This window comes from Mangrovibacter phragmitis, from assembly GCF_040429585.1.
GTDB classification, from domain to species: Bacteria; Pseudomonadota; Gammaproteobacteria; order Enterobacterales; family Enterobacteriaceae; genus Mangrovibacter; species Mangrovibacter phragmitis.
On record NZ_CP134782.1, the window covers coordinates 5,525,028 to 5,582,698 of the forward strand.

Genomic DNA, 57,671 nt, shown 5'->3' on the forward strand with positions numbered 1-57,671 from the left:
ACATATCGCGCACACGAGCAAAATTAACCTACCCGGCACGTTTTCAACTTATTGCCGCTATGAACCCAAGCCCGACAGGCCACTATGAAGGCAGGCATAACCGCAGCACTCCGGATCAGGTACTTAAATATCTCAGCCGGTTATCTGGCCCATTTATCGACCGCTTTGATTTAACGCTGGAGATCCCGCTGCTTCCCCCCGGTTCATTGAGTAAACCAGAAAGAGGCACAGAAACAACAGACCAGGTGCGAGAAAGGGTCCTGCATGCCAGACAACGCCAGCATTCACGCCAGCAAAAAATTAATGCGCATTTATCTAATCAGGAGATCCGCCAATATTGTCCGTTACAACCTCAGGATGCTGTCTGGCTTGAGGAGACACTGCATAAACTGGGGTTATCCATTCGTGCATGGCAACGACTGATTAAAGTTGCGAGAACAATTGCTGATCTTGAGCAGGCTACGGATATTGGCCGCACGCACCTGTTGGAGGCATTGAGTTATCGGGCAATGGACAGACTGCTGTTACGTTTGCAAAGACAGGTAGGCTAAACAATACAAGCAGCGAAGTAGAACAACTGGGCCGGGCAAAGACACCGTCTTTACAATGGTGACCAACCCACTACGGGTACAAACACTACGGGTACAAAAAAGGAGCCGAAGCTCCTTTTTATTAATCATCACTGTCTGAATAGTCTTCCACACTATCCATCTGCGGTTTGCCGCCGGACAAAGTGTGGAAGCGCTTTGGACGCTTAATCCGTGTGACATACTTAGCCCATACACGTTCAGCTTCAGTGGCTGGCGCACGTTCGCCACGGCACACAGCAACAAACTGTTTCTCTTCTTCCGTAACGGGCTCACGCTTGCCGATATCCAGCTCATTAAACGCATAACCAAAACGTTCCAGTATCTGCGCTTCCTTGATGGTGAAATCACCATGGCGTGAAAAACCACGTGGGTAGTATTTGTTGTCGAAAAACCGATTAGTCGTCGTAAAGCTTTCCGCCATCCTGCACGCTCCTAATTCTTTTGTCAGGCTATTTATGGCGCGGAGTATTAGTTACGCTTGACAGAGTGTAAAACAAAACATTTAAATCATAACGACAAAAATTTTTTTACGAGGTGAGTGTGGATACAGAATTGCTGAAAACATTTCTGGAAGTGAGCAAAACAAGACATTTTGGCAGAGCGGCTGAAGCACTCTATTTAACTCAATCAGCTGTGAGTTTTCGCATCAGGCAACTTGAAAATCAGTTAGGCGTAAACCTGTTTACCCGGCACCGCAATAATATTCGTCTGACCAGTGCAGGTGAGCGTTTATTACCCTATGCTGAGAATCTGATGAACACCTGGCTCGCGGCTAAAAAAGATGTTGCCCATACTTCTAATCATAATGAAATATCAATTGGCGCAAGCGCTGCACTCTGGGAATGTATGCTGGGCCCCTGGCTTGCCAGTATTTATGCTTTACACCCCGGAATACAACTGGAAGCAAGAATCGCTCAGCGTCAGTCACTGGTTAAGCAAGTACATGAGCGGCAGCTCGATCTGCTGGTAACGACAGAACCGCCTAAAATGGACGAGTTTGTCAGCCAGCAGTTGCTGACTTTTGATCTTAACCTGTTCTGCGCCACGCCGTCGAAACACCACAGTGAACTGAACTATTTACGGCTGGAGTGGGGGCCCGATTTCCAGCATCACAATGCAGAAAAAGCTTCTGTAGAAGGTACACCAGTGCTAACCACCACTTCGGCTAACATCACCCGCTCTTTGTTGAAAACACTGGATGGCTATACCTGGCTACCGGTCCGATGGGCTCAAACCATGCCAGATCTGAGTGTGGTTGCTCACAGTAAGCCCATCCAACGGCCTTTATATGCTATCTGGTTGCAAAATAGCGATAAACAGCAGCAAATACATGATCTGTTGAGAAATCCCTTTCCTGGCCATGAATGACCGGAGGGATGAGAGATGTGAGTCATTTGCTTACAGAAATTGCTCAGATGACGATTATCGTATGTCTGAGCAAAATGGGCGAGTAAACAGGACTGGGATGGCAAATTTTGGACAAAAAAAATCCTTAGCCTGAGCTAAGGATGTTTTCTGGCAGGGGCGGAGGGACTCGAACCCCCAACACCCGGTTTTGGAGACCGGTGCTCTACCAATTGAACTACGCCCCTAAATAGGGTGGCGGAACGGACGGGACTCGAACCCGCGACCCCCTGCGTGACAGGCAGGTATTCTAACCAACTGAACTACCGCTCCACCGAATTTTTCTGCAACAGCCATTACAATGGCTTATTACTTTTTCTTTCCACACCCGCATGATGCAGATGCTTAAATTAAAGCCTGGCAGTTCCCTACTCTCGCATGGGGAGACCCCACACTACCATCGGCGCTACGGCGTTTCACTTCTGAGTTCGGCATGGGGTCAGGTGGGACCACCGCGCTCTTGCCGCCAGGCATATTCTGTTTCATTCACCGCCTCACGGCCATGAATCTTATCCGTTAACAGGCTGAAAATCGTCGTCTCTCTCACACCAAAACATCTTTGGCGTTGTAAGGTTAAGCCTCACGGTTCATTAGTACCGGTTAGCTCAACGCATCGCTGCGCTTACACACCCGGCCTATCAACGTCGTCGTCTTCAACGTTCCTTCAGGACTCTCAAAGAGTCAGGGAGAACTCATCTCGGGGCAAGTTTCGTGCTTAGATGCTTTCAGCACTTATCTCTTCCGCATGTAGCTACCGGGCAGTGCCATTGGCATGACAACCCGAACACCAGTGATGCGTCCACTCCGGTCCTCTCGTACTAGGAGCAGCCCCCCTCAATTCTCCAGCGCCCACGGCAGATAGGGACCGAACTGTCTCACGACGTTCTAAACCCAGCTCGCGTACCACTTTAAATGGCGAACAGCCATACCCTTGGGACCTACTTCAGCCCCAGGATGTGATGAGCCGACATCGAGGTGCCAAACACCGCCGTCGATATGAACTCTTGGGCGGTATCAGCCTGTTATCCCCGGAGTACCTTTTATCCGTTGAGCGATGGCCCTTCCATTCAGAACCACCGGATCACTATGACCTGCTTTCGCACCTGCTCGCGCCGTCACGCTCGCAGTCAAGCTGGCTTATGCCATTGCACTAACCTCCTGATGTCCGACCAGGATTAGCCAACCTTCGTGCTCCTCCGTTACACTTTAGGAGGAGACCGCCCCAGTCAAACTACCCACCAGACACTGTCCCCACGCCAGATTATGGCGCCAGGTTAGAACATCAAACATTAAAGGGTGGTATTTCAAGGTTGGCTCCATGCAGACTGGCGTCCACACTTCAAAGCCTCCCACCTATCCTACACATCAAGGCTCAATGTTCAGTGTCAAGCTATAGTAAAGGTTCACGGGGTCTTTCCGTCTTGCCGCGGGTACACCGCATCTTCACGGCGAGTTCAATTTCACTGAGTCCCGGGTGGAGACAGCCTGGCCATCATTACGCCATTCGTGCAGGTCGGAACTTACCCGACAAGGAATTTCGCTACCTTAGGACCGTTATAGTTACGGCCGCCGTTTACCGGGGCTTCGATCAGGAGCTTCGCTTGCGCTGACCCCATCAATTAACCTTCCGGCACCGGGCAGGCGTCACACCGTATACGTCCACTTTCGTGTTTGCACAGTGCTGTGTTTTTAATAAACAGTTGCAGCCAGCTGGTATCTTCGACTGACTTCAGCTCCATCCGCGAGGGACTTCACCTACATGTCAGCGTGCCTTCTCCCGAAGTTACGGCACCATTTTGCCTAGTTCCTTCACCCGAGTTCTCTCAAGCGCCTTGGTATTCTCTACCTGACCACCTGTGTCGGTTTGGGGTACGATTTCGTGTTACCTGGAGCTTAGAGGCTTTTCCTGGAAGCAGGGCATCTGTCACTTCAGCACCGTAGTGCCTCGTCATCACGCCTCAGTGTTAATGAGTAACCGGATTTGCCTGGTCACTCCACCTTCACGCTTAAACCGGGACAACCGTCGCCCGGATGACACAGCCTTCTCCGTCCCCCCTTCGCAGTAACACCAAGTACAGGAATATTAACCTGTTTCCCATCGACTACGCCTTTCGGCCTCGCCTTAGGGGTCGACTCACCCTGCCCCGATTAACGTTGGACAGGAACCCTTGGTCTTCCGGCGTGCGGGTTTTTCACCCGCATTATCGTTACTTATGTCAGCATTCGCACTTCTGATACCTCCAGCATGCCTCACAGCACACCTTCACCGGCTTACAGAACGCTCCCCTACCCAACAACACTTAGTGTCGCTGCCGCAGCTTCGGTGCATGGTTTAGCCCCGTTACATCTTCCGCGCAGGCCGACTCGACCAGTGAGCTATTACGCTTTCTTTAAATGATGGCTGCTTCTAAGCCAACATCCTGGCTGTCTGGGCCTTCCCACATCGTTTCCCACTTAACCATGACTTTGGGACCTTAGCTGGCGGTCTGGGTTGTTTCCCTCTTCACGACGGACGTTAGCACCCGCCGTGTGTCTCCCGTGATAACATTCTCCGGTATTCGTAGTTTGCATCGGGTTGGTAAGCCGGGATGGCCCCCTAGCCGAAACAGTGCTCTACCCCCGGAGATGAATTCACGAGGCGCTACCTAAATAGCTTTCGGGGAGAACCAGCTATCTCCCGGTTTGATTGGCCTTTCACCCCCAGCCACAGGTCATCCGCTAATTTTTCAACATTAGTCGGTTCGGTCCTCCAGTTAGTGTTACCCAACCTTCAACCTGCCCATGGCTAGATCACCGGGTTTCGGGTCTATACCCTGCAACTGGACGCCCGGTTAAGACTCGGTTTCCCTGCGGCTCCCCTATACGGTTAACCTTGCTACAGAATATAAGTCGCTGACCCATTATACAAAAGGTACGCAGTCACCCCACCCCAAAACGCTCCACTGCCTGATTTTTTAAGTTGAACGTCGCTTACGCTCCGTTAACCGTCAGTCGCGCTGTCGTTACGCATTTTGCGCACCACGCAAAGCGAAACGCTTTGGTGGTGGGGCTCCCACTGCTTGTACGTACACGGTTTCAGGTTCTTTTTCACTCCCCTCGCCGGGGTTCTTTTCGCCTTTCCCTCACGGTACTGGTTCACTATCGGTCAGTCAGGAGTATTTAGCCTTGGAGGATGGTCCCCCCATATTCAGACAGGATACCACGTGTCCCGCCCTACTCATCGAGCTCACAACAGGTGCGCTTTCGTGTACGGGGCTTTCACCCTGTATCGCCGGCCATTCCGGACCGTTCCACTAACACACCTGCTGATTCAGACTCTGGGCTCTTCCCCGTTCGCTCGCCGCTACTTGGGGAATCTCGGTTGATTTCTTTTCCTCGGGGTACTTAGATGTTTCAGTTCTCCCGGTTCGCCTCATTAACCTATGGATTCAGTTAATGATAGTGTGACGAGTCACACTGGGTTTCCCCATTCGGACATCGCCGGTTATAACGGTTCATATCACCTCACCGGCGCTTTTCGCAGATTAGCACGTCCTTCATCGCCTCTGACTGCCAGGGCATCCACCGTGTACGCTTAGTCGCTTAACCTCACAACCCGAAGATGTCTTCGTGCTGTAAGTTTTGAGAGACTCACGAACAACTTGCGTTGTTCTGTGTTTCAATTTTCAGCTTGTTCCGGATTTTTAAAGAGCATAATACTTCACAGCATACTGATTCAGTACACTCTGAACTATTTTAACGGACAGGGATGGTGGAGCTATGCGGGATCGAACCGCAGACCTCCTGCGTGCAAAGCAGGCGCTCTCCCAGCTGAGCTATAGCCCCATCGTTTGGCAACTTTCTGATACCGATAATTCGCTTTCAGACAAGACGCGAAAAGGCGACGCATAGTAAACTATGCGAGCGTTTTTGCAACGCAGTATGAAAGGGAATTTGGTAGGCCTGAGTGGACTTGAACCACCGACCTCACCCTTATCAGGGGTGCGCTCTAACCACCTGAGCTACAAGCCTGCAGAAGTTTTACTGCCCGTTTTTCTTTTCATCAGACAATCTATGTGAGCACTGCAAAAGACCGTATCTTTAAGGTAAGGAGGTGATCCAACCGCAGGTTCCCCTACGGTTACCTTGTTACGACTTCACCCCAGTCATGAATCACAAAGTGGTAAGCGCCCTCCCGAAGGTTAAGCTACCTACTTCTTTTGCAACCCACTCCCATGGTGTGACGGGCGGTGTGTACAAGGCCCGGGAACGTATTCACCGCGGCATTCTGATCCGCGATTACTAGCGATTCCGACTTCATGGAGTCGAGTTGCAGACTCCAATCCGGACTACGACGCACTTTATGAGGTCCGCTTACTCTCGCAAGTTCGCTTCTCTTTGTATGCGCCATTGTAGCACGTGTGTAGCCCTGGTCGTAAGGGCCATGATGACTTGACGTCATCCCCACCTTCCTCCAGTTTATCACTGGCAGTCTCCTTTGAGTTCCCGGCCTAACCGCTGGCAACAAAGGATAAGGGTTGCGCTCGTTGCGGGACTTAACCCAACATTTCACAACACGAGCTGACGACAGCCATGCAGCACCTGTCTCAGAGCTCCCGAAGGCACTCCCGCATCTCTGCAGGATTCTCTGGATGTCAAGACCAGGTAAGGTTCTTCGCGTTGCATCGAATTAAACCACATGCTCCACCGCTTGTGCGGGCCCCCGTCAATTCATTTGAGTTTTAACCTTGCGGCCGTACTCCCCAGGCGGTCGACTTAACGCGTTAGCTCCGGAAGCCACGCCTCAAGGGCACAGCCTCCAAGTCGACATCGTTTACGGCGTGGACTACCAGGGTATCTAATCCTGTTTGCTCCCCACGCTTTCGCACCTGAGCGTCAGTCTTCGTCCAGGAGGCCGCCTTCGCCACCGGTATTCCTCCAGATCTCTACGCATTTCACCGCTACACCTGGAATTCTACCTCCCTCTACGAGACTCCAGCCTGCCAGTTTCGAATGCAGTTCCCAGGTTGAGCCCGGGGATTTCACATCCGACTTGACAGACCGCCTGCGTGCGCTTTACGCCCAGTAATTCCGATTAACGCTTGCACCCTCCGTATTACCGCGGCTGCTGGCACGGAGTTAGCCGGTGCTTCTTCTGTCAGTAACGTCAATTGATGAACGTATTAAGCTCACCACCTTCCTCCTGACTGAAAGTACTTTACAACCCGAAGGCCTTCTTCATACACGCGGCATGGCTGCATCAGGCTTGCGCCCATTGTGCAATATTCCCCACTGCTGCCTCCCGTAGGAGTCTGGACCGTGTCTCAGTTCCAGTGTGGCTGGTCATCCTCTCAGACCAGCTAGGGATCGTCGCCTTGGTGAGCCGTTACCTCACCAACAAGCTAATCCCATCTGGGCACATCTGATGGCAAGAGGCCCGAAGGTCCCCCTCTTTGGTCTTGCGACGTTATGCGGTATTAGCCACCGTTTCCAGTAGTTATCCCCCTCCATCAGGCAGTTTCCCAGACATTACTCACCCGTCCGCCGCTCGCCGGCAAAGAAGCAAGCTTCTTCCCGCTGCCGCTCGACTTGCATGTGTTAGGCCTGCCGCCAGCGTTCAATCTGAGCCATGATCAAACTCTTCAATTTAAAGTTTGATGCTCAAAGAATTAAACTGTTTATTCGTAATGAATTAACTGTTAGTCACTCTTTAAGACTTGATAATTTTTAGCGTCTTGCGACGTTAAGATATCAGTGCTTATGAGTGCCCACACAGATTGTCTGATAAATTGTTAAAGAGCAGTGCCACCGTATTTCCGGGTGGCGCGGGCTGCGTATATTACGCTTTCCCGCTACAGAGTCAAGCATTTATTTTTACTTAACTTTGCCTGACAGGCCGGTTTGTTTGCCGTTGTGCCGTGTCAGTGGTGGCGCATTATAGGGACTAATCTCTCGCTGGCAAGCTCTGTTTTGCAAAAACTTTATCAACCGTTGCTTTTTTACTCAATTGGAGGCAAAAGCGGCAAAACCTCAAGCTTTTGGAACCCATAACGAGATAAAACGGGCATTAAACAGGCAGTTTCAGGCGTGAGTGCCATACAGTAGGCAATATTCTCATCCGTTGATTTTGCATCTGGCGCTTCATGCTCTAATAGCCAGGCGGTTCTTCTTGCTATTGCCGCACCAGAATCAATCAAACGCGTGCCTTCCGGTAATACCTGGGCCAGTTCTTCTTGTAATAAAGGGAAATGTGTACACCCGAGCACAACAGTGTCTGGCGGCTCAGCCATTTTTAACCACGGGCGCAAGATATGGCGCAGTTCATCAAGGGATACCGGTTGTCCATGTAATTTATGTTCAGCCAGTTCAACCAGTTCGGCAGACCCCAGCATTTCAATACGGCATTCATGAGCGAAACGGTCAATCAGTTCACGCGTATACGCCCGGCGGACTGTGCCACGAGTTGCCAGTAACCCCACAACCCCGTTTGCGGTCAGGCGCGCGGCTGGCTTAATAGCAGGAACCACCCCCACTACAGGGAAAGCGAATTTTTCACGTAATGCGGGCAGAGAAACAGTACTTGCGGTATTGCACGCAATAACAGTCAGGGCAAGCGGAGTGCGTTTCTGGACGGCAGTAACAATGCTGACGACACGCTCAACGACAAACTCTTCACTTTTTTCACCATAAGGAAAAGCAACGTTATCGAAAGCGTAGATGTAATGGAGATCCGGAAGAAGATGCCGGATCTCATCATAAACCGATAACCCACCGACTCCGGAATCAAAAACCAGAACGGAGGGTCTTGCATCAGAAGGTGTAGCTGCCAGACAAGTAGTACTCTCGTCCTGCAGTTTGGTAGCCATAAGCTGTCTCGTAATTTTTATCGAACAGGTTTGCTATTTTACCACGAACTGTCAGATGAGAGGTCACTGGATACGATGCAGCAATATCAACCGTGCTATAACTCGGCAAAATTTGTTGTGACGGATTGTAGTCGGACGAATTATTGTCATAACGTTTTCCATAGTACTGCCAGGACACATCCATACCGACATCAAACATCGTCCAGTCCAACTGGTATTTAGCCTGCCGTTTAGCACGACGAGCAAGAACCTCACCATTCTGGTCATTACGAGGGTCCATATACTGTAGCGTTACACGGTGGGTAAAAATGCCGGTATCAACACTACCAGTCCATTCAATGCCTTTTATTGTTGCCGAATCAATATTGGCATAGGCACCGTCATAGGTTACCGGGTCAGTGTAATAGGTAATGAGGTTACGAATTTCTTCGCGATATGCTGACAAACGCCAGTCAACAGGCCCGCTTAACCCTTCCAGGCCAAACTCCCACTGGCGAGATTCTTCAGGCTTGAGGTCAGGGTTTGCAGCAATGCCAAAACGAGTGGAACCAAACTCTTGACCAAGCGAAGGCGCCAGGAACGCAGTACCATAAGAAACAGATGCACGATACCCATCAACGAATTCCCACCCTAATGCACTTTGCCAGGTGCTATGCCAGCCAAGCTGCTCATCATGATCGCTACGCCCGGATGCTTCAAGAGTAAAATCTCCAACTTGCTGCTGCCCGGTCAGGTAGATACCGGTGTTATCTCGCTTATAAGTGTCAGAAACTGTGGTATCTGAAGAACGCAGGCGCTGTTGTTGCCAGTCAACACCAGCACTCACTGAACCGTGCCCAACGACAATATTATTTCCCCATTGAATATTGCGTTGCTCAATTTGGTCCAAAGAGGTGCCATCGTTATAACGCCCATAAATACTGCTGTAATTGTAATCTTTTTCTTTCTGGTAGCTGGCAATAAGTTGCGAAGAGTATATCCCTGAGTTGAAGTGTATCCCTGCATCAAAAGAGCGGCTATAAAGCTGTTCTTCATCCGCACTGTATGCCGCACTATATGGCGCACTACCTAAATCGTAATCTGTGTTATTGCTATAGCCATAACCACGAATAAAACCATCAAGATTCTCGTTGAACTGGTGCTGTAAGCCGCCCCAGAAAGACTTACTACGCCAACCATCACGGTCATTATCATGAGACCAGGTTGAGCCAGGCTGCACATTAAAGCCTTTAGTACTCTGATATGAGCCGGCAAGTGTAGCAACTGTATTATCAAAACGTTGGCGCCAGGCACCATCATACTGCTGAAAGCCTTTTGACCCCGTCCCTACATTAATTTGAGATTTTGCATTGTCATCCTGGGTAATAATATTAATTACCCCGCCAATTGCACCAGAACCATAAACCGATGACCGTGGCCCACGTATATATTCAATACGTTGAACCAGAGATAGTGGAATTTGGTTGAAATCAACAGTATTGGAAATTCCTGGGCGAACTACCGGAACACCATCAATCAAGACCAGAACATGGCTGGCACTGGTTCCCCGAATAAACATAGAAGAAGTTTGCCCCATACCACCGTATTGAGCGATATCCACACCGGGTAAGCGACGCATCACATCATTTAGTGTTTTCGCCTGCCATTTATTAATTTCTTCTCTTGTAATGACTTCAGTCGGTGCCAGCACACTACTCACAGGTTGCTGAAAACGGCTGGCCGTTACAACCATAGTATTTGATTGATTGTCTTGCGACCAGGCAGAAAAAGCCGTGACAGAAGCGGCTGTCAGCAGCGAGAGTTTTTTTATCATCATTAAAATAAGCATCCGGAGATTCTTAAGGATGCCGCAGGCTCACTCTATAGCACGCGATGAGTGATCAATTGCGACGTGTATCCGGCAGGTCTTCGGGCTTAATGGTTTTTCCAGGATGAAAACTTCCCACCTGAATTCTGTTTAATGCAGAAAATAAGCAGTGTTTGCGATAAACGCTATCATCCAACCAACTATTACCGCTGCGCGTCAGCTCCAGATTTACACTGGATTCCCTTTTAACTCATGGAGGCCGGAAAATGCATGCTACATTCGCCCTATATAGATGTCCAGACTTCCGAAAATTGAATTTGATAATAACGAGGCTGGACAATACGCCACCATTCCCTACAATCCCCCGCGTAATTTCTTATTCAGGACAGCAGGTATGACCCCCGAACATCTCCCGACAGAACAGTATGACGCTCAACTGGCTGAAAAAGTGTCTCGCCTTAAAGCGATGATGGCCGCTTTTGCAGCGCCTGATGTAGAGGTGTTTCGTTCACCGGCCAGCCACTACCGCATGCGGGCCGAATTCCGGGTCTGGCATGAAGGTGATGATCTTTACCATATTATTTTCGACCAACAAACCCGCCAGCGCATTCGGGTAGACAGTTTTCCGGCAGCCAGCGAACTGATTAATGCACTGATGGTTGCCGTTCTGGATGCCGTGCGCGCTCAACCTGTGCTGCGCAAAAAGTTATTTCAACTGGACTACTTATCCACATTGAGTGGTCAGGCAGTTGTCTCTTTACTGTATCACCGTGCACTGGATGACGACTGGCGCGCGGCAGCAGCGCAACTGCGCGATACCCTGCGAGCACAAGGTTTCAATGTGCATCTGATTGGGCGCGCAACAAAAACAAAAATCACGCTCGACCAGGACTTTGTGGATGAAACGCTGCCTGTGGCCGGGCAACCAATGGTTTACCGCCAGGTGGAAAATAGTTTCACCCAGCCAAATGCCGCCATGAACATTCAAATGCTGGAATGGGCACTGAACGTGACTAAAGGCGCTACAGGGGATTTACTGGAGCTTTATTGCGGTAACGGGAATTTTTCACTGGCACTGGCACGTAACTTCGACCGGGTACTCGCAACCGAAATCGCTAAGCCGTCCGTAGCAGCGGCACAATACAACATTGCGGCAAACCATATCGATAATGTACAAATTATCCGGATGTCTGCAGAAGAATTTACCCAGGCAATGCAAGGTATCCGGAAATTTAACCGACTGGAAGGCATTGATTTACAAAGCTATCACTGTAATACCATTTTTGTCGATCCGCCGCGTAGCGGATTAGATAATGAAACACTTAATATGGTGCAGGCTTACCCGCAGATTTTATATATTTCCTGCAACCCGGAAACCTTATGTAATAACCTGCAAACTCTTTCCAGAACACACCACATTTCACGCCTGGCACTGTTTGATCAGTTCCCTTATACCCATCATATGGAATGTGGTGTATTGCTTAGCAAAAAATAAACGCTATCAGCACACCAATAAAAAAGGCGCATCTGCGCCTTTTTTATTATCTGTAACAACACATTAGTTGTCTTCGCGGCGAGCGCGGAGTTTGTAGAAAATCCAAAACAGCAGCACCACAGACAGCACTGATGGCAGGAAATTGGAACCAATTGATGGGTATTCAGCACGCACCACAGCACTGTATACCAGCACGCCCAGGATAAAACAGGCAGCGGCAATCCCCGGCAACCCTTCAGGCATTGTTCGGTTTTGGTAACGCTGATGCAGGCAATACACAGCCAGTACCAGAGATATTATGGGAAACAGGGAAAATGGTACAATTGAACTAAACAGCGCTGAACATGCGCCATTAATGGACAAACCGGCGATGAGCGCCAGTAGCAGAGTCGCTTTTTCTTGACCAGATTGTTTCATTGCTCGTCCTTCACTCTTCAGAATGTTGTGCCATCTTTTCTTGTTCGCGGCGATACCAGTAGTAGGCCCCTTTAGAAATCATACGCAACTGTAACACCAGCCGCTCTTCAAGTTGCCGCCGTTGTTCTATATCGACATCCAGAGCTTCAGCACCCGCACTGAACACAATCGTGACCATTGCTTCTGCCTGTGCCTCTGTAAATGACCGCGGCATACGATTTTCGAGTTCTAAATAATCCGCAAGTTCCGCAATAAAATGTTGGATCTCGCGTGCAACGGCTGCCCTGAACGCAGCCGAAGTTCCCGAACGTTCCCGGAGAAGAAGACGGAATGCATTGGGGTTGTTGCCGATAAACTCCATAAAGGTGGATACCGATGTCCGAATAACACTCCCACCACGGGCAATACGTTGCCTGGCCTGCCGCATCAACTGACGCAGCATAAGGCCACTCTCGTCAACCATCGTAAGGCCCAGTTCATCAACATCACGAAAATGCCGATAAAACGACGTAGGCGCAATACCAGCTTCACGCGCGACTTCACGTAAACTCAGGCTGGCAAAACTACGCTCAGCACTCAACTGGCTAAATGCAGCCTCGATTAACGAACGGCGAGTACGTTCTTTTTGTTGCGCTCTTACACCCATCATGGTCGCCTGAATCCTTCCACTCCTGTTGGCACTATACCAGAGAATCGAACCTGCTGACTTGCCCAGGATTGTGACTGATTGTTTATCTGGGCAATATTACGTCAGAATAAAATTCACCCAATCTATATTGGGTTATCTCCTCACAAATGTTACTATCATGTTGCTCTAACGTATAAAAACAGGTAAGCCTTACCATGCCACATTCCTACGATTATGACGTAATAGTAATTGGGTCCGGCCCCGGCGGCGAAGGTGCTGCAATGGGTCTGGTGAAACAAGGAGCCAGAGTCGCCGTCGTTGAGCGATATCATAATGTCGGCGGTGGATGTACCCACTGGGGAACTATTCCGTCGAAAGCGCTCCGTCACGCAGTCAGCCGTATTATCGAATTCAACCAAAACCCACTTTATAGCGACCACTCCCGACTTCTGCGCTCTTCCTTCGCCGATATTCTGAACCACACCGAGAGTGTTATTAGCCAACAAACCAGCATGCGCCAGGGCTTCTATGAACGTAACCACTGCGAGATTCACCAGGGCAATGCATCGTTTGTCGATGAGCATACACTTGAGCTCGAATATCATGACGGTACCATCGAGCAGATAACAGCAGAAAAATTTGTTATTGCCTGTGGTTCGCGGCCTTATCGCCCTCAGGATGTCGATTTTTCCCATCCACGAATCTACGACAGCGACTCCATCCTCAATCTTCACCATGAACCGAAGCATGTCATTATTTATGGTGCGGGTGTAATTGGTTGCGAGTATGCCTCAATTTTCCGGGGAATGAATGTCAAAGTTGACCTGATCAACACCCGTGACAGGTTGCTGGCGTTTCTCGATCAAGAGATGTCAGATTCGCTTTCTTATCACTTCTGGAATAGCGGCGTTGTTATTCGCCACAACGAAGAGTACGAACGAATTGAAGGTGTTGATGATGGTGTGATTGTCCACCTTAAATCCGGTAAGAAAGTCAAAGCCGATTGCCTGCTGTATGCCAACGGGCGCACGGGTAACACTGATTCACTGGCGATTGAAAATGTCGGGTTAGAAGCGGACAGCAGAGGATTGCTGAAGGTAAACAGTATGTACCAAACCGCACAGCCCCATATTTACGCAGTAGGGGATGTTATTGGCTACCCAAGCCTTGCATCCGCGGCCTATGATCAAGGACGTATTGCGGCTCAGGCCATTATTAAAGGCGAAGCATCCGCGCACCTGGTTGAAGATATTCCAACAGGCATTTATACCATTCCGGAAATCAGTTCGGTGGGTAAAACAGAACAACAGTTAACTGCAATGAAAGTGCCCTATGAAGTGGGCCGTGCACAGTTTAAACACCTGGCCCGGGCACAAATTGTCGGTATGAATGTTGGTACCCTGAAGATTCTCTTCCACCGCGAAACAAAAGAAATCCTGGGGATTCACTGTTTTGGAGAACGTGCCGCAGAGATTATTCATATCGGCCAGGCAATCATGGAACAGAAAGGTGGTGGTAACACGATTGAGTATTTCGTTAACACCACCTTTAACTACCCGACCATGGCAGAAGCCTACCGGGTAGCTGCGCTGAACGGCCTAAACCGCTTGTTTTAGCGCACTGTCGAAGTGACCAGCCATCTGTTTACGGATGGCTTCTGCCAGTTGCTCATAACGGCTGCGAAGCGGTGACCCGGGACGATATACCAGGCCAATGGTTCTGCGGGGTTCAGGTTTATAGCACGGCAGATAAACCACACCATCACGGCGTTTTTCGTGAGGTACCGCGAGGGCTGGCAGTAATGTAATACCGCTGCCAGCCGCAACCATATTACGCAGGGTTTCAAGGCTGGTAGCCCGGAAATGCGTGTCTTCATCGGCACCAGCTTCAAAACAGAACCCCATTGCCTGGTCACGCAGGCAATGCCCGTCCTCCAGCATCAGTAACTTCTCACCAGACAAATCGGACATGGGCACACGGTCACGATCCGCCCATGAATGCCCTTCATAAATGGCCAGCAACATCGGCTCATCAAACAATGGAACTTCAATAAAGGCTTCACTTTCCTTTACTAAAGCAAGGATAGCGCAATCCAGTTTTCCACTATCAAGCTGCGCAAGCAATTGATGGGTTTGGGCTTCATGCAGGTACATTTCCAGCTTTGGAAAAGCCTGGTGAAGCGCCGGAATAATGTGGGGCAGGAGATAAGGCCCTACTGTAGGAATCAGGCCGATATGCAATGGCCCTGACATTGTCTCTCCTTGCTGACTTGCCATTTCCTTGAGTACTTTCACTTCACGCAATACCGTACGTGCCTGGTCCACCAGCAATAAGCCTGCCTGAGTGAATAAGACTTTACGACTGGTACGCTCCAGCAACATCACACCCAGTTCATCTTCCAGCTTACGGATTTGTCCACTTAACGTAGACTGGCTGACATGGCAGGCATCGGCAGCACGACGAAAATGGCGGTGTTCGGCTAACGCGACTAGATATTCAAGATCACGAATATTCATTCATCTCCCTCCGGGGCCACGATAGCCCTTGGCGATAGATAGAATAGCAATCAGCGATTATCCCTATCAAGCATCTTTTGACATAATGCATCTCACAGCAGCAAAGCTCGTGAAATGACCCTCACTTATTGCTGCGACCAGAGATTCTCTCTGACATGAAAAAGCCAACGTGAACGTTTAGCGGACAGTAATGTCCGCTTTTTTTTGCCTGTTTAACACACCAGAGCTTTCCCTGGGCTGAGGTATAAAAAAGCCCGACCAAAGCCGGGCGCTAAAGGAGCAAACAAAGATTAAACTAAACGCTGCTTCGCTTCTGCTATTGCCTGCGTGACCTGTGCGGGAGAAACACCGCCTTTAGCGGCACGTTTATCCAGGCAAGATTGCAAAGATAAAATGGGGTAGACATCCTCACCAATACTGGTACTGAATTTTTGTAATTCCACCAGAGGTAAGGCTTCCAGCGCTTTGCCCTGACGAATGGCTTCAACCACCGCTTCACCTACAATGTGATGAGCTTCACGGAATGGCACACCTTTCGCAACCAGGTAATCAGCCAACTCAGTCGCATTCGCGTAACCCTGCTCTGCTGCTTCCTGGCAACGCGGGCGTTTCACCTGAATGCCGTCCAGTACCAGCGCCGCCATATGCAGGCAATCCAGCCAGGTATCCAGTGCGTCAAACAGCCCTTCTTTATCTTCCTGCATGTCTTTGTTGTAGGCCAGCGGTAACCCCTTCAGGGTCATCATCATGCCGGTCAATGCACCCTGAACACGGCCACACTTGCCACGAATCAGCTCCAGTGCATCCGGGTTCTTTTTTTGCGGCATCAACGAAGAACCGGAAGTAACACGGTCAGACAGTTCAACAAAACCGGCTTCGCCAGTATTAAAGAAGATAAGGTCTTCCGCGAAGCGCGACAAATGCACCATCCCAATAGATGCGTCAGACAGCAACTCCAGCACATGGTCACGGTCGGAGACACTGTCGAGACTATTGCGTGTCGCACTGGCAAAGCCGAGCCACCCGGCCAGTTGTTCGCGGTCAATCTCATAAGCAGTACCAGCCAGAGCACCACATCCCAGCGGGCTGACGTCAAGGCGCTTTAATGCATCCTGCAGGCGGCTTTCATCACGCGCCAGCATTTCGACATAAGCCAGGCACCAGTGAGCGAACGTAACAGGTTGTGCACGTTGCAAATGGGTATAGCCCGGCATAACGGCATCCTGATTAGCTTCAGCTGTTGCTACCAGCGCTTTTTGCAGCTCACGGCTGGCACTGAGCAGATAAGTAATCTGGGATTTACACCAGAGTTTTAAATCAGTTGCGACCTGGTCATTACGGCTACGCCCAGTGTGAAGTTTTTTACCCAGCTGGCCCACTTTCTCGATAAGTTTGCCTTCCACCCAGCTGTGAATATCTTCAGCATCACTGGTCAGAATCGCTTCCGGCGAAGCCTGAACTTCTTCCAGCAGAACGTTGAGTGCGGCTTCCAGTTGCAGTTGTTCATCTGCGGTCAATACACCAACAGTAACCAACGCTTTAGACCAGGCGACAGAACCTACAATATCCTGCTCAGCCAGCCGATAATCAAAGCGTAATGAGTCGTTAAACTGCTTAAACCGTTGATCCGCTGCCTGAGTAAAACGCCCGCCCCAAAGTGCCATAATCCGCTCCGTAATACATGAATCCTGTTTAAAAAAGGCCCCCATATTGCCCGTGTCTACGCAACATGGGGGATAAAACTAAAAACTTATTTCTTCTGTTCGTTCAGCGCACGAATACGTGAAGACAAGGAGAACAACCGAATGAAGCCACCAGCATGGCTGTGGTCGTAAACTTCATCTTCACCGAAAGTCGCAAACTCTTCGCTGTACAGGCTGTTGGGTGATTTTTTCTGAATAGCAGTTACCCGGCCTTTATACAGCTCCAGTACCACTTCACCATTCACTTCACTCGCCAGAGATTCCGCAGCTGCCTGCAAAGACTGGCGCAGCGGTGCAAACCAACGGCCGTCATAAACCACGTAGGACATTTCCAGGCCAACCTGTTCACGCCATTTGAAGCTGTCACGGTCCAGTACCAGCTGCTCAACAGCACGCAATGCAGCCATCATAATGGTGCCCCCTGGGGTTTCGTAGCAACCACGAGATTTAATACCCACCAGGCGGTTTTCCACGATATCAACACGACCAACGCCATGTTTGGAACCCAGAACATTCAGTGCTTCCAGGCATTTGAACGGGCTCATTGCTTCACCGTTCACAGCAACCACTTTACCGTGCTCAACAGTAATGGTGACTTGCTCTGCGGCATCCGGCGCTTCTTTCGGGTCAACAGTCCATACCCAGCAATCTTTATTCGGTGCATTCCACGGGCTTTCCAGCACGCCGCCTTCAGTAGAGATATGCCAGGCGTTTTCATCACGGCTGTAAATCTTTTCCAGAGAAGCGGTTGTTGGAATGTCGCGCTCTTTCAGGTATGCCAGCAATGCTTCACGGGAACGCAGATCCCACTCACGCCATGGAGCAATGACTTTGAGGCCAGGAGCCAGGGCAGCCCAGGCAGATTCGAAGCGAACCTGGTCATTACCCTTACCAGTAGCGCCGTGAGCCAGTGCATCTGCACCCACTTTTTTCGCCACATCCACCAGTGCCTTAGCAATCAGCGGACGAGCCATGGAAGTACCCAGCAGGTAGCTGCCTTCGTACAGTGCACCGGTTTGCAGTACCGGATAAACATAATCACGAATAAATTCTTCACGCAGATCCACAACGTGGCATTCAATCGCTCCGGAACGCAGCGCTTTTTGTTCAACCCCTTTCAGATCATCACGATCCTGCCCAATATCCACTACGCAGGCGACAACTTCGCAGCCCTGATAGTTTTCTTTCAGCCAGGGAATGATGGCGGAGGTATCCAGACCACCGGAATAGGCGAGAACAACTTTTTTGATGCCGTGATTTTGCATTTTCTTTTCCTTCAAGAGCGCATTAGGCCTGACCCTGCAGACCATATGGAGTCGTTAAACGTGTAGTGCGTTACGCAATGATACGGGTACCAATCGCAATACCATTGAATAGCGAGGGCAATTGCTCTGCATGGCGCCATGAGGCGATATCTACCGGGCGTCCAAGCGTACGAGCAGCATCCAGTGCAGCATTAACTTTCACAATCATCCCATCGGTAATAATGCCCTGAGCAATCAGTTGCTCCGCTTTTTCTGCTGTCATTTCGGCAATACGCTGGCCTTTACCATCCAGGATACCACTCACATCTGACAACAGGATTAAATCAGCGCCCAGGGTTGCAGCCAGAGCAGTGGCTGCCTGGTCTGCGTTCACATTCATCAACAGACCATCTTCTGTTATGCCAATAGAACTGACCACCGGGAGGAACCCACCGGCTAATAGTGAGTTCAACAAACGGTCAGAGCCCGGTTTTGCCAGGCCAACATGGCCCAGGGATGCGTCCAACTGAGTGACGGTCACACTACCACCATCCGCAAGGCACAGCCCTACAGCATCAATATGGTGTTTCTGAGCCCAGGCGAGCAATGTTTTATTTGCCGTACCGGCCAGTGCCCCAGTGATAATGTCTATCTGATCTGCCGGGGTAACCCGCAAGCCATTTTTTTTCTGCACGGGCAGAGCCAGTTTCTTCATTAATTCATCAACCAGGCAGCCACCACCATGGACGATAACCAGAGGGCGCTGGTGGGACTCGCGGTACGTAACCAGTGCAGCAAACAGGCGTTCCAGTGCTTCTTCACTATCCAGCAGAACACCGCCTAACTTAATAATTAATGGATTCATCATCTCACCTGATTGCTTTAAATAAGAGCCTGAGTCTCTGTAAAACCAAACCGAATATTTGCGCACTGCATCGCCTGAGCAGCTGCGCCTTTGAGCAGGTTATCTTCCGTGGCGACAACAATCAGATGCTGCCCCTGTACGGCAAAACCGATATCACAGAATGGTAAACCAACAACATTTTTCAGTGCAGGCACACCTTTCTCATAAAGCCGAACCAACGGCTTATCACCATAAGCCTGTTGGTACACCGCCGCAATTTGCTGCTGAGTAACCCCATCCTGCAAACGGCAGGTGATGGTTTCCAGGATGCCTCGTGGGAAGTTCCCCAGATGCGGGGTGAAAATAATATCCGCGCCAAGATGCGATGCGATTTCAGGCTGGTGCCGGTGGGTGAACACACCGTACGGCTGCAGGCTGACTTCGCAGAAACTGTTAGACAGTGACGCTTTACGCCCGGCACCACTCACTCCACTGGTGGCATTGATAACCGGCCACTGAGTGAGATCCAGCAGACCATTATCAATCAACGGTTTCAGCGCCAGTTGTGCGGCTGTTGGGTAACAGCCCGGAACAGCAATTAAATCAGCCTGCTTAATTTTGTCTGCCTGCCACTCAGCAAGGCCATAAACAGCGCTGTCGAGCAAATCTGGATGCTGATGAGTGAAACCGTAATACTGGGTATAGAACTCAGCATTATTAACCCGGTATGCCCCGGATAAATCAAACACCACACAACCCGCAGCAAGAAACTGCGGAGCCAGGTCATGGCTGACTTCGTGGGCCGTGGCGAGGAAAACGACATCAACACCTTGCGTAAATTCGCTAATATCAGACATAGGCTGAAGCGGCAAATCCACAATCCCTTTCAGTTGAGGGTGAAGACTTGAAAGTAACTTTCCTGCATCTGAACTTTGCGCAGACACTGTCAATGCGGTTATGTTCATATGAGGATGGCGATTCACATAGGAAGCAAGCTCTGCGCCGGTATAACCGCTGGCACCTACAATCAGCGTATTCAACATTGGGGTTGTATACCTTCTTTCCGTCATTTTTAACCTGGCTTCGGCCTCTGCCGGAACCGCGTATTACTGGTTTACTCTTTGCCCTGTAACAGCAGAGCAAGAAAAGATTCATTTCTGAGCAATGTTAATGTATTTTTATTCATTAATTTTGCATGATTATCTATACTATTGTGACCCAGGACATGTCAACAGTGAAGATGAAATTACCGCCTTTTATCGAGATATATCGAGCGTTGATAGCAACGCCATCTATCAGTGCAACCGAAAGTTCACTGGATCAAAGTAATGCTTCTTTAATCAATTTGCTTGCAGGCTGGTTTGGCGACCTGGGGTTCCAGGTTGAAGTCCAGCCAGTCCCTGGTACACGTAATAAGTTTAATATGCTTGCCCGTATCGGCCAGGGTGCTGGCGGGTTGTTGCTTGCCGGGCATACCGACACCGTGCCATTTGACGACGGCCGCTGGACTCGCGACCCGTTTTCATTAACTGAACACGACAATAAACTTTACGGGCTGGGCACGGCAGATATGAAAGGTTTCTTTGCCTTCATTCTTGATGCACTGCGTGATATCGACGTCACCCGCCTGACCAAACCGCTCTACATTTTGGCAACCGCCGATGAAGAGACCTCCATGGCCGGTGCTCGCTATTTTGCAGAAAATACACAAATCCGCCCGGACTGCGCCATCATTGGCGAGCCTACCTCATTGCAACCGGTGCGCGCGCACAAAGGGCATATGTCCAGCGCCATCCGGATCACCGGGCAATCAGGGCATTCCAGCGATCCCGCCAGGGGCATTAACGCCATCGAGCTGATGCACGATGCAATTAGTCATATCATGGCCTTGCGCGACGACCTGAAATCCCGTTTCCACCATGGTGCGTTCACCATTCCATATCCAACACTCAACCTGGGCCATATTCACGGCGGTGATGCATCCAACCGCATTTGTGCCTGCTGTGAATTACATATGGATATTCGCCCATTACCCGGCATGACACTGGATGATTTAAATGGCTTGCTGCAAGAGGCCTTATCGCCTGTAAGCAACCAGTGGCCTGGCCGCCTGGATATTTCCGAGTTACATCCACCAATTCCCGGTTATGAATGCCCGGTGAACCATGAGCTTGTCGCAGTGGTGGAAAAACTGCTCAATACACCAACAGAAGTCGTTAACTACTGTACAGAAGCACCGTTTATCCAAACCTTGTGCCCAACGCTGGTACTTGGCCCTGGCTCTATTAACCAGGCACACCAACCTGACGAATACCTGGAAACCCGATTTATCAAACCCACACAAGAACTGATAACCCAGGTTATCCATCATTTTTGTTGGCATTAAATCAGTGGTTAGACCAATTCACTCTTTTGTATCAGGCAAAAGAGTGAATTAGTAATATTTAACATTTTCGCGCGAAAATAATCGGTATTTCCGCGTGAAAGTGCTGGAAATCAGTGTAATTCCATAAGAATTACTTATCGGGAGCCAGCAATATTAAATTTCATAAATTCACCAAATTTACGTGTTTGCTGAAGCGATTTCGCAGCAATTGACGAATGGAAACTAACGTGGCTTTATAAAAGGCGGTGTTTAACCCGCCAGGGTGAAAATCAATTGCATTTAGATGGGGTGTCTGGGGTCATATGAACGAACAATATTCCGCTTTGCGAAGTAATGTCAGTATGCTCGGCAAATTGCTCGGGGATACCATTAAGGATGTTTTGGGGGAACACATTCTTGATCGTGTAGAAACAATCCGTAAATTGTCGAAGTCTTCCCGCGCTGGCAACGACGCAAATCGGCAGGAGTTACTGAATACTTTACAGAACCTGTCTAAAGATGAACTACTTCCTGTAGCACGCGCCTTTAGTCAGTTTCTGAATCTTGCCAACACAGCAGAGCAATTTCACAGCATTTCAGCCAATGGTGAATCAGCGAATAGCCCTGAAATTATTGCAAAAACAATTAAAAAGTTAAAAGCACAACCCAATTTAACTGAAGCTGCGATAAAAGAATCATTAGAATCTCTGTCACTGGAATTAGTGTTAACCGCGCACCCGACAGAAATTACTCGCCGGACACTTATTCATAAAATGGTGGAAGTGAATAATTGTCTTAAACAACTGGATCACAGTGATATTCCGGAATATGAACGTAATCAGATAATGCGCCGTCTGCGCCAGCTGATTGCCCAGTCATGGCATACCGATGAAATTCGTAAACACCGCCCGTCCCCGGTTGATGAAGCTAAATGGGGCTTTGCTGTTGTTGAAAACAGCCTGTGGGATGGTGTACCTGGCTATTTGCGTGAACTGAATGAACAGTTGGAAGAGCATCTTAACTACAAGTTACCTGTTGATTTCGTTCCGGTACGCTTCACTTCGTGGATGGGTGGCGACCGCGATGGCAACCCAAACGTTACCGCCGATATTACTCGCCATGTTTTATTACTCAGCCGCTGGAAAGCCACTGACCTGTTTCTGAAAGACATACAGGTGCTTATCTCTGAACTTTCAATGGCAGATGCCACACCTGAACTGCTTAAACTGGCCGGTGATGAACATAGTGAAGAACCTTATCGCCATATCCTTAAAGGGTTACGCAGCCAGTTAATGGCTACCCAGACCTGGCTGGAAGCCCGGCTGAAAGGGCAGAAATTGCCACGCCCACAAGGTTTGCTCACGCAAAACGAACAATTGTGGGATCCATTATATGCCTGCTACCAGTCACTGCACGCTTGTGGCATGGGTATTATTGCTAATGGTGAGTTGCTGGATACACTGCGCCGCATCAAATGCTTCGGTGTTCCACTGGTTCGTATCGACATTCGCCAGGAAAGTACCCGCCATTCAGATGCCATGGGTGAAATCACTCGCTATCTGGGTCTTGGCGACTATGAAAGCTGGTCTGAAGCCGACAAACAGGCATTCTTAATTCGCGAACTGAATTCCAAACGCCCGTTACTGCCTCGCCAGTGGCAACCAAGCGACGACACGCGCGAAGTGCTGGAAACCTGCAAAGTCATTGCCGAAGCGCCGCGTGGTTCTATCGCCGCTTATGTTATTTCCATGGCGAAAACGCCGTCTGATGTCCTGGCCGTACACTTACTGTTGAAAGAAGCGGGTATCGAATTTGCTCTGCCAGTCGCACCGCTGTTTGAAACACTGGATGACCTGAATAATGCCAACGATGTGATGACTCAGTTACTGAACATTGACTGGTATCGCGGGTTTATTCAGGGCAAACAAATGGTAATGATCGGCTATTCCGATTCTGCCAAAGATGCCGGTGTAATGGCCGCTTCGTGGGCACAATATCAGGCACAGGATGCCCTGATTAAAACTTGTGAAAAAGCAGGCATTGCATTGACACTGTTCCATGGACGTGGTGGTTCCATTGGCCGTGGTGGCGCACCAGCCCATGCGGCTTTGCTGTCTCAACCGCCAGGCAGCCTGAAAGGTGGTCTGCGTGTTACCGAACAGGGCGAAATGATTCGCTTCAAATATGGTGTGCCTGAAGTCACTATCAGTAGCCTGTCGCTCTATACCGGGGCAATTCTGGAAGCCAACCTGTTGCCGCCGCCAGAACCGAAAGCCAGCTGGCGCAACATTATGGACGAATTATCCGTACTTTCCTGCAATATGTACCGGGGTTATGTGCGCGAGAACAAAGACTTTGTTCCGTATTTCCGCTCCGCAACACCTGAGCTTGAACTGGGTAAATTGCCGCTGGGTTCCCGCCCGGCAAAACGTCGCCCTAATGGTGGTGTGGAATCCCTGCGCGCCATTCCGTGGATTTTTGCCTGGACACAAAACCGTTTAATGCTACCAGCATGGTTAGGAGCAGGTGCTGCACTACAGAAAATTGTGGATGATGGTAAACAGGACCAGTTAGAAAGCATGTGCCGCGACTGGCCATTCTTCTCCACACGCCTTGGCATGCTGGAGATGGTCTTTGCAAAAACCGATTTATGGCTGGCCGAATACTATGACCAGCGTCTGGTGAAACCAGAGCTCTGGCCTCTGGGCCAGGAACTGCGCAAACAACTGGAAGCTGACATCAAACTGGTGCTGGCTATTGCCAATGATTCCCATCTGATGGCTGACTTGCCATGGATTGCGGAGTCTATCACTCTGCGTAATATCTACACCGACCCACTGAATGTTCTGCAGGCTGAGTTGCTGCACCGCTCACGCCAGGCCGAGGCCGAGGGCAGTGAACCTGACCCGCGAATCGAACAGGCACTGATGGTGACAATTGCCGGGGTTGCGGCCGGGATGCGTAATACAGGTTAACCGGTTTAATACATAACTGTTCAGACTCGCGCTGGCGGGTAACACAGAAACCCGGAAGCATGCTTCCGGGTTTTTTATTCCGCAATTTACCGCCTTCAGCGCAATATTTTCCTGTTTCTGCCGCAGTAAACTGCCCATTAGCGCACTCCCATTGCACTTACCGTTGGAGGATTATCATGGACAGTATTACGGCATCACCCGGTAAATATATTCAGGGCCAGCATATTCTCAGCCGTGCCGGGCAATACCTGAAACCACTTGGGCAGCACTTTTTAGTGCTCGCAGACAGCTTTGTCGCCGATCTGGTGGAAGAGATGCTGCGCCGTACCTGTGAAGAGCATCAAATTGATGTGGAGTTCGCACTCTTTGGTGGCGAGTGTTCACAACCCGAAATTGACCAACTTTGTATACTGGCGCAACGAGCGGAATGCGATGCAATACTGGGGATTGGTGGCGGGAAAACGCTTGATACAGCAAAAGCCGTAGCTTGCCTGATGAAAAGCCCAATGGTCATTGCGCCAACAGTAGCATCCAGTGATGCCCCATGCAGTGCGCTGTCTGTTATTTACTGTGAGGATGGTTCTCTCGACCGTTACCTGCCATTACCTCATAACCCGGACCTGGTATTGGTAGATAGTGCAATTATTGCCGGAGCGCCACCACGGTTACTGGCCGCAGGTATTGGTGATGCCTTATCCACCTGGTTTGAAGCCCGTGCCTGTGCAAAAAGTGGCGCAGTGACCAGTGCAGGAGGCTTACCTGGCAGAGCTGCGCTGGCACTGGCTGAACTCTGCTACCGCACGCTCCTTGAATCAGGTGTCACTGCTGTCTCAGACGCACAACAACATAACGTCACCACAGCGCTGGAACGTGTTATTGAAGCCAATATTTACCTGAGTGGTATTGGGTTTGAGAGTGGCGGTCTGGCAGCAGCACATGCTGTCCATAACGGGCTAACAACCCTGCCGGATACGCAAAAAACACTGCATGGCGAAAAAGTCGCGTTTGGTACACGGGTGCAGTTAATACTCGAAGATGCTCCACAGGAAGAACAGGTAGCAGTACTGAATCTGTGTCACAAATCAGGTTTACCCGTCACGCTGAGTGAATTAGGTATTACACAAGGGGTTGAGGAAAAAGTCCGCCAGGTAGCACAGGCCAGTTGCCAGCCAGAAAGCCCAATGCACAACATGCCGGGCAAAATAACACCACAACAGGTGTTCGACGCCATCTTGCTGGCAGATGAACTTGGCCGCATGGCATCATCATAACCCGGCGCTTTCTCCAGCCAGGGAGTTACACACCACCTGGCTGATACAAGAGCAAATTAACCCGCCGGGCGCACACCCAGTGTATGACAAATGGCATAACTCATTTCAGCCCGGTTAAGGGTGTAGAAATGGAAATCTTTCACCCCTTCCCGGCTTAAAATTTTCACCATATCCATCGCAATGCTGGCACCCACCAGCTTACGGGTTTCTGGATCATCATCCAGCCCGTCAAACATCGTCGCCATCCATTGAGGTACGCGTACATTAGTCATTGTGGCGAATTTCTGCAGTTGCTTGTAGTTACTGACGGGTAAAATGCCCGGCACAATTTCAACATCAATGCCAGCAGCGGCACAGCGGTCGCGAAAACGCAGGTAATTTTCCACATCAAAGAAAAATTGGGTAATTGCCCGATTAGCGCCCGCGTCAATTTTCCGTTTCAGGTTAATTAAATCAGCCTGAGCACTCTTTGCTTCCGGATGCACTTCCGGATATGCGGCAACAGAAATATCAAAATCCGCGACATCTTTCAGTAACGCGACCAGGTCAGCTGCGTACATATCCGGTTTCCCGCTACCTGGCGGCAGATCACCACGCAGCGCGACAATATGGCGAATCCCGTTATCCCAGTAATCCTGAGCAATGGATTTGAGTTCGTCGCGGGTGGCATCAATACAGGTTAAATGCGGCGCAGCCACCAGCCCGGTACGTTCTTTAATATCTTTAATGATGCTGTGAGTACGGTCACGCTCACCAGAGTTAGCACCGTAAGTAACAGAAACAAATTTAGGGCGCAGGCTGCTCAGCCGATCGATAGAGTTCCAGAGCGTTTGCTCCATTTCACTGGTTCGCGGCGGGAAAAACTCAAACGAGACATTAATATGCCCCTGAACCTCAGCCAGGCTCTGATTCAAAGCATCTCGCTGGTTGGCGTGAAAGAAACTCATACCTTACCTCATCACTCTTATCGCTGTTCTGTTATTTTTTACATCTATACGTTTAGACGTCCAGATGTAAAAATGAAGGAAAAGCCTCGCCCCGTCAACTGAAAAATTCTTGAGTAACAGGAATAATTATCAGCCAACATGAAAAAATTTCATGGATAAGTGATGATTTTTATACGCAGAAGGTGATGGCATACCGCCTTCAGGCCATCAGGCCCGAATAGCGGTATGAATAGCAGGATTTAAAGCAATTTTGCCAGGCGATTGATATCCGACTGAATGGCGCCAGCGGTAACATCCCTCCCGGCACCGGGCCCGCGAATCACCAGGGGATTATCCCGATACCAGCGGCTTTCAATAGCAAATACATTGTCACAGGGCAACAGAGAAGCTAACGGATGTTCCTGTCGTACCGCTTCCACACCAACCCGGGCTTTACCATTGGCATCAAAACGGGCTACATAACGCAATACCAGCCCCATCTCCTGCGCAGCTTCCAGGCGTTGCAACATTTGCTCATTCAGTGCATCACCATTTTCGAAGAAATAGTCGACAGAACCAGACTCACAACCAACCGGAACCAGTGATTCGACCCGCACCTGTTCAGGTTCAATGTCGTACCCGGCTTCACGCGCCAAAATCACCAATTTGCGCATGACATCCTGCCCCGACAGATCTACCCGCGGATCAGGCTCAGTCAGCCCCTGCTGCCAGGCCTGATCAACCAGATCGGTGAAAGGCACTGTGCCGTCAAATTGCAAAAACAACCAGGAGAGTGTGCCGGAGAAAATTCCACTGATCGCAAGGATCGAGTCACCACTGTCTCGCAAGTCCCGAACCGTATGGTTTACGGGTAAACCCGCACCCACAGTTGCGTTGTATAACCAGTGACGCCCTGTTTTCGCAAACGCATCGCGAATCAGGCGAAATTTATCGCTGGAACTGGCTCCTGCCAGTTTATTCGCACTAATGACGTGGAAACCGTGGCTGGCAAAATCCAGATACTGATCAGCCAGTTGTTCACTGGCTGTTACATCCAGCACCACCAGGTCATCGTACGGGTGTGCCCGCATCCATAAGAAAAGCGCTTCTTCATCCAGCTCTACAGCTTCATCGTTGAAGAAAGCCAGTGCCCGGCTGGCATCAAGCCCATCATAGCTTAACAAGCTGCGGCGGCTGTCCACCACGCCAGCCAGAATAAATTCAAACCCTGTCCGGGCAGATAATGATTCCTGCTCACGGGCAAATAACTCAAGCCAGCGAGAACCAATGTTGCCTTTTCCGAACAGCACCAGACCAATGCGCTTCTCGGCGCGGAACAAAGACTGGTGCAGCCCCTGAATCAGGTGTTCAGTTGGCCCGCTGCGGAGTACAGCAACCAGGCTGATGCCTTCATCCGATTGCCAGATAAACTCGACTGGCTGGTCTTTTAACTGCTGCCAGAAGCGGTGGCTGTGCAGAGGATTACGGCACACCCCAGCCCCTACCATCGCAACCAAAGCCAGCCCTTCACGCAGCACCAGCTCGCCTTGCGGCGCAATATCCTGTAATTGCTGCCAGGCACTGTTCACCACTTCCGAGGTATAGCACAGTTGCAACAGATGGCGGTCAGGATGCACACCAATAGCAAGAGGGCGAAGTTGAGCGCGTTTCAGCACCGTATCCACCTCTTTTTGCGCCTGGCGGAAATCTTGTTCCGGCGCCAACTGGAGTTCAATCAAACACACATCGTCGTGACTGGTCACAATACGTGCCCCAGTCCCCGAGGCTAATACTCGTTCAATACGCGTTGAGCCTTGCTCCGGGTTATAGCTACAACGCAACTGCAGGTCGATATCGCTGCCGGATACAGGCTGGAGTGTACGGGTATGCAGCACTGGCGCGGCAAGGCGAGCCAGTTCACTGGCTTCATCCAGGCGCAATAACGGCAGCAGGCAGGCATCACTCACCTTACGTGGATCCGCGCTATAAACGCCAGCCACGTCACTCCAGATAGTGACACGGGAAACCCCTGCCAGCGCACCAATTTGCGTCGCAGAATAGTCAGAGCCATTACGGCCCAGCAATACCGTTTCTCCGGCGTTGTTACGGCAAATAAAGCCGGTTACTACAATACGCTTGCCTGGATGCTGAACCAGGAGTTGTTGTAACAACGGATAAGACAGGCCTTCATTTACCTGAGGCTGTGCCGCACGTTCTGCCCGCATAAAATCGCGGGCGTCCAGCCAGGCGGCTTCCATCCCTTGCAACCTGAGGACCTCAGACATCAACCGGGCCGACCACACTTCACCATGACCGACAACCTCGGCATAAATGGCATCGGTGATTGTGCTGTCCAGCAATACAGCAAGACGCTCCAGATCATGAATAAAATCGGCAATCAGTACGTCGGCAATTTCGGCGGGCAGTAGCCCGCTAATCAGCTCGGTCTGATAACGACGTAGTGCTTGCTGCACCTGGTGAGCAGAGAGCCGGTCAGTCTGACTCAGTTTCAGCCAACTAATCAGCTGGTTGGTTGTGCTGCCGGCGGCAGATACCACCACTAAATCGCCAGGACAGGAATACTCTTCCAAAATTGTGGCCACCCGCAAGTAGCACTTCACATCGGCAAGACTGCTCCCGCCAAACTTATGTAACTGGCGGCCTGCGCCCCCTGCTGGTGCAGTAACACTCATACTTACCCCTCAGATGCAGCCCGGAATCCATTTTCCAGGTCAGCAATTAGATCGTCACCATCTTCTATTCCGGTTGAGATACGTAGCAACGTCTCAGAAATACCGGCCGCCGCACGCGCTTCAGCTGACATCCCGGCGTGGGTCATCGTCGCGGCATGGGAAATTAAGCTTTCAACCCCACCCAAAGATTCCGCCAGTGTAAAGAGAGAGAGGCCTTTGAGGAAGCGGCGTAATGTTTGTTCGTCACCATCCAGTTCAAAACTGAGCATCGCTCCAAATCCTTTTTGCTGGCGTACAGCAATATCATGCCCTGGATTTTCAGGAAGTGATGGGTGATAAAGGCGCTTAACCAGGGGCTGTTTTTTCAGATAGTCCACAATGGCAAGTGCATTGCGTTGTGCAAGTTCAACACGCGGAGCCAGAGTACGAATCCCACGTAATAGCAAGTAGCTGTCAAAAGCGCTTCCCGTTACCCCAATATTGTTTGCCCACCAGGCAAGCTCTGTCGCCATCTCAGCATCTTTGGCAATCACGGCTCCTGCCACAACATCAGAATGCCCGTTAAGGTATTTGGTACAGGAATGAACCACCAGGTCCGCGCCCAAAGCCAGTGGATTTTGCAACGCCGGGCTCAGGAAAGTGTTATCAACAACAGTGATTGCACCGACAGCTTTTGCCGCCTGGCAAATTTTTGCGATATCCACAACACGCAATAAAGGGTTGCTCGGGCTTTCTATCAGCACCAGTTTAGGCTTCTGTGACAGAGCCGATTCCAGCGCCGCTTCATCATTCTGGTCAACAAACTGTACGCGGTAGCAACCACGTTTGGCCATGCTGTCGAATAACCGATAGCTGCCGCCATAACAATCATGAGGCGCAACTAACAAATCACCAGGGTTCAGGAAAATAGCTGTTAGCAAATGAATGGCCGACATGCCAGTATTTGTCATTACTGCACCCGCACCACCTTCCAGTTCAGCCAGCGTACGCTGGACGACATCGCGCGTTGGGTTACCACGGCGAGAATAGTCATGCTCGCGTGGTAAATTGAAATCAGTGAAGTTATAAGTCGTGGAGAGATGAATCGGCGGCACAACACAACCGTACTGTTCATCATTGTTTAATCCGCTACGTACAGCAATTGTGGCTTGTTTGCGTGTCATGGTGAGTATCCCTGGCTGACACCTGAACCGGCAGGCGCGTAATACAGTAATCAGAAGACAGCCAACAGAGTAAACAGAGTTAACATAGACGTCAATACATCTGGACATCTAAACTTCTTTGCGTATAGATTGAGCAGAGCGCCAATAACCGTTAAACTTATACGCTTAAGATCTGGCACACAGCAACGCTGTCTAAAAACGTGCGAATCTGTGTACGGTAAAAATTTACTTTAATGGTCAGTTCCCGCAAGGGGTTGGGCCTTTTTTAATGACTGAGAGGACTAAAGGTATCTCATGGCTGAATGGAGCGGCGAATATATCAGCCCATACGCTGAGCACGGTAAGAAGAGTGAACAAGTAAAGAAAATTACGGTTTCCATTCCTCTGAAAGTGTTAAAGATCCTCACTGACGAACGTACTCGTCGCCAGGTAAATAACCTGCGCCACGCAACGAACAGTGAATTGCTGTGTGAAGCATTTCTCCACGCATTTACCGGGCAGCCGTTACCAGACGACAACGACCTGCGTAAAGAGCGAAGTGATGAAATTCCGGAACATGCAAAAGTAATTATGCGTGAGCTGGGGATAGACCCGGATACATGGGAATATTAATCCGGTGCAGCGTTATCATCAGATAACAGATGCAAAAAAGGCGCCTTTCGGCGCCTTTTTCGTGACAAGCAAAATATTACTTGCTGCCCGGAATACTGAAACGTTTGTTGAAACGTTCAACACGACCGCCGGTATCAACAACACGTTGTTTACCAGTGAAGAACGGGTGGCATTTACCACATACGTCCAGGTTCAGGTCGTGACCCACGGTAGAATGGGTTTTGATGACATTACCGCAAGAACAAGTTGCAGTAATTTCTACATAATTCGGGTGAATATCTTTTTTCATGGAAAACCTCAGGTCTAAGGCCGCGTCGCTCTTCCAGCCCTAACGCCAGACACCACGCGAAGTTGATAGTAATGGTTTTGAGTGCGAAATTGCACATCAAAGGCGGCGAATCATACAGAAATTAACCAGAGTATGCAAACTGATCCGCACACAACCGCGGTCACAGTGTACACTAGACTGCCTTTTTTTGCTTTGGAAGCGCTGATGCCCGTTGCCCACGTTGCTTTGCCCGTTCCACTAAACCGCACTTTTGACTATGCCATACCTGAAAATATGGTACTGGTAGCTGGCTGTCGTGTCACCGTGCCTTTCGGAACGCAAAAACGTACCGGTATTGTGGTCAGTATTGATGATACCAGTGAGCTTCCTCTGGCAGACCTGAAGACTGTGCAGGAAGCACTGGACAGCACACCGCTATACTCAGCATCTTTATGGCGTTTACTCCTGTGGGCTGCAAACTACTATCATCACCCGATTGGCGAAGTGCTGTTTCATGCCCTGCCCATCCCATTACGCCAGGGTAAACCAGCTCTGTTGTCACCTCAAAGTTACTGGTTTGCTACCGAACAAGGCATGGCAACTGACCTGAATGGGTTAAAACGTGCACCAAAGCAACAGCAGGCGCTGGCGGCTCTTCACCAGGGCCCGGTGCTACGCCAGCAGACTACTGAACTTGACCTGAACGACTCGGCTCTCCAGTCACTGCGCCGTAAAGGGCTGTGCGACATTCGCCAGGAAGAGCAAGCAAGTTCTCCGTGGCAAAATATGTTCACGCTCGCTCAGGACCGCCTGAGGTTGAATACCGAGCAGGCGATGGCGGTTGGGGCAATTCACGGTGACGATGACCATTTTACAGCCTGGTTATTGGCGGGTATTACCGGCTCCGGGAAAACAGAAGTCTACCTGAGCGTGCTGGAAAACGTGCTGGCACGAGGTAAACAGGCGCTGGTACTGGTGCCAGAGATTGGGCTGACACCACAAACCATCGCCCGTTTTCGCGAGCGCTTTAAGGCTCCGGTCGATGTGCTGCATTCAGGGCTGAATGACAGTGAGCGCTTAGCCACCTGGATCAAAGCCAGCCGGGGTGATACCGCGATTGTTATTGGTACGCGGTCAGCGTTGTTTACCCCATTTCGTAACCTGGGCGTTATCGTTATCGATGAAGAGCATGACAGCTCCTATAAACAGCAGGAAGGTTGGCGTTACCACGCCCGTGATCTTGCCGTGTGGCGGGCTCACAGTGAAGACATTCCCATTGTGCTTGGATCTGCCACTCCATCGCTGGAAACGCTGTATAACGTCCAGCAACGCAAGTATCGCCAACTTAAACTGACCCGAAGGGCAGGAAATGCTCGCCCGGCAATGCAACACGTTCTGGATCTGAAAGGGCAGTCACTTCAGGCTGGTTTATCTCCGGCACTGATTAACCGCATGCGCCAACACCTTGAAGCGGATAATCAGGTGATTTTATTTCTGAACCGCCGTGGATATGCCCCCGCTTTACTGTGCCATGATTGTGGCTGGATTGCTGAATGCCAGCGGTGTGATCACTATTACACCATTCATCAACGTCAGCGGCACCTGCGCTGCCACCATTGTGACAGCCAGCGTCCTATTCCTCACCAATGCCCGGGGTGTGGTTCAACCCACCTGGTACCCGTCGGCACTGGCACAGAACAACTGGAAGAAAGCCTTGCTCCGTTTTTTCCTTCCGTGCCTGTTTCCCGTATTGACCGCGATACAACCAGCCGTAAAGGCGCCCTGGAAAAACACCTTGAGGCGGTTCACCGTGGAGGTAAGAGGATCCTGATTGGTACCCAAATGCTGGCTAAAGGGCACCACTTTCCCGATGTCACCCTGGTCGCCTTACTGGATGTCGATGGTGCATTATTCTCAGCTGATTTCCGTGCCGCAGAGCGCTTCGCTCAGCTCTACACTCAGGTATCAGGGCGAGCCGGGCGGGCTGGCAAGCAAGGCGAAGTTATTTTACAAACTCACCATCCCGAACACCCTTTACTACAAATTTTGCTCGCAAAAGGTTATGACGCATTTGCCAGCCAGGCGCTGGCTGAGCGGCAAAAAGTCATGTTGCCCCCCTGGAGCAGCCATGTGCTTATTCGCGCTGAAGACCACAACAACCAGCTTGCTCCAGTCTTTTTGCAGCAATTGCGCAACCTGCTTCAGGCAAGCCCGGCGGCAGACCAACAACTGTGGTTACTCGGCCCGGTTCCGGCTCTGCAACCCAAACGTGGTGGCCGATTCCGTTGGCAGCTCTTGCTGCAACATCCTTCACGCGCTCGTCTTCAACAAGTGTTGGCCACTGCACTGGTTCTGGTTAACACACTGCCCGGGGCGAAAAAAGTAAAATGGATGCTGGACGTCGATCCGATCGAAGGCTAATTCGCCAGAAGAATGCGAGGAAGCTCCGAAAAGCAATACAGATCACACTTCAAATGAAAGAGTTGTAACAACTTGCTGCGATTATCTGATAAAAATGTGAACAGCATCAGATAAAATGCATCATTTGCGGTTTCGGACGAGGAGAGCACGTTGAAGGCAAACAAAAAAGTCGTGGCACCCACGATGAAAGATGTGGCAGAAAAAGCAGAAGTGTCTACAGCAACAGTCTCTCGCGCATTAATGAACCCCGAGAAAGTTTCGCAGGCAACACGCAATCGGGTTGAACAGGCTGCTATTGAGCTGGGCTATCTGCCACATGCTCTGAACCGCAGTGCCAAACGCAACGACTCCCGCACACTTCTGGTCATTGTGCCGGATATTTGCGATCCCTTTTTCAGTGAAATTCTGCGCGGTATCGAAACCACTGCGGCACAGCATGGCTACCTAGTGTTAATTGGCGACTGTGCTCACCAAAACCAGCAAGAAAAGAACTTTATTGACCTCATCATCAGTAAACAAATCGACGGCATGTTACTGCTTGGCTCCCAACTACCTTTCGATGCCAGCCGCGAAGAGCAGCGCAACCTGCCGCCAATGGTGATGGCGAACGAATTCGCACCTGAGCTGGAACTACCAACAGTTCACATCGACAACCTGACTGCGGCTTTTAATGCCGTCGCCTGGTTGCTGCAGCAAGGCCATACCCATATTGCCTGTATTGCCGGCCCCGAAGAAATGCCTCTCTCACACTATCGTTTGCAAGGGTATATTCAGGCTCTTAGGCGCAATGGCATTACGGTAGACTCAAACTATATTGTACGCGGCGATTTTAGCTATGAAGCCGGGGCAAGTGCGCTTGAGCAATTGCAGCGCCTGCCTGTTCCGCCCACCGCCATATTTTGCCACAGTGATGTCATGGCGCTGGGGGCGCTTTCATGGGCAAAACGCCACGGCCTGCGCGTACCGCAAGACCTGTCTATTATGGGTTTCGACGATATTGCATTATCACGCTTTTGCGACCCGCCACTCACCACCATGGCGCAGCCCCGCTTCAAAATTGGCGAGGAAGCGATGTTGCTGCTTCTGGAACAGTTGAATGGGAACACCATCAGCCCGGGATCCCGTTTGCTTGACTGCGACCTGATCATCAGGGAATCGACTGGCCCGGCAAAAGCAGGGATTTAACGCTTTCGGAATCCTTAATCTGGTCAAACTCCCGCCTCTTAAGTAACATGGCGGACTGATAAATACTATATTCACAGCGAAACGATAGTGGCACAACGAGATTACGTACGTCGTGGGCAATCGACGCCAGCACGGCGGAAAAAAGGAAATTCCCGCAAAAAGCAGACTCAGGGGTCTGCGCTCTCTCCAGTGATGGTTGCCGTTGCGGCGGCTGTTCTGGTGGCTTTTGTTGGCGGGCTTTACTTTATTACCCATCATAAAAAAGAAGAAAGTGAGGCGCGAAGCGGGCAAAGCATTCCCGGCAATGGTCTGCCGCCGAAGCCCGAAGAGCGGTGGCGCTATATTAAAGAGTTGGAAAATCGCCAGCCAGGCATACGTACGCCTACAGAACCCTCTTCAGGAGGGGAAATCAAAAATGCTGATCAACTAACCAATGAGCAACGCCAGTTACTGGAACAAATGCAGGCAGATATGCGCCAGCAACCCACACAACTGAGTGAAGTGCCCTGGAATGAACAAACCCCAGAACAACGCCAGCAAACATTGCAACGTCAACGTCAGGCCGCCGCAGTACAACAACAGGCACAGCCTTCGGGTACATCATCCCGCTCGTCGAATACTCAGTCTCAGCCTTCAACAACGCGTAATACACAAACTTATTCGCGCTCTTCTCCTGTGCGGGCCCCCACATCAGCCTCACCTTATGAAGACCTGATGCAAACGCCTGCGCATACATCCCAAAGAGAACAGACGCGAAGTACCACTGCAACCCGAACAGAACAGCCTGCGCCTGTCACACAGGTACAGGAACCGGCCAAAACTGCAGAGAAAAAAGATGAACGGCGCTGGATGATACAATGTGGCTCATTCCGCGGAGCGGATCAGGCCGAAACTGTGCGCGCACAGTTAGCATTTGAAGGTTTTTCTTCACATATTACCGTGAATAACGGCTGGAACCGGGTGGTCATTGGCCCGTTGAAAGGGAAAGAGAATGCAGACTCTACTATCAGCAGGTTGAAGGTTTCCGGTCACGCAAACTGCATCCGTATCGCATCCGGGGGTTGAAACCCCCAATTTTCCCCCCATCTATAATTTCATTCTCTTCCGGGCGTGTTTTGGTGAGCTGTAGTACAGGCCGTGAATAGTACAGGCAAACCGGGCCCGGAGTACCCTCATTCAGCTATCCACAAGGGGTCTGCTCGTGACAACAATAGTAAGTGTACGCCGCAATGGCCATGTAGTAATCGGTGGCGATGGTCAGGCCACGCTGGGCAATACCGTAATGAAAGGTAATGTCAAAAAAGTACGTCGCCTCTACAATGACAAAGTGATTGCGGGATTTGCTGGCGGAACAGCAGATGCCTTTACCTTGTTTGAACTGTTCGAACGAAAACTGGAAATGCACCAGGGGCACCTGGTTAAAGCCGCAGTTGAACTGGCGAAAGACTGGCGTACCGACCGTATGCTGCGTCGGCTGGAAGCACTACTGGCTGTAGCCGATGAAAATGCCTCACTCATCATTAGTGGCAATGGCGACGTTATCCAGCCCGAAAATGACCTGATTGCGATTGGCTCTGGTGGCCCTTATGCTCAGGCTGCGGCTCGTGCATTACTGGAAAACACAGAGTTAGGCGCACGCGATATTGTCGAAAAAGCGTTGGGTATTGCAGGTGATATCTGTATTTATACCAACAGTTTCCAGACCATCGAAGAATTACCGTCAAAAGTTTAAGGACTGCCCATGTCTGAAATGACCCCACGCGAAATTGTCAGCGAACTCGACAAACACATTATTGGTCAGGACGCAGCAAAGCGTTCTGTCGCTATTGCGCTGCGTAACCGCTGGCGCCGTATGCAGCTTGATGAAGAGCTACGCCATGAAGTGACACCAAAAAATATCCTGATGATCGGGCCAACTGGTGTCGGTAAAACAGAAATAGCCCGTAGGCTGGCAAAACTGGCTAATGCGCCGTTCATCAAAGTGGAAGCGACCAAATTCACCGAAGTGGGCTATGTTGGTAAGGAAGTGGATTCTATTATCCGCGATCTGACCGATGCTGCCGTGAAAATGGTTCGCATGCAGTCTATTGAAAAAAACCGCTATCGTGCAGAAGAAATGGCAGAAGAGCGGATTCTGGATGCTTTGATCCCACCAGCAAAAAATAACTGGGGCCAGGCAGAAGCCTCCCAGGAGCCTTCTGCTGCGCGTCAGGCGTTTCGTAAAAAACTGCGTGAAGGCCAACTGGATGATAAAGAAATAGAAATCAACCTTGCGGCTGCACCAATGGGTGTCGAAATCATGGCTCCGCCAGGTATGGAAGAAATGACCAGCCAGCTTCAGTCTATGTTCCAAAATCTGGGTGGGCAGAAACAGAAGCCGCGTAAGCTGAAAATCAAAGATGCTATGAAGCTTCTGGTGGAAGAAGAAGCTGCAAAACTGGTTAATCCGGAAGAACTGAAACAAGATGCGATTGATGCCGTTGAACAGCATGGCATCGTGTTTATCGATGAGATCGATAAAATTTGTAAACGTGGTAATACTTCTGGTCCGGATGTCTCCCGCGAAGGCGTGCAACGCGATTTGTTGCCTCTGGTTGAAGGCTGTACGGTATCCACGAAGCATGGGATGGTGAAAACAGACCATATTCTGTTTATTGCTTCTGGTGCATTCCAGGTTGCCAGCCCATCAGACCTTATCCCTGAACTGCAAGGCCGCTTGCCTATCCGCGTAGAGTTACAGGCACTAACCACTGAGGATTTTGAGCGGATCCTGACAGAACCGAACGCGTCCGTCACTGTACAGTACAAAGCACTGATGGCAACTGAAGGGGTTAATATAGCCTTCACAGACGATGGCATTCGCCGTATTGCTCAGGCTGCATGGCAGGTCAATGAAACAACTGAAAACATTGGTGCCCGCCGTTTGCACACGGTGCTGGAACGTCTGATGGAAGACATTTCGTTTGATGCCAGTGAGATCGGTGGCGAAACCATCACTATTGATGCCGCCTATGTCAGCAAGCACCTTGACGAACTGGTAGCAGACGAAGACCTGAGCCGGTTTATTTTGTAGTTGCCACCCCACTGGTACACGACACCAATGGGTAACACGCTTTCAGGTTAGGCCATGTACCGTGTACAATTCGATTCCGAGCCTAATCCTGTTCATTTCCATGGGGGCATCGTGCCCCCATTTTTATTGCTGGCGATAAAACATGACTGATGCCCAACCTGTGAGTGTTGCCCGCGCGTGGTTTGAAAGCCTGCGCCCTCGTACACTACCCCTGGCGTTTATTTCTATTGTTGTGGGGAGCGTTCTGGCCTGGTGGCAACATACCTTTAATCCGCTTGTTGCCGCACTGGCTTTGTTAACCGCCGGGCTATTACAAATTCTTTCAAATTTAGCCAATGATTATGGTGATGCACTTAAAGGCAGTGATAAACCAGACCGTATAGGGCCATTGCGTGGTATGCAAAAAGGCCTGATCAGTGTGGCTCAAATGAAAGTCGCCCTGATTATCACCGTTACACTAACTTGTCTGGCTGGCCTGGCGCTGGTGCTGGTCGCCTGCCATACCTTGTCTGATTTGTTTGGTTTTCTCTTGCTCGGCGTCCTGGCTATTGTTGCGGCGATTACCTATACCGTTGGCAACAAACCTTATGGTTATATGGGTCTTGGTGACATATCAGTACTGATTTTCTTTGGCTGGCTAAGTGTTGTTGGCGCATGGTATTTACAAACCCATCAACTGGCATTCTCTATCTTCATTCCTGCGACTGCAACTGGGCTGTTAGCAACAGCAGTATTGAATATCAATAACCTGCGTGATTTAGACAGCGACAGAGAGAATGGTAAAAACACACTCGCGGTACGCCTTGGGCCATATAATGCCCGCCGCTACCATGTCATATTGCTTATGGGTGCTCTGTTATGTTTTGCCCTGTTTAATTTACTTTGGCTGAAGCAAATGTGGGGATGGTTGTTTGTGCTCTCAGTTCCACTACTGGTGCGCCAGTGCCGTTATATTCTGCGCGAAACCAACCCGGTAGCAATACGCCCAATGCTTGAAAAAACAGTGAAAGCAGCCTTACTGACCAATATCTTGTTTGTTGCAGGTATCATCATCAGCCAATGGGGCGGATAACTGACCCACATCAACGCATCCTGCAGTTTTTTAATGACAATACGCAACAGGCTGAAAATTACTCATTACAGCAGGACATCGCCAGACATTAAGCGATATACTGAAAACTACCAGCGGCAACTAAGTGTTAATCCTATGAAATACGATACTTCAGAGTTGTGCGATATCTACCACGAAGATGTTAATGTCGTCGAACCGTTATTTTCTAACTTCGGTGGGCGTCACTCCTTTGGTGGACAGGTCATCACAGTAAAATGTTTCGAGGACAACGGGTTGCTGTATGAGCTTCTCGAAGAAAATGGCCGTGGGAGAATCCTGGTCGTGGATGGCGGTGGCTCAGTTCGTCGCGCACTTCTCGACGCCGACCTGGCTCGCCTTGCTATGCAAAACGAATGGGAAGGCATTGTTATTTACGGTGCCGTACGCCAGGTAGATGATCTGGAAGAAATGGATATCGGTATTCAGGCTATTGCCGCCATTCCTGTGGGTGCTGCGGGAGAAGGTACAGGCGAGAGTGATATTCGGGTCAACTTTGGTGGTGTGACGTTCTTTTCAGGCGACCACCTCTACGCAGATAACACTGGCATTATTCTTTCTGAAGAACCCCTGGATATTGAATAGACGTACTATTGGGCGCAGCAGACATTACTGCGCCCAAAAGGCCTCGCCAGGAGAAATTAAACTTCTTCCATTTTTCCCAACAGTGCCTGTAAACGCTCTTGCCAGACACCCAGTTGCTCTTTCAGTTGGTTATTTTCCTGTTCCAGCGCTCCGCGATTTTCCTGTGCAAGCTGTACTTCCTGCGCCAGGTTGTTGTTCTTTTCTTTCAGCTCTTCGATTTCCATCTGCAACAGCGTGATGGTATCAATAGCCTGTTGTACTTTGGCTTCCAGTTTTTCAAACACTTCAAATGACATTGTCATACCTCTCCTGAATTACAAAGGCGCTGATGGATGACTATCCTGTCCCGCTTCGGCGACGCCTTAATGATATACGTTACATCACGCAAGACTTCGATTGTAAGAAGCCTGACAGCCCCTGTCCAGCGACATACCCGGCTGTTTGCGGATTGCAACACTTTTCAGCATTTGCTGAACTTCCCACGCAGCCCATCAGCCAAATTGTTAATACATCCGTTAAAAGATTGAGATATTTCTTATCACGCCCAATGATTATCCGGCCCAACAATCCGGCCCGCATGGCGCGAAAACGCTCATTTTCTTGACGGCGCACACAAAAATCACTTTCGATATTTCTCGTTTTTGCTCGTTAACGATAAATTAACAGTATGTCTACACGACATGGCGGGTTATTGGCTTACCCGTACAAACAATAATCATTAATTTACCTTCAGGACCCGATTATGAGTCAAACTTCAACCTTAAAAGGTCAGTGCATCGCCGAATTTCTTGGTACCGGGTTGTTGATTTTCTTCGGTGTTGGCTGTGTTGCCGCTTTAGTTGTCGCAGGCGCAACATTTGGCCAGTGGGAAATCAGTATCATCTGGGGTTTGGGGGTGGCTATGGCCATCTATCTGACCGCAGGCGTATCCGGCGCACACCTTAACCCGGCAGTCACTCTTGCATTGTGGCTGTTTGCGAACTTCGAAGGGCGAAAAGTTGTGCCCTTTATCTGCTCACAGTTTCTCGGCGCCTTCTGCGCCGCAGCTCTGGTTTACGGGCTTTATTACAACCTGTTTATTGATTACGAACTCACTCACCATATTGTCCGGGGGACACCAGAAAGCCTGAAACTGGCAGGCATTTTCTCTACTTACCCGAATCCCCATATCAACTTCTACCAGGCTTTTGCTGTTGAGATGGTCATTACCGCCATTCTCATGGGCGTAATTATGGCCCTGACTGATGATGGTAATGGGATCCCTCGTGGCCCGCTGGCACCACTGTTAATTGGCCTGCTCATTGCTGTTATTGGTGCATCGATGGGGCCATTAACCGGCTTTGCGATGAACCCGGCACGCGACCTTGGTCCGAAAACATTCGCCTGGCTGGCAGGTTGGGGAGACATCGCCTTCACTGGAGGACGTAACATTCCTTACTTCCTTGTTCCGGCTTTTGGCCCCGTAACTGGCGCCATTCTGGGCGCATTTGGCTACAAGAAGTTAATCGCTCATCATTTACCTGGCAATAAACCTGTTGTAGAAACATCAAATCCATCATCGCCTGCGGTGGCACAACAAAAAGCCTCGCTGTAATTCGACTTAAGGACACACATTTATGACCACAGAGAAAAAATACATCGTCGCACTGGACCAGGGCACCACCAGTTCCCGGGCCGTGGTACTGGATCACGATGCTAACATCGTCAGTGTCTCCCAACGCGAGTTTCAGCAAATCTACCCCAAAGCGGGTTGGGTGGAACACGATCCCATGGAGATCTGGGCATCACAAAGTTCCACACTTGTGGAAGTGCTTGCCAAAGCAGACATTCGTTCAGACCAGGTAGCAGCTATCGGAATTACCAACCAGCGCGAAACGGCCATTGTCTGGGAGCGCGAAACCGGTAAACCTATTTACAATGCCATTGTCTGGCAGTGCCGTCGTACCGCTGAAATTTGCGAACAACTTAAGCGCGATGGCATGGAAGAATACGTGCGTAACACAACAGGACTGGTCATCGACCCCTATTTTTCGGGTACCAAAGTTAAATGGATTCTCGACCACGTTGAAGGTTCGCGGGAACGCGCACGTCGTGGGGAATTGTTATTCGGTACCGTTGATACATGGCTTATCTGGAAAATGACTCAGGGTCGGGTACATGTCACCGATTATACCAACGCCTCCCGTACCATGCTGTTCAACATCCATACTCTGGAGTGGGATGACCACATGCTGGAAGCACTGGATATACCTCGGGAAATGCTGCCGCAAGTACGTAAATCGTCTGAAGTCTATGGCCAAACCAACATTGGGGGGAAAGGCGGGACACGTATTCCTATTGCCGGGATCGCAGGTGACCAGCAGGCAGCCCTGTTTGGGCAGTTATGCGTAAAAGAGGGGATGGCGAAAAACACTTATGGCACCGGCTGTTTTATGCTGATGAACACAGGCAATCAGGCCGTCACCTCCAGCCATGGGTTGCTCACCACCATCGCATGTGGCCCCACTGGCGAAGTGAATTACGCGCTGGAAGGGGCGGTATTTATGGGTGGTGCATCTATTCAGTGGTTGCGGGATGAAATGAAACTCATCAGTGATGCCACCGACTCTGAATACTTTGCCACCAAAGTCAAAGACACCAATGGCGTCTATGTCGTGCCAGCATTTACCGGGCTCGGAGCTCCTTACTGGGACCCTTATGCACGCGGTGCAATCTTCGGTTTGACTCGCGGTGTAAACGCCAACCACATCATTCGGGCTACCCTTGAGTCTATCGCCTACCAGACGCGCGACGTACTTGAAGCCATGCAGGCCGATGCCGGTGTACGGCTCCACGCTCTGCGAGTTGATGGCGGCGCTGTTGCTAACAACTTCCTGATGCAATTCCAGTCAGATATTTTGGGTACCCCGGTTGAGCGCCCTGAGGTCCGGGAAGTCACTGCTCTGGGTGCCGCATACCTGGCGGGCCTGGCTGTGGGTTACTGGCAAAATCTGGATGAGCTGAATGAAAAAGCGGTTATTGAGAAAGAGTTCCGCCCAGGTATTGAAACTACCGAACGGAATTACCGCTATGCAGGCTGGAAAAAAGCGGTTAAACGCGCCCTTGCCTGGGAAGAACACGAAGAGATGTAACTAACTGATAAACTACTTAAAAGCCACAGTCTATGTGGCTTTTTCATTTTTACCATCACCCTGCCAGCATAGGGGACTTACCCTGTGCTTTCCCCACTGTGCTACACTCCGTCGCAATTCTTACGTTGTGGATTTGCTATGAAACGAGAACTTGCTATCGAATTTTCCCGTGTAACTGAAGCCGCTGCACTTGCTGGCTATAAGTGGCTTGGCCGGGGAGATAAAAATGCCGCAGACGGTGCGGCCGTGAATGCCATGCGCATCATGCTCAATCAGGTTGATATTGACGGGCAAATTGTTATTGGCGAAGGGGAAATTGATGAAGCCCCGATGCTGTATATCGGTGAAAAAGTGGGGACCGGCAAAGGCGACGCAGTTGATATTGCTGTTGACCCCATTGAAGGCACCAGAATGACTGCAATGGGCCAGGCTAATGCGCTGGCTGTGCTGGCTGTTGGCGATAAAGACTGTTTTCTGAATGCACCCGATATGTATATGGAAAAGCTGATAGTGGGCCCGGATGCCAAAGGTGCTATCGACCTCAACCTGTCACTCAGCGAAAACTTGCGCAATATCGCTTACGCTATGGCAAAACCATTGAGTGAACTCACCGTCACTATCCTGGCAAAACCCCGCCATGAGAAAGCCATCGAGGAAATGCAAAAGCTGGGCGTGCGCGTTTTCGCCATTCCTGATGGTGATGTAGCAGCCTCAATTCTGACTTGCATGCCTGATAGCGAAGTGGATGTCCTGTATGGCATTGGCGGTGCGCCAGAAGGTGTGGTGTCTGCGGCTGTTATTCGGGCTCTGGATGGTGATATGCAGGGTCGGTTAGTTGCCCGTCATCATGTTAAAGGCGATACCCCTGAAAACCGCTCTCTCGGCGAAAAAGAATTACAACGTTGCCAGGAAATGGGTATTGAAGCCGGCAAAGTGCTGGTACTCAGTGAAATGGCCAAAAGCGATAATGTGATTTTCTCGGCAACCGGCATTACCAAAGGTGATTTACTCGATGGTATTTCCCGCAAAGGGAATATGGCCACAACAGAAACCCTGCTAATTCGCGGTAAATCACGTACGATTCGCCGTATCAAATCCATTCACTACCTCGATCGCAAGGATTCGGGTGTGCAGGTGTATATTGTGTAACCGTTTGTCTTCTTGAGCTTTCCAGCCCTTTTGGGCTGGAAATGTTGTGCAGACCTGGCGAAGATTAATTAAACATCATCACAGGAGTGCTTTATGGCTGACTGGGTTACCGGCAACGTTATCAATATCAATCACTGGACAGAGACACTGTTCAGTCTGACACTCAACGCCCCTGTCGCTCCTTTCACCGCCGGGCAATTTGCCAAACTAAGCCTGGAAATTGACGGTGAACGTGTCCAGCGAGCGTATTCTTACGTCAATGCACCAGCTAACCCAAATCTTGAGTTTTATCTGGTGACAGTTCCGGGCGGCAAACTGAGCCCACACCTGAGTGCCCTCAAACCTGGTGACCCGATACAAGTTACCGCATCGGCTGCGGGCTTTTTTGTGCTGGATGAAGTTCCGGATTGCCAAACGCTCTGGATGCTGGCGACAGGTACGGCTATCGGGCCTTATTTATCCATACTTCAGCAAGGTGATGACCTCGAACGCTTCGAACATATCGTCCTGGTTCATGCCGTACGCCATGCTGCCGACTTAAGTTACCTGCCATTAATGCTTTCGCTTCAGCAACAACTGAATGACAAGCTGCGCATTCAAACCGTAGTCAGCCGGGAGACCACCACGGGAGCACTCACCGGGCGGATACCTGCATTGATAGAAAGTGGAGCATTAGAAGCGGCGACCGGGCTGGCTCTGGATCCCACCACCAGCCATGTGATGTTGTGTGGCAACCCAGACATGGTAAGAGACACGCAGACACTACTTAAAGAAACCCGCGGTATGACAAAACACTTACGCCGCCGCCCGGGGCACATGACGGCGGAACATTATTGGTAATTAACGGTATTTAACTTCCTGCGTTGCCTGACCGTATTTATTTTCTCCCTGGGTGCCTAAAAACGCGCCCAGGTCGAGGAGCATCATCACCATAATCAGAGTAGGTATAAAGCGCCCTACCGCCCAGACCCAGATACCTCCCAGCATACTCCAGTTCCCCGCCAGCAACATCCAGGCAAGAATCATTAAAAATGCCCAGGCTCCCGATTTGCCACGGTCATGCAACCGTTTAACTACAACGGCTGAAGTCGGCCACAGCAGGCAAACCAGAATAAATGCAGCAGTTTGTGTGCTGAGCATTTGATTACCGGCAAGCGTAAACAACAGCGACATAGCTACTGCCCACGCAACAATCCAGACCCAGAAATCACGGCGGCCAATACGCCCCCGAAAAGAAAACAACCAAAGCTGTATGGTCATAAACGTACCCTGTTTATCATAATGCGGATAGTTTACCCTGGCTGGAGCTGTTTTTGACAAGCGCACAGGATATCGTTTTAATCGTTTCACCAATCTCAGGGGGAGTGAGAATGAATGAAATACTTGTTAACCGCGCTTGCAGCACTCACATTATTGACTTGTGCAGCCTATGGCAAAGCGGAGCAAGGAGAACCCAAAGCGCCTGTCGCTGCGTACCTGCTACCCGGTGCACCGGTATTCAATATCTCGATTTCCGATTTCCGTGAACGTTTCAATCACGATAATCCCACATTACAACTCAATGAATTTCGTGCCATTGAGGTCAACGACCCCAAGGTTTTATTACTGCGAGCTGCAACAAAAATTAATGAAAATCTCTATGCATCAGCAGCACTTGAGAGGGCGACACTCAAAATCAAAAGCATCCAGATAACCTGGTTACCGATTCAGGGGCCAGAACAGGCAAACGCGCGGGCAAAAGCTCTGGCCTGGATGAAAGCGTTAATCAATCATTTCAACCCTAATTATTCGGCACAACAAAGTGCAAATCTGCTCACCAAATTGTTGTCTGCCGGAAAAAACAAAAGTTATTACGCTCAAACGGAAGGGGCGTTACGCTATGTTGTGGCAGATGACGGTGAAAAAGGGCTAACTTTTGCTGTTGAACCGGTTAAGCTGGTGCTATCTGAAGCGCTTGAAAACAGCAATCAATGATAAAAAGCAAAGCCTTTCGAGCTGTGAATCTCTATACTGTGTTACAGACCCGCTGCCTGCCATGGCAGCACTATTTTTATTTCTTACCACCTGGAGAATAAGATGCGACATCCCTTAGTGATGGGTAACTGGAAACTCAACGGCAGCACACACATGGTTCACGAGCTGGTGACTAACCTGCGTAAGGAATTATCCGGTGTTGTGGGTTGTGGTGTTGCGATTGCCCCTCCGATGATGTACCTCGACCTGGCAAAACAGACTGCAGCTGGCAGCCACATTCACCTGGGCGCACAAAACGTTGATCTGAACCTGTCTGGCGCATTCACTGGCGAAACGTCCGCTGCAATGCTGAAAGATGTGGGTGCAAAATATATTATTATTGGTCACTCCGAACGCCGCACCTACCACGCTGAATCCGATGAACTTATCGCGAAAAAATTTGCTGTCCTGAAAGAACAAGGTCTGATCCCGGTTCTTTGCATTGGTGAGACTGAAGCAGAAAACGAAGCAGGTAAAACAGAAGAAGTTTGTGCCCGCCAGATTGATGCCGTTCTGAATACTCTTGGTGCTCAGGCTTTTGAAGGTGCAGTTATCGCTTATGAACCCGTGTGGGCAATTGGCACTGGTAAATCTGCCACTCCGGCACAGGCTCAGGCTGTTCACAAATTCATTCGTGATCACATTGCAAAAGCTGATGCAGCAATTGCTGAACAAGTTATCATCCAGTACGGCGGCTCCGTTAATGCGGGCAACGCAGCTGAACTGTTTGGCCAGCCGGATATCGACGGTGCGTTGGTTGGTGGTGCTTCACTGAAAGCAGATGCCTTCGCTACTATCGTTAAAGCAGCAGCAGAAGCGAAAAATGCCTGATAAGCATTAATCGCCCTGCGGTTAAAAGGCCCTGCAGGAGAGCACTTACGTTGTAGTGCCTGCTCAGGGCTTTTGTGTTTCTGGTGTGGTCAAAATTGCGCAGGTATGATCCTGTAACACTTCTGCCGATGCCGGGTTGCCGTGCAATAAGTCACGCTCCGTTGCCAACGCCAGTAATTTCCCACTTTTCAGTGCCACCAGCGCCAGGCTGAAATGCCCCATCTGTTTTGCTGCCCCACCAACCTGCTGTGCAAAGTTAATAAACAAACTTTGGTTTTTCAGTTCCTCTGGGGTTAATGTTCGTGCCAGCCACTCTTCACCAGCCAGATTATCCGGGAATGGCTGCCATTGAGCCCCAACAGCATACTGAAACTTGTCAATGGTTTGGCGAATATCGTTGCGCAGGCAGGAGATATGAATATGTAGCTGGTTCTGTGTTCTGCCAGTTGGTGAATTTATTGCCAACGAAATCGCAGTATCCGGTACAGGCGCCCCTCGTTTTTCTGCCATTACACCGCGTTCATGCCAGGCGTCCCAGAAAAAATTCGGCGTTGTGGGGGAAAGCAGTTCAGGGCTCTCAATGCCCGTTATACGCTCAACCGGCATTAACAAAAATTGCAGAGGACCATTGAGATCCTTCAATAGCACATACCCTTGTTGCAGGTTTACTTCTTTACAAGGTGCTGGATTATGATTCTTCTGCTCACCCGGTACACATTTTTCACTGACAATGCGCCACAGGGCCCCGGCCTTCCACTCTCGTTCATGCCAGTACCAACCTCCCGCCGCACCAGCTACAACTAACACTGCGAAAAATAACCCTAAATACTTTTTGCGATGACGGACCATCATTGTGCTCCTGAACGTAAAAAAACGATGACCTGACAGCCATCGTCCTGTTTTTCAACTCAAATCACAATGACAGTTTTGTTAACAATCACCGCTGACTGATTTGGTCAAATGTACCGCCGCTGGCAAAGTGTATTTTCTGTGCCTGTGCCCAGCCACCAAATTTTTCATCAATAGTGAAAAGCTTCAACTCAGGAAACTGTGCCCTGAACTGTTTAGCAACTTCCGGGTCACGCGGACGATAAAAGTTACGAGCGACAATCTCCTGCCCTTCATGAGAGTAGAGATGCTGCAAATATGCCTGAGCGATATCTCGTGTGCCTTTTTTATCCACTACCTTATCGACCACTGAAACAGTTGGTTCGGCCAGAATCGATTCACTCGGCGTCACTATTTCAAACTGCCCGTGTCCCAGAGTCTTCTCCGCCAGCAGTGCTTCGTTCTCCCAGGCAATCAACACATCGCCAATTCCCCGTTCAACAAAGGTGTTCGTTGCACCACGCGCTCCGGAATCAAGCACTTCAACATTATGATATAACGCTTTAACAAAAGCCTGAGCCTTCTCCTGAGAACCATTGTTGTTATCCAGCGCATAGCCCCAGGCAGCCAGGTAATTCCAGCGTGCACCACCAGAGCTTTTCGGATTCGGGGTAATCACCGAGATGCCAGGTTTAACCAGATCATTCCAGTCATGAATATTTTTCGGGTTGCCTTTACGTACCAGGAAAACAATGGTTGAAGTATAAGGTGCTGAATTATCTGGTAACCGTTTGATCCAGTCTTTAGCAATGCGCCCACGCGCAGCAATCGCGTCAATATCCCCTGCCAGAGCCAGCGTCGCCACATCAGCATCAATTCCATTAATAATTGACGTTGCCTGTTTACCTGAGCCGCCATGAGACTGACGAATAATCACATTGTCGCCCGTTTTTGCTTTCCACCAGGCACTGAACGCTTTGTTATATTGCTCATAGAGCTCACGCGTGGGGTCATAAGACACATTTAATAATTGGATGTCTTTAGCCATAACACTGGCAGATGCCAGCAGCAAAACCGCTCCAGGAAGCCATTTTTTCATCACGGGTTCTCTTATCAGGTCGAATGGTGTCAGCCTGCCAGAAAATTTCTCGCTAATTAAAGAATTAAAAAAAATTGGCTATAACTATAAGGAATAATTGAAGGGATAAAAAAGCCGGAAAACATCTCCGGCTTGTAGCAGGCAGGCTGTCAGTACAATTTCTTCGCGCAGTTCAGCCAGTCGCCTTTGAATGGACGTTTCATGTTCTCAATAGCATCGATAATATCGTGGTGTACCAGTTTTTCATTCTGAGTACCCACACAACGGCCACCATACCCCTGCAACAGTAGTTCAATTGCATAAGCGCCCATACGAGAAGCCAGAATACGGTCGTAAGGAACCGGAGAACCACCACGTTGAATATGCCCCAGCACAGTCGAACGCGTTTCACGACCAGTTTCAGTTTCAATGTATTTGGATAATTCATTCACATCGCAAATGTGCTCAGTAATTGCAACAATTGCGTGTTTTTTGCCTTTGGCAATACCAGCCTTAATTTCGGCAACCAGATCTTCGCGGTTAAATTCTACTTCCGGCAGTACGATAAACTCACACCCACCAGCAATGGCTGCAGCCAAAGTCAGATCACCACAATAACGGCCCATTACTTCAACAATTGAGATACGCTGGTGAGATGATGAAGTATCTCGCAGGCGGTCAATCGCTTCAACAACGGTACTCAAAGCTGTGAAGTAACCGATAGTGTAATCCGTTCCAGCTACATCGTTATCAATAGTTCCAGGCAGACCAATGCATGGGAAGCCCATTTCAGTCAGGCGTTTTGCCCCCATATAGGAACCATCCCCACCGATCACGACCAGTGCATCAATGCCACGTTTTTTCATGTTTTCGATTGCGACACTGCGAACATGCTCTTCACGGAACTCAGGGAAGCGAGCGGACCCCAGGAATGTCCCGCCACGGTTAATCATATCGGACACACTATAACGGTCCAGGTTAATCATACGGTCTTCATACAAACCCAGATAGCCATCATAAATCCCACAAACTTCCAGACCTTCTGTCAATGCGGCACGCACAACTCCACGAATCGCTGCGTTCATGCCCGGTGCGTCACCACCGCTTGTCAAAACACCGATTTTTTTAATCATGACTACCTCTGAACTTTGAATGCAAAATGAATACTGTTGCCAGAACCGCCTGCGGATAAACTGGGGGTTACAACACTTACCGCAATAGTATATCAACCGGTTCTTGCTGAATTGATTCAGGTCAGGCCAAATGATGGTTATTTATACTGAAAATGGCGACCTGGCTCACTTTTTTACACCTCTCCATTAACGCTCGAAATGTCCCTGTAATTCCTGCGGTACTACCGAACAAGGATCCTGATGAATAATGACATCTGCACCATGAAAATGGTCACGAATTGCCTGCTCCACCGCTTCAGCAATACGGTGCGATTCAACCAATGGTAAATCGTCATCCATTTCCAGATGCAATTGAATAAAACGAGTCGGCCCTGACTGCCTTGTCCGCAGATCATGGGTCCCTTTCACTTCAGGCCATTGACCAGCGATGCGAATAATTTCCTGATGGTCACTTTCCGGTAGGGCCCGGTCCAGCAACGACTGAACTGCTTCGTACCCCATACGTAAAGCGTTATATAAAATATAAATGCCAATACCTAAAGCGAAGAGTGAATCCGCGCGGTGCCATCCATACCATGACAGACCCAGCGCAACCAGGATGGCTCCATTCATCATAACATCAGACTCATAATGAAGCATGTCTGCCCTGACAGCCTGGCTACCCGTTCTACGAACCACCCAGCGCTGGAATGTCACCAAAATGATAGTACTGATTAATGCCAGAACAGTGACAATCACACCTACACCAGCATCACGCATCGGTTCTGGTTGTGCAATATGTTGAATTGCCGAGAGAAATAAAAATAATGCCGAACCCGAAATAAACATGCTCTGCGCGAGTGCCGCCAGAGACTCGGCTTTACCATGGCCAAAAGTATGTTCATCATCCGCTGGTTGAAGGGAATAGCGAACGACCAACAAGTTGGTTAAAGATGCTGCAATATCGACCAGTGAATCGACTAAAGATGCCAGAATACTCATTGATCCTGTTAACCACCAGGCAACTATTTTAATGCATAACAATATGCAAGCAGTTGTCGTTGCAGCTAAAGCTGCACCTCTGACAAGACGACCATAATTTTGATTCATAACACCTCCAGAAAACCTGGGTGCCAGTATAATCAATTTGAGTATATTTAAAGGCAAAAAAAAGCCCCGCCGGTTGGCGGGGTAAGACAGGGATGGTGAAGAAATCCGTCCAGTAACACAATGGAATAAAAGGATTTATTCTAGTCTTCGTCTACATTTTGACTACACTTCGACAAAGAAAAGCCCCGTGCATTACGGGGCTGCACACCGCATTACTTCCATCCACACGCTTTTTGAAGTGGCTTCAATGCCTCTGACAGACCAGCAACATCAAATGTCGCACTCACGGGACTTTCATTGTAAGGCGTGATCTGAGTAAACATTGAGTTAGCCTGGCTCAGCGCCTTGACGAACTCGATGACATTGCCACGATAAAATACCGATTTGGTATCGCTAGATATGTCCCATGTTTTCGTTTTTGCCTTCTGTTTATCCAGGCGAGACAACATCTGTGTTTCGTTCAACCCAAGATAGGTATCCCAATTGAGGAAAAGTTCTGTTTTTTTCTCGCGGCAAGTGATGTAAAGACTTGGTGTGATCGATTCACCAAACTGCGACCGGAAAGAATCATTAGCAGAAAGGCTAACATAAACATTCTCTGAATCATCCACGGGTGAAGTTTTCGTGGATACCTGCCATTTTCCAACTCCTACAACTGGCTTAGCCTCTTCGGCTACTTTCGGTGGAAGAACCTTATCGTAACAAGCTAAACGCGCATCACTTTTTGCCTCGGATTGGCATTTCATTAATGCGTCATTGTTAATATCGGCTTTAACTGGTTCTACCGCATACGCTGTTGATACAGCAGAAGAGCAAAGCGCCATAGCAATGATTATCTTTTTCATACCATTACCTTTCATGATTTCGGGCGAGTAAAGAAAACAAACATTCCGATAATGATATCGCCAATAACCCAGATGGTTCCCAGCATCATCATCCCCAGCCCCGTACCAATTGCTGCTCCGGCCCGTTCTGCGTCTGAGGCTGCGTTATTGATAACGTCACTACTGCCGCCAGCCCCGGCAAAAATGCAATAGATCATAAAGATGTTAAACAGGATAAATATCCACTTAACGATCTTGCCAAAAAATGAGCGCTTCGGCTTTCTGACCTGATGGCCGCAAGACGGGCATTTAAACGCTGAATCACTAATTTCTTTACTGCATTCCGGGCAGTTTACTAATGCCATTTTCCTAGACTCCATAGACATGGTTACATAACCGCCATAAAGCCTATCAGTTTATTTTGTTTGAATAAATAAAAATTAACCCGCCATATAGGCGGGTTATTTTAGAGTGCCAGCGATAACTGATCTTCGCCGTGGTGACTTCGTGGAAAAGCTTCTTGTGGCACCATCGCGCCGGGCGCTGGCTGGGTCTGGTTTAGTGAACCGTCTATTTCCGTCATGCTGGTGAAACAGTACCCGCACAACATATTTTGACACTGGTGATAGCTGCGCCGCACAAGCAAACTCAGCTCAACGCTGGTTCTGGTTTTTGCTATTGCACGGCAGCGAGGACAGCGCATTGCCATACGCGGGCCTCCTTTCAGGACTGGTTAATATCAACGCAAGTATAACGCTTAAGACGTTGAATCGTCACTCTCCGCTGTCCAGTCGTCGATTTTTACTTCCAGTTCCAGCGACGTGGTAAACCCTCCCCCGCCAATATCGTGAACGCACCGCGTTATCGTCCAGTTCCCACTGTCGATCGTGGACTTAAAGCCGTAGACGCTGGCGGGCTGTTCCGGGTACAAATCTGCGCGGCCACGCGCCAGGGTGATACTGAACGTCGCCGCTCCACGCTGCAACTCCCGCCACTTAGCCGCAGCGGCACGCTTCGCCGCCTTTTCCGTCTTGAAGGTTTTACGGATAACAAAAACGTTACCTTCGGCCCCGGCCAGATAATCACCCTCTTTTTTGCTGGATGCAGGCTCTTTCTTTTTGGCCTGGCTGGTTCTTCGCCTGCGGGTTGTTTTCTTCACGGTAGTGGATGGTTTTTTACCAAAGTTGAGATCAAGCCAGTATGCAGTTACGCCCGTGTACGCGTCGCGGTCAGCTACGTTAAAGCGATGTTTATCACCGCTTGACCGGACTATCTCGATCACCGGCAGCGGCTTGCCGCTCTGCGTCACTCCCTTACCTGGCGTGATAAACAGAAGCATACCGTTTTTAATGGTTGCCACCGCGCCCAGCATTTCGGCCATGCGCGTTAAGAAACTGATATCTGATTCACTCGTCTGATCGGCGTGGTCTATCTCAATCTTCGCCAGTTCTTCGCTGACACCCGCACGCAGATCGTAGCGGCTGGCAATACTGGCGACCACATCCCCCACGGTAATATCGTGCCAGCTATATTCCCTCTTCACGTTGAAGGTATCGCGGAAATCTGCGCTTCTGGCACTGATCGTTAGCTGGTCAGGCGGGCCAGCGTGTCCAATCTCGTCAACCGTATAGATGCCCTTAAAAACCAATGGATCATTATCCCAGCCCAGCGCCACCGATACCTTTGCGCCGCGTGGTGGTAATGCTACCTGCCCGTCTGCATCATCCAGAGTCAGATCCAGCGTGTCCGCTTCAAAGCCCCGGTTATCTGTCAGGGAAAGAGAGATCAGCCGGTTATCCAGCGCCGTAAGCTGATTACCTTCAATTTCAATACTGAACGCCGGGCGCGGCGAATATCGGTTTTCTGTCGTGTCCATATCAACCCCTTCATCATGATGGGGTACATCGTCGCCACGCGCGCGCGCATGAACAACGCCCCGTCATTGTTGCAGGTTGCTGACAACCCTTATTCATCGCATCGGCCTGCCATTGCCGCAATGATATTCGCAGTCATTAAACTGGCGAGGCAAATACATGGCCACTAACTACCATCACGGTGTAACCGTCACGGAAACCACCGACCTTAGCACGATGATCACCGACATTGATTCGGCGGTGATCGGCGTTGTCTGCACCGCTGATGATGCGGACGAAACAGCGTTCCCGCTGGATACCCCTGTACTGATTACCCGCGTGGCTAACATGCTGGGCAAGGCAGGTAAAACCGGCACCCTGTTTACCACTCTGAAAGCGATTTCAGACCAGACCAGCCCGCAAACCATTGTGATCCGCGTTGCTGATGCTGCAAATATCGAACCGCCAGAAGGCGGCACCGCACAGACACAGGATCAACTGGTTATTGGCGGCACCGATGCAAACGGACGCTTTACCGGCATGTACGCGCTGCTGTCTGCCGAAATGCGCGTAGGCGTGCGCCCGCGTGTGCTGGCTGTTCCCGGTCTTGATACGGAAGCGGTGGCCGCACAACTCGGCGTCATTGCCGAAAAGCTGCGAGCGTTTGCTTACGTAGCAGCGAACGGCTGCAACACCATCGCCGAAGTGAAGGAATACCGCGAACAGTTCTCCCAGCGTGAAATGATGGTTATCTGGCCTAATTTCATCTGCTACGACACCAACGCCGTGGCGAATGCCACCGTGCCCGTGGGTGCCCATGCAGTTGGGATGCGCGCCAAAATCGACGCAACGCAGGGCTGGCATAAAACCATTTCCAACGTACCCGTTAATAACGTGTTGGGTATGGATCGGGATATCTATTTCACGTTGCAGGGCACCGATACCGACGCCGACGAACTGAACGCAGCAGGCGTTACCACGCTGATCAAACAGGACGGCTACCGCATCTGGGGATCACGCACCTGCGACGCGGAAACGTATATCTTCGAAAGCTATACCCGAACCGCGCAGATCGTTGCGGATACCGTCGCCGAAGCCCATTTCGCCTATGTTGATAAACCGCTTACCCCGTCGCTGGTTAAGGACATTGTGGACGGCATCAATAAGAAGCTGACCTCATACGTGACGGCTGGCAAGCTGCTGGGCGCCCGCTGCTGGTATGACCCGGAACCGAATACCTCGGAAACCCTGCGCAATGGTCAACTGACCATTAAGTACAACTACACCCCTGTTCCACCGCTGGAAAATCTCAGCCTGGTACAGGAGTTCACCGACGAATATTTCGCTACGTTTTCCAGCGCAGTGAATAACTAACCGGGGGCGCTTATGGCACTGCCTAAGAAACTCAAATATTTCAATATGTTCTTTGACGGGGATAACTACTTCGGCATGGTGCCGGAAATCACCCCCGCCAAACTCACCAAAAAAACCGAAGACTACCAGGCGGGCGGTATGCCGGGTTCGGTTGCGGTGGATCTGGGCTTCGACGCTGGCGCCCTGGATATGGATATCACTCTTGGCGGTATGGATGCCGGGCTAATGAAAAAATGGGGCGTTACCACTGCGGACGGAATGCAGGTGCGCTTTGCTGGCTCTTACCAGGACGACGCGACCGGCGACGCCGTACCGTGCGAAATCCAGACGCGTGGCCGCTTCACTGAACTGGATCCCGGTTCGGCAAAGGTTGGGGATGATACTTCGCATAAGTACACCCTGAAAAACACCTATTACAAGCTGACCATCAATAGCGAAGAAATTATCGAAATTGATGTGCTCAACATGATCTACAAAGTTGCCGGTGTGGATGTGCTGGAAAAACACCGCGCTAACATCGGCCTATAAGGAAAACTGGCACCATGAGCAAGACCAAAGAAAACACCGTTATTCTTACCGCCCCTATTACGCGCGGTAAGACCAAAATCACCGAGGTGGCGATCACTTCCGTGCTTAAACAGGCTGGATCACTGCGTGGCTTAAAAGCCTATGACGTGCTGACGTCCAACTATGACGCGCTGGTTATTCTGCTGCCCCGCGTTACCGCTCCGGCATTAACCGCCGATGAGATTGCCCGAATGGATACCTGGGATTTTTGCCAGTTAGCCAACGCGGTGGTTGATTTTTTGCAACCCTCTTCGGATCTGACCGCGACGGATACGGGCAACGAATCATCCGATGCCCCTGCGAACGCATAGAAGACCTGATGGCAGATATCGCCGTCATATTCCACTGGCGGCCGGTAGAGATGGACGCCATGACGGTACAGGAAATACTGTTATGGCGTGATCAGGCGGCTGCGCGCAGTGGTGGAGATCACTAAATGGCAGACCGCAATTTAAATATCAGGGTGGCATTCAGCGCCCTGAATAATATGTCCCGCCCTGTCAACGCGGCGCGCCAGAGTGCCGCCGCGTTGGCGTCTCAAATCAATCAGACCAAAACCAGCATTAAAGGGCTTGAGCGTCAGGCAACCAGCTTCGACCGCCTCACCGCAGCCAATAAAAAAACCACCGAACAACTGGCCCAGGCGAAAGAACAGGCCCGGCAAATGGCGGCGGCTTATGGCCCGTTACGCCAGCGCAGCGCCGAACAGGTTGCCGCCCTCAATCAGCAACGTGCAGCCATTCGCCAGTTAACCCAGCAGCAGAAAGGCGAGCAGACGCAGCTTAACCAGTTGCGCGCCAGCTTCTACAGCGAAGGCATTGCGATCAGCAGCGCCAGCCGGGCGACGGAACAGATCAACCAGCGTACTGCGCAATACAATCGCCAGCTTGCCGAACAGCAGCGACGGCTTGACGCTGTAAACCAGGCGCAGGCCCGTTACAGCCGCGCCAAAGAAACCGGCGAAAAGATGATGAGCGGGGGAATGAAAACCGCCGCAGTGGGTGCGGCAACCCTCGCACCTGTCGCCGCTGCGGTGAAATCCTACAGCAGTTTTGAAGACGCGATGAAGGGCGTAGCCAAACAGGTAAACGGCTTGCGTGACGACAGCGGCAACCGCACCCCGCAATATGAAGAAATGCAGCGGGCGATCATGGATGCCAGCGAAAAGCTGCCAATGGCAAACGGTGCTGTTGACTATGCCGCACTGGTCGAAGGCGGCGCACGTATGGGCGTCGCAAACAGCGATGATCCGTGGGAAAAACAAAAAGCCGATCTGCTGTCTTTCGCCAGCATGGCGGCAAAGGCTTCTGTTGCCTTCGAACTTCCCGCCGACCAGCTTTCTGAAAGTCTCGGTAAGATTGCCGGGCTGTATAAAATCCCAACCCAAAACATTGAACAGTTAGGCGACGCCATAAACTACCTGGACGATAACGCGAAGTCGAAAGGCTCCGATATTATCGACGTGCTCCAGCGCGTTGGCGGACTTGCCAGCCAACTGGATTACAAGCAAGCCGCCGCGCTGGGTTCCACCTTTCTGACGCTTGGATCACCTGCCGAAGTTGCCGCCAGCGCCACCAATGCAATGGTGCGCGAACTATCGATCGCCACAGTACAGAGCGATAAATTTTTGGGTGCGCTGGATGAAATCGGCGTCAATGCTGAA

Annotated in this window: 51 protein-coding genes, 4 tRNA genes, 3 rRNA genes and 1 riboswitch (2 of these 59 cut by a window edge); of the genes, 26 read left to right on the forward strand and 32 right to left on the reverse strand. The window is 50.2% G+C overall.

What is annotated here, in order from left to right; genetic code table 11:
• Window positions 1-551: the 3' portion of a YifB family Mg chelatase-like AAA ATPase gene (locus MPHASIOC01_RS26475; RefSeq protein ID WP_064596835.1), read on the forward strand. The gene continues 970 nt to the left of window position 1, outside the view; only the last 551 of its 1,521 coding nucleotides appear in the window; its start codon lies off the left edge, out of view; its stop codon occupies window positions 549-551.
• Between the two features lie 121 nt (window positions 552-672).
• Here MPHASIOC01_RS26475 and MPHASIOC01_RS26480 read toward each other — a convergent pair whose 3' ends face one another.
• Window positions 673-1,011 (reverse strand): DUF413 domain-containing protein, encoded by a 339-nt coding sequence (locus MPHASIOC01_RS26480; protein ID WP_064596833.1) that lies wholly within the window; start codon window positions 1,009-1,011, stop codon window positions 673-675.
• A 119-nt stretch (window positions 1,012-1,130) separates the two neighbouring features.
• Here MPHASIOC01_RS26480 and hdfR point away from each other — a divergent pair, with 119 nt between their 5' ends.
• Entirely contained in the window at window positions 1,131-1,958 is an 828-nt protein-coding gene (gene hdfR, locus MPHASIOC01_RS26485) for an HTH-type transcriptional regulator HdfR (protein WP_064596831.1), read from the forward strand.
• 148 nt (window positions 1,959-2,106) lie between these two features.
• Here hdfR and MPHASIOC01_RS26490 read toward each other — a convergent pair.
• From MPHASIOC01_RS26490 to btuB, 9 genes are all read right to left on the reverse strand, one after another.
• A tRNA-Trp gene (locus MPHASIOC01_RS26490) sits at window positions 2,107-2,182 on the reverse strand.
• Between the two features lie 8 nt (window positions 2,183-2,190).
• Window positions 2,191-2,267 (reverse strand) — tRNA-Asp (locus MPHASIOC01_RS26495).
• Window positions 2,268-2,349: 82 nt separating this feature from the next.
• Window positions 2,350-2,465 (reverse strand): 5S ribosomal RNA (gene rrf, locus MPHASIOC01_RS26500).
• Between the two features lie 98 nt (window positions 2,466-2,563).
• Window positions 2,564-5,582 (reverse strand): 23S ribosomal RNA (locus MPHASIOC01_RS26505).
• A 161-nt stretch (window positions 5,583-5,743) separates the two neighbouring features.
• Window positions 5,744-5,819: transfer RNA gene (locus MPHASIOC01_RS26510), tRNA-Ala, on the reverse strand.
• A gap of 109 nt (window positions 5,820-5,928) precedes the next feature.
• A tRNA-Ile gene (locus tag MPHASIOC01_RS26515) sits at window positions 5,929-6,005 on the reverse strand.
• 75 nt (window positions 6,006-6,080) lie between these two features.
• A 16S ribosomal RNA gene (locus MPHASIOC01_RS26520) occupies window positions 6,081-7,622 on the reverse strand.
• Together the 16S, 23S and 5S rRNA genes with 4 tRNA genes alongside form the textbook arrangement of a ribosomal RNA operon.
• A gap of 350 nt (window positions 7,623-7,972) precedes the next feature.
• On the reverse strand, window positions 7,973-8,839 hold the full coding sequence (murI, locus tag MPHASIOC01_RS26525) for a glutamate racemase (protein WP_064596100.1): 867 nt from the start codon (window positions 8,837-8,839) through the stop codon (window positions 7,973-7,975).
• Window positions 8,784-10,652, reverse strand: coding sequence for a TonB-dependent vitamin B12 receptor BtuB (gene btuB, locus MPHASIOC01_RS26530; RefSeq protein WP_082917839.1), 1,869 nt, complete (start codon window positions 10,650-10,652; stop codon window positions 8,784-8,786). Before btuB ends, murI begins: the two co-directional genes overlap by 56 nt.
• Window positions 10,653-10,720: 68 nt before the next feature.
• Window positions 10,721-10,925, reverse strand: a riboswitch (cobalamin riboswitch).
• Between the two features lie 115 nt (window positions 10,926-11,040).
• Here btuB and trmA point away from each other — a divergent pair.
• A complete protein-coding gene (trmA, locus tag MPHASIOC01_RS26535) occupies window positions 11,041-12,141 on the forward strand; it encodes a tRNA (uridine(54)-C5)-methyltransferase TrmA (RefSeq protein WP_353613616.1) in 1,101 nt (366 codons plus the stop codon).
• A gap of 63 nt (window positions 12,142-12,204) precedes the next feature.
• Here trmA and MPHASIOC01_RS26540 read toward each other — a convergent pair whose 3' ends face one another.
• Complete coding sequence (locus MPHASIOC01_RS26540; RefSeq protein WP_064596105.1) at window positions 12,205-12,558, reverse strand: YijD family membrane protein; 354 nt, start codon at window positions 12,556-12,558, stop codon at window positions 12,205-12,207.
• 10 nt (window positions 12,559-12,568) lie between these two features.
• Window positions 12,569-13,207 (reverse strand): HTH-type transcriptional repressor FabR, encoded by a 639-nt coding sequence (fabR, locus tag MPHASIOC01_RS26545; protein ID WP_064596107.1) that lies wholly within the window; start codon window positions 13,205-13,207, stop codon window positions 12,569-12,571.
• A gap of 194 nt (window positions 13,208-13,401) precedes the next feature.
• Between fabR and sthA the strand changes: the two genes are divergently transcribed.
• Window positions 13,402-14,802, forward strand: a complete 1,401-nt coding sequence (gene sthA / locus MPHASIOC01_RS26550) for a Si-specific NAD(P)(+) transhydrogenase (protein WP_064596109.1) — start codon at window positions 13,402-13,404, stop codon at window positions 14,800-14,802.
• Here the strand turns inward: sthA and oxyR are convergent.
• The 5 genes from oxyR to argC form a co-directional block, all read right to left on the reverse strand.
• On the reverse strand, window positions 14,785-15,702 hold the full coding sequence (oxyR, locus tag MPHASIOC01_RS26555) for a DNA-binding transcriptional regulator OxyR (protein ID WP_353613617.1): 918 nt from the start codon (window positions 15,700-15,702) through the stop codon (window positions 14,785-14,787). The genes sthA and oxyR overlap by 18 nt on opposite strands.
• Before the next feature lie 290 nt (window positions 15,703-15,992).
• Window positions 15,993-17,366: an argininosuccinate lyase gene (gene argH, locus MPHASIOC01_RS26560; RefSeq protein WP_064596113.1), complete on the reverse strand. Its 1,374-nt coding sequence runs from the start codon at window positions 17,364-17,366 to the stop codon at window positions 15,993-15,995.
• Window positions 17,367-17,452: 86 nt separating this feature from the next.
• A complete protein-coding gene (locus MPHASIOC01_RS26565; RefSeq protein ID WP_353613618.1) occupies window positions 17,453-18,670 on the reverse strand; it encodes an argininosuccinate synthase in 1,218 nt (405 codons plus the stop codon).
• 70 nt (window positions 18,671-18,740) lie between these two features.
• Window positions 18,741-19,517, reverse strand: a complete 777-nt coding sequence (gene argB / locus MPHASIOC01_RS26570) for an acetylglutamate kinase (RefSeq protein WP_353613619.1) — start codon at window positions 19,515-19,517, stop codon at window positions 18,741-18,743.
• Window positions 19,518-19,531: 14 nt separating this feature from the next.
• A complete protein-coding gene (argC, locus tag MPHASIOC01_RS26575; protein WP_064596116.1) occupies window positions 19,532-20,536 on the reverse strand; it encodes an N-acetyl-gamma-glutamyl-phosphate reductase in 1,005 nt (334 codons plus the stop codon).
• A 191-nt stretch (window positions 20,537-20,727) separates the two neighbouring features.
• On the opposite strand from argC, the gene argE reads away from it, so the two are divergent.
• From argE to MPHASIOC01_RS26590, 3 genes are all read left to right on the forward strand, one after another.
• On the forward strand, window positions 20,728-21,879 hold the full coding sequence (argE, locus tag MPHASIOC01_RS26580) for an acetylornithine deacetylase (protein ID WP_353613620.1): 1,152 nt from the start codon (window positions 20,728-20,730) through the stop codon (window positions 21,877-21,879).
• 302 nt (window positions 21,880-22,181) lie between these two features.
• Window positions 22,182-24,833, forward strand: a complete 2,652-nt coding sequence (ppc, locus tag MPHASIOC01_RS26585; RefSeq protein ID WP_064596117.1) for a phosphoenolpyruvate carboxylase — start codon at window positions 22,182-22,184, stop codon at window positions 24,831-24,833.
• Between the two features lie 176 nt (window positions 24,834-25,009).
• Window positions 25,010-26,104, forward strand: a complete 1,095-nt coding sequence (locus tag MPHASIOC01_RS26590; protein WP_353613621.1) for a glycerol dehydrogenase — start codon at window positions 25,010-25,012, stop codon at window positions 26,102-26,104.
• A 56-nt stretch (window positions 26,105-26,160) separates the two neighbouring features.
• On the opposite strand, the gene metF is transcribed toward MPHASIOC01_RS26590, so the two are convergent.
• From metF to metB, 3 genes are all read right to left on the reverse strand, one after another.
• Window positions 26,161-27,051: a methylenetetrahydrofolate reductase gene (metF, locus tag MPHASIOC01_RS26595; protein ID WP_064596120.1), complete on the reverse strand. Its 891-nt coding sequence runs from the start codon at window positions 27,049-27,051 to the stop codon at window positions 26,161-26,163.
• 239 nt (window positions 27,052-27,290) lie between these two features.
• Window positions 27,291-29,723 (reverse strand): bifunctional aspartate kinase/homoserine dehydrogenase II, encoded by a 2,433-nt coding sequence (locus MPHASIOC01_RS26600; RefSeq protein WP_064596122.1) that lies wholly within the window; start codon window positions 29,721-29,723, stop codon window positions 27,291-27,293.
• Between the two features lie 2 nt (window positions 29,724-29,725).
• A complete protein-coding gene (metB, locus tag MPHASIOC01_RS26605) occupies window positions 29,726-30,886 on the reverse strand; it encodes a cystathionine gamma-synthase (protein WP_064596124.1) in 1,161 nt (386 codons plus the stop codon).
• Window positions 30,887-31,180: 294 nt separating this feature from the next.
• On the opposite strand from metB, the gene metJ reads away from it, so the two are divergent.
• Window positions 31,181-31,498 carry a met regulon transcriptional regulator MetJ gene (gene metJ / locus MPHASIOC01_RS26610; RefSeq protein WP_064596126.1) on the forward strand — a complete coding sequence of 106 codons (318 nt, stop codon included), beginning with the start codon at window positions 31,181-31,183 and terminating at the stop codon, window positions 31,496-31,498.
• 76 nt (window positions 31,499-31,574) lie between these two features.
• Here the strand turns inward: metJ and rpmE are convergent, their stop codons facing one another.
• Complete coding sequence (rpmE, locus tag MPHASIOC01_RS26615) at window positions 31,575-31,787, reverse strand: 50S ribosomal protein L31 (RefSeq protein WP_036115851.1); 213 nt, start codon at window positions 31,785-31,787, stop codon at window positions 31,575-31,577.
• Between the two features lie 204 nt (window positions 31,788-31,991).
• Here rpmE and priA point away from each other — a divergent pair, with 204 nt between their 5' ends.
• The 7 genes from priA to rraA all read left to right on the forward strand — a co-directional run bounded on the left by priA (window position 31,992) and on the right by rraA (window position 40,138).
• Window positions 31,992-34,187 carry a primosomal protein N' gene (priA, locus tag MPHASIOC01_RS26620; RefSeq protein ID WP_064596284.1) on the forward strand — a complete coding sequence of 732 codons (2,196 nt, stop codon included), beginning with the start codon at window positions 31,992-31,994 and terminating at the stop codon, window positions 34,185-34,187.
• A 150-nt stretch (window positions 34,188-34,337) separates the two neighbouring features.
• Complete coding sequence (cytR, locus tag MPHASIOC01_RS26625; RefSeq protein ID WP_064596128.1) at window positions 34,338-35,372, forward strand: DNA-binding transcriptional regulator CytR; 1,035 nt, start codon at window positions 34,338-34,340, stop codon at window positions 35,370-35,372.
• A gap of 87 nt (window positions 35,373-35,459) precedes the next feature.
• Complete coding sequence (gene ftsN, locus MPHASIOC01_RS26630; RefSeq protein ID WP_064596129.1) at window positions 35,460-36,437, forward strand: cell division protein FtsN; 978 nt, start codon at window positions 35,460-35,462, stop codon at window positions 36,435-36,437.
• A gap of 136 nt (window positions 36,438-36,573) precedes the next feature.
• The gene (gene hslV, locus MPHASIOC01_RS26635) at window positions 36,574-37,104 is read left to right on the forward strand and encodes an ATP-dependent protease subunit HslV (protein ID WP_036115842.1); all 531 of its coding nucleotides are present in this window, start codon (window positions 36,574-36,576) and stop codon (window positions 37,102-37,104) included.
• Between the two features lie 9 nt (window positions 37,105-37,113).
• Window positions 37,114-38,445 carry an HslU--HslV peptidase ATPase subunit gene (gene hslU, locus MPHASIOC01_RS26640; RefSeq protein WP_064596130.1) on the forward strand — a complete coding sequence of 444 codons (1,332 nt, stop codon included), beginning with the start codon at window positions 37,114-37,116 and terminating at the stop codon, window positions 38,443-38,445.
• Window positions 38,446-38,587: 142 nt separating this feature from the next.
• Window positions 38,588-39,517 carry a 1,4-dihydroxy-2-naphthoate polyprenyltransferase gene (gene menA, locus MPHASIOC01_RS26645; protein WP_064596131.1) on the forward strand — a complete coding sequence of 310 codons (930 nt, stop codon included), beginning with the start codon at window positions 38,588-38,590 and terminating at the stop codon, window positions 39,515-39,517.
• Window positions 39,518-39,652: 135 nt separating this feature from the next.
• The gene (rraA, locus tag MPHASIOC01_RS26650; protein ID WP_036115835.1) at window positions 39,653-40,138 is read left to right on the forward strand and encodes a ribonuclease E activity regulator RraA; all 486 of its coding nucleotides are present in this window, start codon (window positions 39,653-39,655) and stop codon (window positions 40,136-40,138) included.
• Window positions 40,139-40,194: 56 nt separating this feature from the next.
• On the opposite strand, the gene zapB is transcribed toward rraA, so the two are convergent.
• Together zapB and MPHASIOC01_RS26660 are read right to left on the reverse strand one after the other, a co-directional pair.
• On the reverse strand, window positions 40,195-40,440 hold the full coding sequence (zapB, locus tag MPHASIOC01_RS26655; RefSeq protein ID WP_156519015.1) for a septal ring assembly protein ZapB: 246 nt from the start codon (window positions 40,438-40,440) through the stop codon (window positions 40,195-40,197).
• 73 nt (window positions 40,441-40,513) lie between these two features.
• On the reverse strand, window positions 40,514-40,750 hold the full coding sequence (locus MPHASIOC01_RS26660) for a hypothetical protein (protein ID WP_156519016.1): 237 nt from the start codon (window positions 40,748-40,750) through the stop codon (window positions 40,514-40,516).
• 130 nt (window positions 40,751-40,880) lie between these two features.
• Between MPHASIOC01_RS26660 and MPHASIOC01_RS26665 the strand changes: the two genes are divergently transcribed.
• The 4 genes from MPHASIOC01_RS26665 to fpr all read left to right on the forward strand — a co-directional run bounded on the left by MPHASIOC01_RS26665 (window position 40,881) and on the right by fpr (window position 45,258).
• Window positions 40,881-41,732, forward strand: coding sequence for an MIP/aquaporin family protein (locus MPHASIOC01_RS26665; protein WP_064596132.1), 852 nt, complete (start codon window positions 40,881-40,883; stop codon window positions 41,730-41,732).
• A 22-nt stretch (window positions 41,733-41,754) separates the two neighbouring features.
• Window positions 41,755-43,269: a glycerol kinase GlpK gene (gene glpK / locus MPHASIOC01_RS26670; protein ID WP_353613622.1), complete on the forward strand. Its 1,515-nt coding sequence runs from the start codon at window positions 41,755-41,757 to the stop codon at window positions 43,267-43,269.
• A gap of 138 nt (window positions 43,270-43,407) precedes the next feature.
• Window positions 43,408-44,418 carry a class II fructose-bisphosphatase gene (gene glpX, locus MPHASIOC01_RS26675; protein WP_064596137.1) on the forward strand — a complete coding sequence of 337 codons (1,011 nt, stop codon included), beginning with the start codon at window positions 43,408-43,410 and terminating at the stop codon, window positions 44,416-44,418.
• A 93-nt stretch (window positions 44,419-44,511) separates the two neighbouring features.
• On the forward strand, window positions 44,512-45,258 hold the full coding sequence (gene fpr, locus MPHASIOC01_RS26680) for a ferredoxin--NADP(+) reductase (protein ID WP_064596139.1): 747 nt from the start codon (window positions 44,512-44,514) through the stop codon (window positions 45,256-45,258).
• On the opposite strand, the gene MPHASIOC01_RS26685 is transcribed toward fpr, so the two are convergent.
• A complete protein-coding gene (locus MPHASIOC01_RS26685) occupies window positions 45,259-45,678 on the reverse strand; it encodes a DUF805 domain-containing protein (protein WP_064596141.1) in 420 nt (139 codons plus the stop codon).
• A gap of 114 nt (window positions 45,679-45,792) precedes the next feature.
• On the opposite strand from MPHASIOC01_RS26685, the gene MPHASIOC01_RS26690 reads away from it, so the two are divergent.
• Together MPHASIOC01_RS26690 and tpiA are read left to right on the forward strand one after the other, a co-directional pair.
• On the forward strand, window positions 45,793-46,392 hold the full coding sequence (locus MPHASIOC01_RS26690; protein WP_064596142.1) for a DUF1454 family protein: 600 nt from the start codon (window positions 45,793-45,795) through the stop codon (window positions 46,390-46,392).
• A gap of 102 nt (window positions 46,393-46,494) precedes the next feature.
• Window positions 46,495-47,262, forward strand: coding sequence for a triose-phosphate isomerase (gene tpiA, locus MPHASIOC01_RS26695; protein ID WP_064596143.1), 768 nt, complete (start codon window positions 46,495-46,497; stop codon window positions 47,260-47,262).
• A gap of 63 nt (window positions 47,263-47,325) precedes the next feature.
• Here the strand turns inward: tpiA and MPHASIOC01_RS26700 are convergent, their stop codons facing one another.
• The 8 genes from MPHASIOC01_RS26700 to MPHASIOC01_RS26735 all read right to left on the reverse strand — a co-directional run bounded on the left by MPHASIOC01_RS26700 (window position 47,326) and on the right by MPHASIOC01_RS26735 (window position 54,090).
• Window positions 47,326-48,111: a CDP-diacylglycerol diphosphatase gene (locus tag MPHASIOC01_RS26700; RefSeq protein WP_064596287.1), complete on the reverse strand. Its 786-nt coding sequence runs from the start codon at window positions 48,109-48,111 to the stop codon at window positions 47,326-47,328.
• A gap of 88 nt (window positions 48,112-48,199) precedes the next feature.
• Complete coding sequence (locus tag MPHASIOC01_RS26705) at window positions 48,200-49,189, reverse strand: sulfate ABC transporter substrate-binding protein (protein ID WP_064596145.1); 990 nt, start codon at window positions 49,187-49,189, stop codon at window positions 48,200-48,202.
• Between the two features lie 149 nt (window positions 49,190-49,338).
• Window positions 49,339-50,301: a 6-phosphofructokinase gene (gene pfkA / locus MPHASIOC01_RS26710; RefSeq protein ID WP_064596147.1), complete on the reverse strand. Its 963-nt coding sequence runs from the start codon at window positions 50,299-50,301 to the stop codon at window positions 49,339-49,341.
• Window positions 50,302-50,487: 186 nt separating this feature from the next.
• Window positions 50,488-51,390, reverse strand: a complete 903-nt coding sequence (gene fieF / locus MPHASIOC01_RS26715) for a CDF family cation-efflux transporter FieF (protein ID WP_353613623.1) — start codon at window positions 51,388-51,390, stop codon at window positions 50,488-50,490.
• A gap of 212 nt (window positions 51,391-51,602) precedes the next feature.
• Window positions 51,603-52,235 carry a type VI secretion system-associated protein TagO gene (locus MPHASIOC01_RS26720; RefSeq protein ID WP_000720167.1) on the reverse strand — a complete coding sequence of 211 codons (633 nt, stop codon included), beginning with the start codon at window positions 52,233-52,235 and terminating at the stop codon, window positions 51,603-51,605.
• A gap of 11 nt (window positions 52,236-52,246) precedes the next feature.
• On the reverse strand, window positions 52,247-52,579 hold the full coding sequence (locus MPHASIOC01_RS26725; RefSeq protein WP_001229865.1) for a zinc ribbon domain-containing protein: 333 nt from the start codon (window positions 52,577-52,579) through the stop codon (window positions 52,247-52,249).
• Between the two features lie 101 nt (window positions 52,580-52,680).
• Complete coding sequence (locus MPHASIOC01_RS26730) at window positions 52,681-52,923, reverse strand: ogr/Delta-like zinc finger family protein (RefSeq protein ID WP_001251454.1); 243 nt, start codon at window positions 52,921-52,923, stop codon at window positions 52,681-52,683.
• A gap of 48 nt (window positions 52,924-52,971) precedes the next feature.
• Window positions 52,972-54,090, reverse strand: coding sequence for a phage late control D family protein (locus MPHASIOC01_RS26735; RefSeq protein ID WP_353613624.1), 1,119 nt, complete (start codon window positions 54,088-54,090; stop codon window positions 52,972-52,974).
• Window positions 54,091-54,247: 157 nt separating this feature from the next.
• Between MPHASIOC01_RS26735 and MPHASIOC01_RS26740 the strand changes: the two genes are divergently transcribed.
• The 5 genes in view from MPHASIOC01_RS26740 to MPHASIOC01_RS26760 are tightly spaced (at most 14 nt apart) and all read left to right on the forward strand, a layout consistent with a single transcriptional unit that may run on beyond the window.
• Window positions 54,248-55,441, forward strand: a complete 1,194-nt coding sequence (locus MPHASIOC01_RS26740) for a phage tail sheath subtilisin-like domain-containing protein (protein ID WP_353613625.1) — start codon at window positions 54,248-54,250, stop codon at window positions 55,439-55,441.
• Between the two features lie 12 nt (window positions 55,442-55,453).
• Window positions 55,454-55,969 carry a phage major tail tube protein gene (locus tag MPHASIOC01_RS26745; protein ID WP_001207579.1) on the forward strand — a complete coding sequence of 172 codons (516 nt, stop codon included), beginning with the start codon at window positions 55,454-55,456 and terminating at the stop codon, window positions 55,967-55,969.
• Between the two features lie 14 nt (window positions 55,970-55,983).
• The gene (locus MPHASIOC01_RS26750; protein WP_000047593.1) at window positions 55,984-56,319 is read left to right on the forward strand and encodes a hypothetical protein; all 336 of its coding nucleotides are present in this window, start codon (window positions 55,984-55,986) and stop codon (window positions 56,317-56,319) included.
• 8 nt (window positions 56,320-56,327) lie between these two features.
• Window positions 56,328-56,444, forward strand: a complete 117-nt coding sequence (locus MPHASIOC01_RS26755; RefSeq protein WP_000763324.1) for a GpE family phage tail protein — start codon at window positions 56,328-56,330, stop codon at window positions 56,442-56,444.
• A protein-coding gene (locus MPHASIOC01_RS26760; protein ID WP_353613626.1) for a phage tail tape measure protein crosses the window boundary here: on the forward strand, window positions 56,445-57,671 show its beginning. Its footprint extends 1,944 nt past the window's final position; the window shows 1,227 of its 3,171 coding nt (coding positions 1-1,227); it begins with the start codon at window positions 56,445-56,447; its stop codon lies off the right edge, out of view.

Bases quoted from the DNA above. Each gene is read 5' to 3' on its own strand.
- MPHASIOC01_RS26480 (WP_064596833.1), bottom strand. From the start codon at position 1,011: ATGGCGGAAAGCTTTACGACGACTAATCGGTTTTTCGACAACAAATAC.
- murI (WP_064596100.1), bottom strand. From the start codon at position 8,839: ATGGCTACCAAACTGCAGGACGAGAGTACTACTTGTCTGGCAGCTACA.
- btuB (WP_082917839.1), bottom strand. From the start codon at position 10,652: ATGATAAAAAAACTCTCGCTGCTGACAGCCGCTTCTGTCACGGCTTTT.
- trmA (WP_353613616.1), top strand. From the start codon at position 11,041: ATGACCCCCGAACATCTCCCGACAGAACAGTATGACGCTCAACTGGCT.
- MPHASIOC01_RS26540 (WP_064596105.1), bottom strand. From the start codon at position 12,558: ATGAAACAATCTGGTCAAGAAAAAGCGACTCTGCTACTGGCGCTCATC.
- fabR (WP_064596107.1), bottom strand. From the start codon at position 13,207: ATGATGGGTGTAAGAGCGCAACAAAAAGAACGTACTCGCCGTTCGTTA.
- sthA (WP_064596109.1), top strand. From the start codon at position 13,402: ATGCCACATTCCTACGATTATGACGTAATAGTAATTGGGTCCGGCCCC.
- oxyR (WP_353613617.1), bottom strand. From the start codon at position 15,702: ATGAATATTCGTGATCTTGAATATCTAGTCGCGTTAGCCGAACACCGC.
- argH (WP_064596113.1), bottom strand. From the start codon at position 17,366: ATGGCACTTTGGGGCGGGCGTTTTACTCAGGCAGCGGATCAACGGTTT.
- MPHASIOC01_RS26565 (WP_353613618.1), bottom strand. From the start codon at position 18,670: ATGCAAAATCACGGCATCAAAAAAGTTGTTCTCGCCTATTCCGGTGGT.
- argB (WP_353613619.1), bottom strand. From the start codon at position 19,517: ATGATGAATCCATTAATTATTAAGTTAGGCGGTGTTCTGCTGGATAGT.
- argC (WP_064596116.1), bottom strand. From the start codon at position 20,536: ATGTTGAATACGCTGATTGTAGGTGCCAGCGGTTATACCGGCGCAGAG.
- ppc (WP_064596117.1), top strand. From the start codon at position 22,182: ATGAACGAACAATATTCCGCTTTGCGAAGTAATGTCAGTATGCTCGGC.
- MPHASIOC01_RS26590 (WP_353613621.1), top strand. From the start codon at position 25,010: ATGGACAGTATTACGGCATCACCCGGTAAATATATTCAGGGCCAGCAT.
- metF (WP_064596120.1), bottom strand. From the start codon at position 27,051: ATGAGTTTCTTTCACGCCAACCAGCGAGATGCTTTGAATCAGAGCCTG.
- MPHASIOC01_RS26600 (WP_064596122.1), bottom strand. From the start codon at position 29,723: ATGAGTGTTACTGCACCAGCAGGGGGCGCAGGCCGCCAGTTACATAAG.
- metB (WP_064596124.1), bottom strand. From the start codon at position 30,886: ATGACACGCAAACAAGCCACAATTGCTGTACGTAGCGGATTAAACAAT.
- metJ (WP_064596126.1), top strand. From the start codon at position 31,181: ATGGCTGAATGGAGCGGCGAATATATCAGCCCATACGCTGAGCACGGT.
- rpmE (WP_036115851.1), bottom strand. From the start codon at position 31,787: ATGAAAAAAGATATTCACCCGAATTATGTAGAAATTACTGCAACTTGT.
- priA (WP_064596284.1), top strand. From the start codon at position 31,992: ATGCCCGTTGCCCACGTTGCTTTGCCCGTTCCACTAAACCGCACTTTT.
- hslU (WP_064596130.1), top strand. From the start codon at position 37,114: ATGTCTGAAATGACCCCACGCGAAATTGTCAGCGAACTCGACAAACAC.
- menA (WP_064596131.1), top strand. From the start codon at position 38,588: ATGACTGATGCCCAACCTGTGAGTGTTGCCCGCGCGTGGTTTGAAAGC.
- rraA (WP_036115835.1), top strand. From the start codon at position 39,653: ATGAAATACGATACTTCAGAGTTGTGCGATATCTACCACGAAGATGTT.
- zapB (WP_156519015.1), bottom strand. From the start codon at position 40,440: ATGACAATGTCATTTGAAGTGTTTGAAAAACTGGAAGCCAAAGTACAA.
- MPHASIOC01_RS26665 (WP_064596132.1), top strand. From the start codon at position 40,881: ATGAGTCAAACTTCAACCTTAAAAGGTCAGTGCATCGCCGAATTTCTT.
- glpK (WP_353613622.1), top strand. From the start codon at position 41,755: ATGACCACAGAGAAAAAATACATCGTCGCACTGGACCAGGGCACCACC.
- glpX (WP_064596137.1), top strand. From the start codon at position 43,408: ATGAAACGAGAACTTGCTATCGAATTTTCCCGTGTAACTGAAGCCGCT.
- fpr (WP_064596139.1), top strand. From the start codon at position 44,512: ATGGCTGACTGGGTTACCGGCAACGTTATCAATATCAATCACTGGACA.
- MPHASIOC01_RS26685 (WP_064596141.1), bottom strand. From the start codon at position 45,678: ATGACCATACAGCTTTGGTTGTTTTCTTTTCGGGGGCGTATTGGCCGC.
- MPHASIOC01_RS26690 (WP_064596142.1), top strand. From the start codon at position 45,793: ATGAAATACTTGTTAACCGCGCTTGCAGCACTCACATTATTGACTTGT.
- tpiA (WP_064596143.1), top strand. From the start codon at position 46,495: ATGCGACATCCCTTAGTGATGGGTAACTGGAAACTCAACGGCAGCACA.
- MPHASIOC01_RS26700 (WP_064596287.1), bottom strand. From the start codon at position 48,111: ATGGTCCGTCATCGCAAAAAGTATTTAGGGTTATTTTTCGCAGTGTTA.
- MPHASIOC01_RS26705 (WP_064596145.1), bottom strand. From the start codon at position 49,189: ATGAAAAAATGGCTTCCTGGAGCGGTTTTGCTGCTGGCATCTGCCAGT.
- pfkA (WP_064596147.1), bottom strand. From the start codon at position 50,301: ATGATTAAAAAAATCGGTGTTTTGACAAGCGGTGGTGACGCACCGGGC.
- fieF (WP_353613623.1), bottom strand. From the start codon at position 51,390: ATGAATCAAAATTATGGTCGTCTTGTCAGAGGTGCAGCTTTAGCTGCA.
- MPHASIOC01_RS26720 (WP_000720167.1), bottom strand. From the start codon at position 52,235: ATGAAAAAGATAATCATTGCTATGGCGCTTTGCTCTTCTGCTGTATCA.
- MPHASIOC01_RS26725 (WP_001229865.1), bottom strand. From the start codon at position 52,579: ATGGCATTAGTAAACTGCCCGGAATGCAGTAAAGAAATTAGTGATTCA.
- MPHASIOC01_RS26730 (WP_001251454.1), bottom strand. From the start codon at position 52,923: ATGGCAATGCGCTGTCCTCGCTGCCGTGCAATAGCAAAAACCAGAACC.
- MPHASIOC01_RS26735 (WP_353613624.1), bottom strand. From the start codon at position 54,090: ATGGACACGACAGAAAACCGATATTCGCCGCGCCCGGCGTTCAGTATT.
- MPHASIOC01_RS26740 (WP_353613625.1), top strand. From the start codon at position 54,248: ATGGCCACTAACTACCATCACGGTGTAACCGTCACGGAAACCACCGAC.
- MPHASIOC01_RS26745 (WP_001207579.1), top strand. From the start codon at position 55,454: ATGGCACTGCCTAAGAAACTCAAATATTTCAATATGTTCTTTGACGGG.
- MPHASIOC01_RS26750 (WP_000047593.1), top strand. From the start codon at position 55,984: ATGAGCAAGACCAAAGAAAACACCGTTATTCTTACCGCCCCTATTACG.
- MPHASIOC01_RS26755 (WP_000763324.1), top strand. From the start codon at position 56,328: ATGGCAGATATCGCCGTCATATTCCACTGGCGGCCGGTAGAGATGGAC.